32 protein-coding genes and 2 pseudogenes are annotated in these 42,008 nt (G+C 73.3%); 28 read left to right on the plus strand and 6 right to left on the minus strand.

The window, feature by feature from the left end; all coding sequences use genetic code 11:
* The first annotated feature begins 241 nt into the window (after positions 1-241).
* Positions 242-322, plus strand: a complete 81-nt coding sequence (locus tag UG55_RS48005; protein WP_396230991.1) for a putative leader peptide — start codon at positions 242-244, stop codon at positions 320-322.
* A gap of 196 nt (positions 323-518) precedes the next feature.
* On the plus strand, positions 519-1,517 hold the full coding sequence (locus tag UG55_RS23455) for an NAD(P)-dependent oxidoreductase (RefSeq protein WP_066073154.1): 999 nt from the start codon (positions 519-521) through the stop codon (positions 1,515-1,517).
* A gap of 133 nt (positions 1,518-1,650) precedes the next feature.
* Here the strand turns inward: UG55_RS23455 and UG55_RS42455 are convergent, their stop codons facing one another.
* Both UG55_RS42455 and UG55_RS23465 read right to left on the minus strand, forming a co-directional pair.
* Positions 1,651-1,935, minus strand: a complete 285-nt coding sequence (locus tag UG55_RS42455) for an AraC family transcriptional regulator (protein ID WP_242424992.1) — start codon at positions 1,933-1,935, stop codon at positions 1,651-1,653.
* Between the two features lie 95 nt (positions 1,936-2,030).
* Positions 2,031-2,333, minus strand: coding sequence for a putative quinol monooxygenase (locus tag UG55_RS23465; RefSeq protein ID WP_066073159.1), 303 nt, complete (start codon positions 2,331-2,333; stop codon positions 2,031-2,033).
* 398 nt (positions 2,334-2,731) lie between these two features.
* Between UG55_RS23465 and UG55_RS23470 the strand changes: the two are divergent.
* Positions 2,732-3,151: pseudogene (locus UG55_RS23470) on the plus strand (helix-turn-helix domain-containing protein); the annotation flags it as partial.
* Positions 3,152-3,555: 404 nt separating this feature from the next.
* Entirely contained in the window at positions 3,556-5,208 is a 1,653-nt protein-coding gene (locus UG55_RS23475) for a GMC oxidoreductase (RefSeq protein ID WP_066073162.1), read from the plus strand.
* 98 nt (positions 5,209-5,306) lie between these two features.
* On the opposite strand, the gene UG55_RS23480 is transcribed toward UG55_RS23475, so the two are convergent.
* The gene (locus UG55_RS23480; protein ID WP_066073165.1) at positions 5,307-5,951 is read right to left on the minus strand and encodes a carbonic anhydrase; all 645 of its coding nucleotides are present in this window, start codon (positions 5,949-5,951) and stop codon (positions 5,307-5,309) included.
* Between the two features lie 824 nt (positions 5,952-6,775).
* On the opposite strand from UG55_RS23480, the gene UG55_RS23490 reads away from it, so the two are divergent.
* The 8 genes and pseudogenes from UG55_RS23490 (at position 6,776) to UG55_RS23520 (ending at position 15,936) form a co-directional block, all read left to right on the plus strand.
* Positions 6,776-7,567 (plus strand): FHA domain-containing protein, encoded by a 792-nt coding sequence (locus tag UG55_RS23490; RefSeq protein WP_242424994.1) that lies wholly within the window; start codon positions 6,776-6,778, stop codon positions 7,565-7,567.
* Positions 7,568-7,760: 193 nt separating this feature from the next.
* Complete coding sequence (locus tag UG55_RS23495; RefSeq protein ID WP_066073171.1) at positions 7,761-8,690, plus strand: serine/threonine-protein kinase; 930 nt, start codon at positions 7,761-7,763, stop codon at positions 8,688-8,690.
* A 4-nt stretch (positions 8,691-8,694) separates the two neighbouring features.
* Positions 8,695-10,368, plus strand: coding sequence for a hypothetical protein (locus tag UG55_RS23500; RefSeq protein ID WP_066073174.1), 1,674 nt, complete (start codon positions 8,695-8,697; stop codon positions 10,366-10,368).
* On the plus strand, positions 10,361-11,089 hold the full coding sequence (locus tag UG55_RS23505; protein WP_128423147.1) for a hypothetical protein: 729 nt from the start codon (positions 10,361-10,363) through the stop codon (positions 11,087-11,089). Before UG55_RS23500 ends, UG55_RS23505 begins: the two co-directional genes overlap by 8 nt.
* An 11-nt stretch (positions 11,090-11,100) precedes the next feature.
* Positions 11,101-11,272, plus strand: a 172-nt coding sequence (locus UG55_RS42460) for an Hsp70 family protein (protein WP_242424997.1), incomplete at its 3' end; no start/stop codon positions are given.
* 1 nt (position 11,273) lies between these two features.
* Positions 11,274-13,587, plus strand: a pseudogene (locus UG55_RS23510) (Hsp70 family protein); the annotation flags it as partial.
* A gap of 1 nt (position 13,588) precedes the next feature.
* The gene (locus UG55_RS23515; RefSeq protein WP_199865235.1) at positions 13,589-14,512 is read left to right on the plus strand and encodes a flagellar motor protein MotB; all 924 of its coding nucleotides are present in this window, start codon (positions 13,589-13,591) and stop codon (positions 14,510-14,512) included.
* 41 nt (positions 14,513-14,553) lie between these two features.
* Positions 14,554-15,936: a hypothetical protein gene (locus UG55_RS23520; protein ID WP_066073183.1), complete on the plus strand. Its 1,383-nt coding sequence runs from the start codon at positions 14,554-14,556 to the stop codon at positions 15,934-15,936.
* A 274-nt stretch (positions 15,937-16,210) separates the two neighbouring features.
* Here the strand turns inward: UG55_RS23520 and UG55_RS29250 are convergent, their stop codons facing one another.
* Positions 16,211-16,381, minus strand: a complete 171-nt coding sequence (locus UG55_RS29250; protein ID WP_157901550.1) for a hypothetical protein — start codon at positions 16,379-16,381, stop codon at positions 16,211-16,213.
* Positions 16,382-16,669: 288 nt separating this feature from the next.
* Between UG55_RS29250 and UG55_RS46050 the strand changes: the two genes are divergently transcribed.
* Complete coding sequence (locus tag UG55_RS46050; protein WP_066073186.1) at positions 16,670-19,504, plus strand: AAA family ATPase; 2,835 nt, start codon at positions 16,670-16,672, stop codon at positions 19,502-19,504.
* A gap of 77 nt (positions 19,505-19,581) precedes the next feature.
* Here UG55_RS46050 and UG55_RS23530 read toward each other — a convergent pair whose 3' ends face one another.
* On the minus strand, positions 19,582-20,355 hold the full coding sequence (locus UG55_RS23530; RefSeq protein WP_066073189.1) for an AfsR/SARP family transcriptional regulator: 774 nt from the start codon (positions 20,353-20,355) through the stop codon (positions 19,582-19,584).
* Positions 20,356-20,626: 271 nt separating this feature from the next.
* Between UG55_RS23530 and UG55_RS23535 the strand changes: the two genes are divergently transcribed.
* The 6 genes from UG55_RS23535 to UG55_RS23560 all read left to right on the plus strand — a co-directional run.
* On the plus strand, positions 20,627-22,756 hold a 2,130-nt coding region (locus tag UG55_RS23535; RefSeq protein ID WP_242424995.1), incomplete at its 3' end, for a DUF6531 domain-containing protein.
* A gap of 664 nt (positions 22,757-23,420) precedes the next feature.
* Positions 23,421-23,828 (plus strand): allene oxide cyclase barrel-like domain-containing protein, encoded by a 408-nt coding sequence (locus UG55_RS42475; protein WP_066073195.1) that lies wholly within the window; start codon positions 23,421-23,423, stop codon positions 23,826-23,828.
* 61 nt (positions 23,829-23,889) lie between these two features.
* Positions 23,890-25,065, plus strand: a complete 1,176-nt coding sequence (locus tag UG55_RS23545; RefSeq protein ID WP_083987132.1) for a 3-oxoacyl-ACP synthase III family protein — start codon at positions 23,890-23,892, stop codon at positions 25,063-25,065.
* The gene (locus UG55_RS23550) at positions 25,062-25,295 is read left to right on the plus strand and encodes a phosphopantetheine-binding protein (protein ID WP_066073198.1); all 234 of its coding nucleotides are present in this window, start codon (positions 25,062-25,064) and stop codon (positions 25,293-25,295) included. Before UG55_RS23545 ends, UG55_RS23550 begins: the two co-directional genes overlap by 4 nt.
* Positions 25,296-25,399: 104 nt before the next feature.
* The gene (locus UG55_RS23555; RefSeq protein ID WP_199865237.1) at positions 25,400-26,170 is read left to right on the plus strand and encodes a 2-oxo acid dehydrogenase subunit E2; all 771 of its coding nucleotides are present in this window, start codon (positions 25,400-25,402) and stop codon (positions 26,168-26,170) included.
* Entirely contained in the window at positions 26,167-27,252 is a 1,086-nt protein-coding gene (locus UG55_RS23560; RefSeq protein WP_066073201.1) for an alpha/beta hydrolase, read from the plus strand. The genes UG55_RS23555 and UG55_RS23560 overlap by 4 nt, the downstream gene beginning before the upstream one ends.
* Here the strand turns inward: UG55_RS23560 and UG55_RS23565 are convergent.
* On the minus strand, positions 27,228-28,049 hold the full coding sequence (locus tag UG55_RS23565; protein ID WP_083987133.1) for a TetR/AcrR family transcriptional regulator: 822 nt from the start codon (positions 28,047-28,049) through the stop codon (positions 27,228-27,230). The genes UG55_RS23560 and UG55_RS23565 overlap by 25 nt on opposite strands.
* Positions 28,050-28,128: 79 nt before the next feature.
* On the opposite strand from UG55_RS23565, the gene UG55_RS23570 reads away from it, so the two are divergent.
* From UG55_RS23570 to UG55_RS23610, 9 genes are all read left to right on the plus strand, one after another.
* Positions 28,129-29,601: a DHA2 family efflux MFS transporter permease subunit gene (locus UG55_RS23570; RefSeq protein WP_066073204.1), complete on the plus strand. Its 1,473-nt coding sequence runs from the start codon at positions 28,129-28,131 to the stop codon at positions 29,599-29,601.
* 197 nt (positions 29,602-29,798) lie between these two features.
* On the plus strand, positions 29,799-30,842 hold the full coding sequence (locus UG55_RS23575; RefSeq protein ID WP_066073226.1) for an LLM class flavin-dependent oxidoreductase: 1,044 nt from the start codon (positions 29,799-29,801) through the stop codon (positions 30,840-30,842).
* A gap of 53 nt (positions 30,843-30,895) precedes the next feature.
* A complete protein-coding gene (locus UG55_RS23580; protein WP_066073207.1) occupies positions 30,896-32,536 on the plus strand; it encodes an ABC transporter substrate-binding protein in 1,641 nt (546 codons plus the stop codon).
* Positions 32,536-33,486, plus strand: coding sequence for an ABC transporter permease (locus tag UG55_RS23585; protein WP_066073211.1), 951 nt, complete (start codon positions 32,536-32,538; stop codon positions 33,484-33,486). Before UG55_RS23580 ends, UG55_RS23585 begins: the two co-directional genes overlap by 1 nt.
* Positions 33,483-34,343 carry an ABC transporter permease gene (locus UG55_RS23590; protein ID WP_066073214.1) on the plus strand — a complete coding sequence of 287 codons (861 nt, stop codon included), beginning with the start codon at positions 33,483-33,485 and terminating at the stop codon, positions 34,341-34,343. Before UG55_RS23585 ends, UG55_RS23590 begins: the two co-directional genes overlap by 4 nt.
* 146 nt (positions 34,344-34,489) lie before the next feature.
* Positions 34,490-36,220, plus strand: coding sequence for an ABC transporter ATP-binding protein (locus UG55_RS23595; protein ID WP_066073229.1), 1,731 nt, complete (start codon positions 34,490-34,492; stop codon positions 36,218-36,220).
* Positions 36,221-36,338: 118 nt separating this feature from the next.
* Positions 36,339-37,535 carry a cytochrome P450 gene (locus UG55_RS23600; RefSeq protein WP_066073217.1) on the plus strand — a complete coding sequence of 399 codons (1,197 nt, stop codon included), beginning with the start codon at positions 36,339-36,341 and terminating at the stop codon, positions 37,533-37,535.
* A 125-nt stretch (positions 37,536-37,660) separates the two neighbouring features.
* Positions 37,661-37,855: a ferredoxin gene (locus tag UG55_RS23605; RefSeq protein ID WP_066073232.1), complete on the plus strand. Its 195-nt coding sequence runs from the start codon at positions 37,661-37,663 to the stop codon at positions 37,853-37,855.
* A 281-nt stretch (positions 37,856-38,136) separates the two neighbouring features.
* Positions 38,137-42,008, plus strand: a 3,872-nt coding sequence (locus tag UG55_RS23610) for a type I polyketide synthase (protein ID WP_128423148.1), incomplete at its 3' end; no start/stop codon positions are given.

Below are 42,008 nucleotides of genomic sequence, written 5' to 3' on the forward strand. Positions count from 1 at the left end.
GCCGGCTCGGCACCCGGGGTGTCCCGCCCGATCAGACAGGAATGTCACCCCCGCCCCGGCCACCGCCACCCCGACCCCAGCCACCGCCGCCACCCCGACCCCGACCCAGCCACCGCCGCCACGCCGATCCCGCGCAGGCACAGACACGCAGGGCGGATTGTTCAGTCAAGAGGCGAAAAAGCGAGCCTAGTCACGGGCCGAAGCGGTAGGCGCAAGACGTCCCGCGTGTTTTTGTTGATCCGTGCGGCAGCAGCCCCCTCTGGTCACCCGTGCGCACATAGATCTGCTCCGGGTCGCCTCCGCCGCCTGTCCCGCTCGCTGACAGCCGCGCCGTCTCCAGCAGAGCCCGCCTCCAGCGGAACCCCGGCCAACGCCCGCGACCCACCGCTAACCGCGGGCCGGGGCACGCTCCGCCCGTACCGGGAAGCTCCGCATCGAGGGACGTCGCGCCCCGGTAACAGCACATTGCAGGACCTCCCCGTCCGACCAGTCACCCTGCCCCGGGAGTCAGCCGCGCCATGTCGATTGCTCCGTCCACATCACAGCCCGCCGGCACCCAGGTCACGCCTGCCACCGTCGCCGTTCTGATCCCGAGCGCGTTCACCGCCCAGCTCCGCTCGCGGCTGGGCCCCGAGATCCAGGTCGTCGACGTGCTGGGTGGTGCGGAGCTGCCCGCCGAACCGGCCGGGCCGGTGATGGCACTGGTCATGCCGTGGTCACTGCGGGAGCCGTCGGTGCCGGCCTCGGCCCTGGAGGCGGTGGAGCGGGCCGAGTGGGTGCACTTCGTGTCCACCGGAGTCGACGGCTTTCCCCTCGATCTGCTCGCCGGGCGCACGGTGACCTGCGGCCGCGGCGCGAACAGCGCGGCGATCGCCGAGGTGACGGTCAGCCTGCTGCTCGCCGTCGAGAAGCGGATCCCGGAGATCTGGGAAGCGCGGACGAACGAGTCCTTCATCACCGAGCCGCTCGGCACACTCGACGGCCGCACCGTGGGACTGCTCGGCTTCGGGTCCATCGCCCGGGAGCTGGCCGCGCGCCTCGGCGGGTTCGGGACCCGTCTGCTGGCCCTGCGACGCAGTGGGCGGCCCGCCGACGTGCCCGGCGTGACCGTCGTCCGCACCCTGGCGGAGCTGCTCGGGGAGGCCGACCACCTGGTCGTCGCCGCACCGCTCACCCCGGAGACGGACCGGCTGCTCGACGACGACGCGTTCGCGCTCGCCAAGCCGGGGCTGCACCTGGTCAACGTCGCCCGGGGACGGATCGTCGACACCGACGCGCTGGTCCGGGCGCTGGCGGCCGGAACCGTGGCCCGCGCCAGCCTGGACGTCACCGACCCCGAGCCGCTGCCGGCCGACCACCCACTGCGCGACGACCCGCGGGTGCGGATCATGCCGCATCTTTCCTGGTCCGCCCCCGGCGGCCTGAACCGCGGGCTGGACGTCTTCGCCGACAACCTGCACCGGTGGCGCGCCGGCAGGCCGCTGGACGGCCTGGTCGACCTCACCGCCGGCTACTGACCACCTGGACCTGGTCACCGTGGACTCACACAGGTGACCAGCACAGGTGACCAGCACGGCTGACCAGCACAACGGCCACCGTTGCCAGCTGCCGCCGGCGCCCGGTCAGCGTCAGCCGCGGTGGCCCGGCCGGTCAGGGGCGGAAGCTGGCCCGGTACTGACTGGGGGTGCTGCCGACCAGTTCGGCGAACGCGGCGTTGAACGACGACAGCGAGGCGTACCCGACGCTGAACGCGATGCTGGTCACCGAGGAGTCCTCGGCGGCGAGCAGCTCGATCGCGCGCATCATCCGCAGCCGGCGCAGCGCCAGCCGGAGCGCACCGGTGGCGGCGCAGAGCAGGTAGTGACGGCCCACGCGGAGCTCGCGGGTCGGCCCCGGCGCGAACGTGCGGACGAAGCTGAATGCCTCGCGGGTCACCGGCAGCCCCCCACCGGACGATCGTAGACTTCGGCCGGCACGGCCGACCTCGGCATCAGCCCGCACCTCCTCGCCCCGGCCCACCCCCGTGTCGGTCAGGCAACTGTCGCCAGCAGTTCCGCGTGAAAGCGCCGGCTGGTCGGCGCCGCCGTCATGAGCGGTCTGAGAACCTCGCCGGAACGCGCGAACAGATCCGAGCCGAGGTAGCCCGCGAACGAGCTCGCGTCGTCCCATTCGTGGATCACGGTGACGCGGGTCTCGTTCTCCCGGGCCGCGTGGACGCGGAAGTCGAGGTTTCCCGGCAGCGCGCGTATCTGGTCACGCTGGCCGTCGAGATGGGTGCGAGCGACAGCACGGTCGATGGCGGCGGTCTCGAATTCGACAATGGCAAGGAACATGAGAGTCTCCCGACTCGGGCGATGACGGCCCCGCGACTGCGGCACGGTCATTCTCGCGCGACCCCGCCCGGCCGGCCGCCGGCAAGCGGACGCGTTCACGCCCCCATCGGACACGACAACCGCGCCTCCCGGAACATCGGCCGGGGACGTGCGGGAGAGCGCATGCATCCTCGAAGCACAACCAGCGCGGACCGACGCCCACCGCGGGCCGAGCGCCCGGCGGACGGCCGGTCCCGGGCTTCAGACGAGCTCGCGCCCCGCGGATCGTCCCCGTCGACCCCGTCGACCCCGTCGACCCGGTCGTCCCGGCCACTCGATGCCCGCTTCCGGGGACGGGTCGCAGGCTTCCGCCACACCCCACCGAGTCTTTATTCCGCATGTAGATCTTATGCTGAGTCATGCCCGGGCCGCGCGCAGTGACGATCATGCTGTCCGCTGCCGAGCGGGAGGTACTGACCCGCTGGGAGCGAAGTCCGAAGACGGCGCAGGCGTTGGCGCTGCGGGCGCGGATCGTGCTGGCGTGCGCGGGCGGCGGGACGAACGGGCAGGTCGCGGCAGCCGCCGGGGTGTCGGTGGCGACGGTGGCGAAGTGGCGGAACCGGTTCGCGGCGCACCGGTTGGGGGGACTGTCGGACGAGGCGCGGCCGGGGCGGCCGCGCACGGTTTCCGAGGCCCAGGTCCGCGAAGTGATCACGAAGACGTTGGAGCAGGCGCCGCCGGATGGTGACACGCACTGGTCAAGCCGGTCGATGGCGGCGGCGAGCGGGTTGTCGCAGTCGACGGTGTCGCGGATATGGCGCGCCTTCGATCTGGAACCCGCGAACCGTCCGCGAACTAACGACTCAGGGCGGTGATCTCCCGCTTCGACGGCCCGGGTCACCTTCCCGAAAAGACGCCAATGAACGCGCGCTTTCACACCCGACCCCACCGGGAACGGCCCCGAAAACCCGGCGACGAAGCGCGAAACGGGCCACTTGTTACGCCGTTGGGGCACGTGATAAAACCCTCCTGAATGCGGCATCAAACCATCTTTCCCAGTGACGAACCGCACCCACCTACTCCCTCGAGCCGGTGTTCCGCCGCCGGCCCCATGTTCTCGACGTCATCCCGGAAAAGCCGTCTCGAAAGCGCTCTTCTTGCTGCCTGCGACGGCGCGAGAATCCGGTATGACACCCGGTTCGATAACTGACCCGAACACGGACATCAAAAGCTGGAGGCCGACGTGTCCGAGGCGTACCCAGATTTAGCCGAGCCCGCTCGCCCGGAGCCCACCGCCGGCCTCAGCCGCCGCAGGTTCATCGGGGCCACCGGCGCGGGCGCGGCCGCGCTCAGCGGGCTGCTGGCCGGCGCCACCCCGGCGCGCGCGGTGCCGACGACCGCGGTCAGCGCCCGAGCCGTGATCGTCGGCACCGGGTTCGGGGGCGGGGTGACCGCGCTGCGGCTCGCCAAGGCGGGGGTGCCGACACTCGTACTCGAACGTGGGCTGCGCTGGCCCACCGGACCGAACTCCAACACGTTCGCCACCGTCGCGAACCTCGACAACCGCTCAGCCTGGCTTTCGCCCACGCCACCGCTGCCGGGTCTGGCGAGTCTCGTCCCCGGCGCCAACCAGACGTGGCCGCTGTACACCGGGGTACTGGAGGTCATCAAGGGCAACAACATGACCGTCAACTGCGGCGCCGCGGTCGGTGGCGGTTCGCTCATGTATCACGGCATGACGCTGCAGCCGACCAAGTCCGATTTCATCCGCTCGATGCCGCTGGCCGCCGGCCTGTACGACGAGCTCAACACGCGGTGGTACCCCACCGTCGCGTCGATGCTGGGAGTCTCCACCGTACCCGACGACATCCTCAACGCGGCGCCCTACAAGTCCTCCCGAATCTTCCTGGACGTGGTGCCGCGCAACCTCGGCCTCAAAACCTTCAAGGTTCCCCTGCCGGTCGACTGGAACTACGTCCGCGGCGAGCTCAACGGCACCTACAATCGCGCCTACACCAACAGCGACATCGCCTTCGGTGTGAACAACGGCGGAAAGCACTCCATCGACGTCACCTATCTGGCCGCCGCCGAAGCCACCGGCAAGGTGACGGTGCAGCCCCTGCATGTCGTCCGCGACGTCGCCCTCGGCGCCAACAACAAATGGACCCTGACGGTGGACCGGATCGACACCGGCGGCGTCGCCCAGGAACGTAAGATCATCACTGCCGATGCCGTCTTCCTCAACGCCGGCTCCCCCGGAACCACCCGACTGCTCGTCAAGGCGAAGGCCAAGAACCTCATCCCGAACCTTCCGGACGCCATCGGCACCCAGTGGGGCAACAACGGCGACCGCATCTATGAATGGCTCGGGATGGCGCAGGACCCGGGCGCGCTGCAGGGTGGCCCCGCCTGCGTCGGCGCCACCGACCCGTACAGCCCGATCCCGCTCAGGATCATCCATGCCGGCGCGCCACCGCTGATCGCCGGCTTCCAGAAGCTGATGACCGTGGTCGGCTTCGGCGTCGTCCCGGCCGCCGGCACCTGGGCATACGACGCGAGCAAGGACGATGCGGTTCTGACATGGCCGGTCGGCGCAGACGCCGCGCTGCAGGCATTGATCGCCGCCCGCATGGCCGGCCTCGCGCTCACCGGCGGCGGCATCATGATCGACACCAACCTGACCGAGAACTCGACCTGGCACGCCCTTGGCGGCGTCCCGATGGGATCGGCCGTGGACCTTTACGGCCGCGTCCTCGGCCACCGCGGCCTCTACGTCCTGGACGGCGCCCGCATTCCCGGCTCGACCGGAGCGTGCAACCCTTCCATGACCATCGCCGCCCTGGCCGAGCACAGCATGGCCAGAATCGTCGCCCAGGACGTGGGCACCGTCTTCTGACAGGGACGTCCCGGGTCGCCGCCGGGCCGTCCGAATCGCGGCGGCCCGATGGCCCGCTGCGCCCGCACCGGCCGTCGCCCGGCGGCCCGGCGGGCGGGCTACCCGTTCGCGGTCACCGGTACCTGCCCGTGGATGGTGATAACACTGACGCTTCCGTCCGCCAGCCGGTAGGACAGGCCGACCACCGCGCAGCGGCCCGCGGCGATCTCGGCGGCGAGCAGCGCCGACCGGCCGACGAGGCCGTCCACTGTGCGCTGGATGTGCGTGCGCACGAACTCGTCGACGTCGGTGTGCCCGGCGGCCCGGGCCGAGAGGATGCTCGGCATGACCCGCTCCACCACATCCCCGATGTAGCCCGCCGGCGCCGTGCCGTCGCGGTCCGCCTCCGACGCGGCGATGACGGCGCCACAGGAGTCGTGGCCGAGCACGACGACCAGGGGCGCGCCGAGCACGCTCACGCCGTACTCGATGCTGCCCAGCACCTCGGGCCCGGCGACGTGGCCGGCGGTGCGCACCACGAAGAGGTCACCCAGCCCGCGGTCGAAGATGATTTCGGCCGCCAGCCGGGAATCCGAGCATCCGAACAGCACCGCGAACGGATGTTGCCGCGGCGCCACCGCCGAGCGGCGGTCGGCGTCCTGGTTGGGATGCAGTCTTTCGCCGCGCACGAAGCGCGCATTGCCCTCCTTCAGGACCGCGAAGGCCTCGGCGGGTGAGGAGCCAGCGAGATCGGTGTCGGGCATGCGCAGCAACCTATCCGATCGGTCTCCGCCGCAAACGCAGCCGCGAAAAATCTCACGGTGCGCCGAAAACGACCCGTCCCCACACATCGCTCCGCTCTGCGCATGAATCACGACACTAAATGGAAAAGATCAGTCGGCTGGGTTCCTGAGCGACCTGCCGGGTGCTGTGCGCCGACCAGCGCGCCGGCAAGGCCGCGGCCGCGCTGCCGGCCGAGCCCGCCGTCAGTGCAGGGCACCGTCGACGAGGGCAGCGTTCGGGCANGGCAGGACAGTGCCCGGCAGGGCAGGGCGGCATCAGCCGGGGCCCGCCGAAGTCGATCCGTTCCCCCTCCGCCGTCTCGGCCGGCATCACCTTGATCGCGGTCGCCCGGCGCATCCGCCGGTGCTCCGCCTTCAGGACCAGCCCGAACACTCCCGCACCGAGTTGCTCGCCGAGGACGTAGTTGGGCACCGCGGCGGCCACCCGCGCCCGCTCGACGATCGCCGGGCACCACGGCGGCCCGGCCGGCCGGCCTGTCGCCACGACCCGGATCAGCACAGCCTCATCATGCGGCAACCGCCCCGCCGGTAAGGCGCGGACTCCGGAACAGTCCGCCCGGAGGGCGGGCTGACCTGGCCTTACGGCGGTGCCGGCGAATGCCGCCGCGGTTAATAGGCCGCGGCCGCGGGACCGGTCACGCACGGCGCCTCCCAATCATGCCAAAATTCGGTTTTCGCGGGAACCGCGGGCCGGTTCGCATCCCGCACCGCGCCGGCACGCCGAAGGGTTTAGAGTCAAAGCAATTCATTCACTGAGGTCAGTTGCGCGCGAATAAGGAGCGTAGGTGGGCAACCGCAGTACGGGTAGTTCGCCGGCAGGACCGGTCGCCGTGCTCGAGCACGGCGGATCCCGGTGGCGGGTCGGCCGTGGCCAGGAGATCACCATCGGGCGCAGCAGTGCCTGTACCATCAAGCTGCCGGACGACACCTACCTGTCGCGGCACATGGCCTTGCTGCGGGTTCTCGACGACTGCGTCCTGGTGTACAACAAGTCGCAGTCCAAGCCGTTCCTGATGCGCCCGCCCGTCGGTGCGGACAGAATCGTCGAACCCGGCGCGGCGATGACTTCGCTGCCCTTTCCCCGGTTCGACATCGTCGTGGTCCGCGGGGGTGGGGCGACGGTCACCATCCAGGTCGACGCGTCCGCGGTCACCCAGGACAGCATGTTCTTCGGTTCCACCACACTTTCCGAAAGCAAGGCCACCATCGGCAGGCCGATCCGGCTCACCCCGGCGCAGCTGGACATCATCATCGAGCTGTGCCGGCCGCTGCTGACCCGGTGCGGGGCGGACGCTCGCCCCGCCACCTACAAGGAGATCGGCGAACGGCTGGGCCGCGGCCCGATGTACGTCCGCAACGTCATCTCGGACGTCCGGCGAGAGGTACGTGACCGCAGCGCGCCCGGGCTGACGGACTGGGAGGACCTGGCACACTGGATGATCCTCAACCGGGTCGTCACCGAGCGCCACCTCGACCGCTTCCAGCGGGAGGACACCCGCCCCCTCGCCGTTGACTGTTCCGCCGCACCTCCGGAGCAGCCCGGGCGGGAGGCCCGGGTCATCGGGTGCGAGCCCTGATACGTGTCCGGGTGCTGTCCCACCGGCCGCCGCCCCCGGGCATCGGCCGCCGCCCACCGTTCGACCGGTGCGGCGGGGGGTGTAGCGCTCCACTACCCGGCCGCGGATTCCTCACCTAGATTCTCCGCAGCGGCCACCGACACCGACACCCGAACGAGAACACCCCCGCTGTGCTGCCGGAGGTCTGAGGAGTATGGCCCTGTTGAGCGACGGACAGGTGATCCGGGATACGTACCGGGTCGAGCGGTTGCTGGGCCGCGGGGCCTTCGCCGAGGTGTACCGGGTCCGGCACCGCTATCTGGGCCGGCAGGCGATGAAGGTGTTCCGGCGGGCGGGGATGTCCGCGGAGCAGGTACGGGACGCCCTGAGCGAGGCGATGATGCTTTCCAGAATTGGCCACCCGAACATCATCCGGGTTTTCGAGGCGAACACCGTCGAGACGGATGGCGGGGGATACGCCTACTTCACAATGGAATACGTCGCCGGCGGCACCCTGAACAACTTCCGCTTATCGCACGGGGAGGCGTTCATGCCCATCCGGGTCGCGGTGGACGTCATACGGCAGGTGGCCCGCGGGCTGGCGGTCGCCCATCAGGAGTCCCCGCCGATCATCCACCGCGACATCACCCCGCAGAACATTCTGGTCGGCTACGACCGGGACGACCTCCGCGTACGGATCAGCGATTTCGGGCTTGCCCGGAAGGTCAGCGCGCTGACGCTGCTGGCCAGCTCGCGGGGAACCATCGCCTTCATGGCACCGGAAACGCTGCTCCACCCGCATCTCGCGTCGGTGCCCGGGGACGTCTGGGCACTGGGGGCGGTGTTCTACCTGCTGCTGACCGACGAGCTTCCCTACCCGCGGCGCTCCGTCAGTGATCCGATCACGGCCGCCTGGCACACCACAGCCCTCGTCGCGCCGAGCGAGCTGCGGTACGAGGTGGACGGATCGCTCGACGCGATCATCGCCCGGGCGCTGTCGTTCTCGCCGGCGGCGCGCTACCCGTCGGCCGCCGAGCTGCTCGCCGATCTGGAGGCCTGGCGGCCGGCGAGCCGGTCCCGGCAGGGCGAGAAGGAACCGGGGCCGGCCGGGGAGATCTCCGCCCGCAAGAACGCGGACCGGTGACGGCATGGCGACCCGCGACACCGACGCCCTGCCGCTGCGGCAGGTGTCCGCCCAGATCTACCGGCAGAACCCGTTCCGCCTGACCGGCCTCCCGCTGTCGGCCACCGCCCGGGACATCCGCCGGAAGGCCGACATGCTCGCCGTCCTGGAGAAGACCGGTGGGCAGCTGCCGGAACCGGCTGTGCTGCCGCGGCGGCCGGCACCGTCCCCCGAGGAGCTTCGCGCCGCCCTCGAACGGCTGGGCGATCCGCGCCGGCGAGTGGTCGACGAGTTCTTCTGGTTCTGGCCGGCGGGTCCCGACAGCGGGCAGGCGGGTCCGGCTGACGGGCAGGACAGGCCCGGTGAGAGCCGGGACGAGGCGCTCACCGCGCTGGCGGCCGGCGACCCGCTCGCCGCCGCCCGGCTGTGGGCCACCGTGACCGGGAGCGGCGAAGACCAGGTTCCGGTGGCGGACGCCGCGAACGCCAAGCACAACCTCGCCGTGCTCGTTCACCTCCGGGCGCTGGACGCCGAACTCGGGCCGGATGTGGAGCCCGTTCCGGATGCTGCGCGCATTCCGGATGCGGAGCCCCCGCCGGGCACGGGCCCGCCCGACTGGGGGTACGTCTACCGCCGCTGGGGTGACGTCCTGCGCGACGACCAGGTGTGGGACAACCTTGAGGCACGCATCCGGCAGACGGCGGACGCCAGGCTGGACCCGGGCCTCGCCGCCTCGATCCGCGCGGGGCTGCCCACCGCGGTGCTGTCGATCGGCGCCGAGCTCGCGGTGGCCGCCATCGCCGCCGGGGAGGACGAACGGGCCGGGCGGCAGCTGGCGGCGATGCGGGAGGCGCAGCTCGGTGACGGGGCGGCCCTCGACACCGCCCTGCGCCTGGCCGGCGCGCCCTGGACCGACGAGATCGACCGGTTGTGCGACAGTGCGCGCCAGGTGGCCGAAGGAGCCCGGCTCGAGGGCCTGACCCAGGCCGAGCACATCCTCACCGAGTCCGCGCAGCCCCTGGCGCGACTGGACCGGCTGCTCCCCGCCGAGGAGTCGGCGCGGGTCCGCACTCACGACAAGGTGGCCGTCGAGGCCCTGACCTGCCTGTTGGCCTTCGACCAGGCCCGGGAGCGCCCGGATCCGCCCACCGACGACTCCATCCGCAACCAGCTGCGGATGTCCGAGCTGGTCGGCCGGGCCGAGCGGGTGGCGGCCTCCGCGGCCGTCCGGGACCGGCTGGCCGAGAACCGGCGGATTCTGGAAGAGGCCGCGCTGTCGTTGATGTGCTGGTTCTGCCGTGAGCGCCCCGGCATCTCCGCGGCGATGCAGATCTGGATGCACGGCAACGTCGTCCGGGTCCTTTCCAGGGTGAGCTGGAGCAAGGTGCAGGTCACCGTGCCACGCTGTTCCTCCTGCCGGAACCAGGTGCTTGGTCGGGGCTGGTTCGCCGCGCTGCGCTGCGCCCTGTACTTCGTGGTCGCGATCAGCGTTCCCACCATGCTGTTCCCCGGGTCGGGCGGTGGCTACATATTCCTCGCCGTCGTCGTCGCGATCGTGGCGTTCGTCGCCGACCTGGTCGTCCTGGGGAAGTCAGCGGAAAAGGAACGCAAACGCCTGGACTCCTTCCCCCCGCTGGCGGAACTGCGCGATCAGGGCTGGCAGCGCGGCGAGAAACCGTTGGGGCTGTCCGATGTCTGAGAACCGATCTGTTCCGCAGCAGCGGATGCCCGGTGGGTGGTGGCCGGGCCGGCTGCCGCCCGGCGGACCGTCGCCCGGCGGATCGCTGCCCGGCACCGTGCGCCAGTGGCGGTATCCCCGCGCCTTCCGCATAGCCCGGCCGACCGTGCCGGAGGAATGGGCCGCGGTGCTGTCGCTGGTTCCGGCGCCGGCCGTGACGCCGGAGCGGGGGCGGGGGCCGGAGGGGGAGCACACACCGGCGCCGGAGCCGGCGGCGGGAAACGCCCTGGGTCCGGCGGCGGTGGCGGAGCTCGCCACCGGGCTGTGGCGGCTGCGCCGGCGTCTCAACGCCACGGTGACCGGCGCCCCGACAACCAGCACCGCCCCCACAACCAGCACCGCCGCGAACGGCATCAGCCCGGCGGCGGGCGCGGGCCGCGGCGCGCCCCGGGAGGGGAACCGCCCGGCGGACACCCGCCGGTTGCAGCGGCAGGTCGACTCGCTGTGGAGCTCCCTCGCCGCGGCCGGCGTCGAGATCCAGGAGCACGACCAGACCCACTACGACTCCGGCCTGGACCTGGAGGTCCTGGAGTTCCAGCCGACGGCGGGGCTGACCGACGAGACCGTCCTGGAAACCCTGCGGCCCAGTGTCTACCTGCACGGCCGGCGCGTGCAGACCGGCGAGGTCGTCGTCGGCATCCCCCCCGCCGGGGCGACGTCCACCGGACAGGAGGAACGATGACCCGCTCGACCATGGACTTCGGCATCGACCTGGGCACCACCAACAGTGCGATCGCGGTCCTGGACGGAACCGAGGCCCGCATCGTCAAGAACGCGTTCGGGCACGACACCACGCCGTCGGCGGTGTACGCGGACCGCAACGGGCGGATTCACGTGGGCGACCGGGCCCGCGAGCGCGTCGAGTNCGACCCGGCGAACGCCGCCGCCGAGTTCAAACTGCGGATGGGTCTGCGCGACCAGGTGACGACCTTCGCCAACAGCGGCCTCACACTGAGCCCGGAGGAACTTTCCGCACATGTGCTGCGCGCACTGCGGACGAATGTGAAGCGGCAACTGGGCGAGGACATCAGGGCGGCGGTCATCACCGTTCCGGCCGCCTTCGAACTGAACCAGACCGACGCCACCCGCCGCGCCGCCGAGGCGGCCGGGCTGGAACTGTCGCCGCTGCTGCAGGAACCGACCGCGGCCGCCCTCGCCTACAGTTTCCAGCGCGACGAGGACAACATCTACCGGCTGGTCTTCGACCTGGGTGGCGGAACCTTCGACGCGTCCATCGTGCACATCCGCGACGGCGAGTTCGACATCGTGAACCACCGCGGCGACAACTTCCTCGGCGGGAAACTCATCGACTGGGCCATCGTCGAGCAGCTGCTGATTCCCGCCCTGCTGCGGCAGTATTCGCTGCCCGGCTTCGGCCGGGGTGAGCCGGCCTGGGCGCAGGCGATCGCGAAGCTGAAGGCGGCCGCGGAGAACGCGAAGATCGAGCTTTCCTCGGCGGCGACCGCGCTGATCGACATCAGCGATCCGCCGCTGTGCACCGACCCGGACGGCAACCCGGTCGAGTTCGTCCACGAACTGCACGCCGCCGAGGTGGACGAGCTGACCGAGCCGTTCGTCACCCGCGCGGTCAACATCTGCCACGCCGCGCTGCGGGAGAGCCAGCTCTCACCGGAGAAGATCGACCGGGTACTGCTCGTCGGCGGGCCCACCCTCATGCCGCACCTGCGCCGGCGGCTCGCCGACGGCCTCGGCATCGAGCTGGACGTCAGCCAGGACCCGATGACCGTCGTGGCCCGCGGGGCGGCGATCTTCGCGGGAACCCAGCGGCTGCCCACCGGACCGGCGCGCCCCGACGTCGCCTACACCGTCGACCTGGAGTACAAGCCGATCGGCTCAGACCCGGAGCCCGTGGTGGGCGGGGTGGTCCGGGGGCCAGCCGGGCGCAGCCTGGAGGGGTTCACCGTCGAGTTCGCCAACGCCGAGGCCCGGCCGCCGTGGCGCAGCGGCAAGCTCGTTCTTCCGGCGGCCGGCTCCTTCATCACGACGCTGCGGGCCGAACCCGCGCGCCGCAACATCTACGAGATCCTCCTGGCGGACCCGACGGGGACGAGTGAGCGGATCCAGCCGTCGGAGCTGACCTACACGCTCGGCGTCGTCGCCCCCGCAGCCACCCTCACCCACTCGATCGGGGTGGCGCTGGCCGGCAACGAGGTCTCCTGGCTGCTGGCGAAGGGCACCCGTATTCCCGCCCGCGGGCGGGAGATCCTGCGGAGCACGGTGCGGCTGAACCGCGGCCAGTCCGGTGGCCTGCTGCGGATCCCGATCCTGGAGGGGGAGCATCCCCGGGCCGACCGCAACCGGCAGGTGGGCGCCCTGGAGATCCTCGCCGACCAGGTGACCAGGGACATCCCGCGCAACAGCGAGATCGAGGTCGAGATCGAGATCGACGGCTCCCGGCTGGTGACCACCAGAGCCTTCGTCCCGATCCTCGAGGAGGACTTCGAGGCGTTCCACGACCTGACCACCGAGAGTGCTCCCGACCCGGCCGACCTGCGCCGCGCGCTGGAAGCCGAACGGCGGCGGCTGGCCGAGCTGCGCGCCGACGCGCAGCGCACCGCCGACCCGGCCGCGCTGGCCATCCTCGACGAACTGGACGGCGAGCAGGCGGTCGACCAGCTCGAGAACGACGTCACCTCCACCGAGCACGGTGACACCGACGCGGCGAGCACCGCCGGCCGGCGGATGCTGGACCTGCGCGCGAAGCTCGACGACGTCGAGCACGCGCTTGAGTGGCCCGCGCTCGTCGAGCTGGCGAACCGGGTGCTCAACGACGCTCCCGGGCTGATCGAACAGTACGGCGACGCCCAGGACCGCGAGCGGCACGCGCGGGTCGCCGCCGAGGTGCGCCGGGCGCTGGCCGGCCGGGACGTCGCGCACCTGCGGATCCTGGTCGACGAGCTCACCGCCCACCTGGCGATCATGATGGACCGCCGGACGGGTGCCGTCGTGATGGCGCGCTTCTCCCAGCTGGTCGCGCAGCGCTCCGAGCTGCGTGACCAGGCCCTGGCCGCCCGTCTGATCGCAGAGGGGCAGCGCGCCGTCGACGCCGACGACGTCGATCGGCTCCGAACGGTGACCCGCCAGCTGATCGACCTGCTGCCGGACCGGGAAGCACAGGGCGGGGCCGAGGACATCAGCAATGTCTACAAGGTCCGCTGACGTGGCCCATCGCGACGTGGCCCATCGCGACGTGGCGCTGGCCGGCGTGGCGCTGGCCGGCGAGGTGCTGCGGGGCCGGGCCGCCACGCTGGCCCGCTCCGGTCGGCACGAGGATGCCGTGCTGCTGCTCACCGAGCTGGCGGCCGGTCGTGAGCACACCGCGGCGGAGCATGATCTGCTGGCCCGGATCCAGGCGCAGCGGGGCCGGCTCGACGAGGCCGAGCGCCACTGGCGGGCCGCGCTGGCTCTGGAGCCGGACGCCGGCGGCGCCATCGCTGACGGGGCCGCCGCGGGACTGCACCACCTGCGGCGGCTGCGGGCCGACCGCGTCGGCGCCCGCCGCCGGGACGGCCTCGCCGCCGGTCTGCTGGTCCTGCTCGCCCTCGGCGGAGGCTGGTGGCTCGGCCACGACGGGCCCGACCGGCCGGACCAGGTGCCGGCCGCCGCCCCCCTGTCCGCGCCAGCCGCCGGCACCGTGCCCGCGCCGGAGGGTGCCGCGCGCCGGCCGGTGGACGATCTGGCCGCACGCCTCGCCGGCCCGGAGGCGACCGTCACCGGGGCCGGTGGCCAGCTGGTCGTCGCCTTCCACGATCCGATCTTCACTGTGCACGACACACCGAGTCCGCAGGGCCGCGCGACGCTGTCCGGCCTGGGTGCCCGGCTGGCGGCCGTACCCGGAATCGCCGTCGAGATCGTCGGCCACAGCGACGGTCTCCCCGTCCGCGCCGGCGGTCCCTACCCGGACAACGCCGCACTGAGCCTGGCCCGCGCCGCGGCCGCCGCGGAGACCCTGCGCGGTGCCGGTGTCCCGGCGACCGCCCTCACGATCTCCGCGGGCGGCGGTGCCGTTGCCCCGTATCCCGACGGCGCCGCCGGCGACCCCCGCAACCGGACGGTGACCCTGCGCGTCACACCGCCCGCCTGAGACGGCGGGCGGACGCCCAGCAGAGGAGGAAGGACCCACCCATGACGCAGGCGGAGCCAGCCCCGAAGCCGGCGGAGCGGTCCCGCGACCCGCTCGCGGTCGCGCTCGCCAACGCGTCCCTGCTCGGCGGCGGGTACCTGATGCTGGGCCGGCGGGCGCTCGCGATCACCACCACGCTGGTGACGGCCGAGCTGCTCATCATCTTCGCCTCGTCCGCGCAGGTCCTGTGGTTCGCGTTCGTCCTGATCGGCTGGTGGTTGGCGCTCGTCGCGCACGGCTGGCTGCTGGCCGGCGGGTGGCCGCACCGACGGCGGCCCCGGCCGTGCCGGCCCGGGCGACAGCGGGCAGTGGCGCTCGCCTTTGTGCTGCCCGTGCTGCTGGCGGCGGTCCTCCTGCGGCTCGACGCCGGGCGGATCGACCGGGAGGTCTCCGCGGCCCGCCGCGCGAGCGACTGCCAGCGGGTGGAGACCGCGGTGGGGCGGGTGTCGCCCGCCCACCGCATGGTCGCCCTCTCCCCCGGCTCCGACGGCACGGGCCTGGTCGCGGCCTGCGCGACAGTGCGCCGTGCCACCGCCGACCTGGACGGGGCGCTCAACGGCGAACTCACGCTCCTGGAGCGTGGCTTCCAGCGCCTCGCCGCCGTACGCGAGGAGTCACCCGACTACGCCGCCACGGTCACGACGGCGCTGAACCGGTTCCTGGACAGCCTTCCGGTCGACGACCCGTGTGACACCGCGGACATCCTCACCTGGCTCGAGGCGCGACCGGCCGGTGACGGCGAGCCGGACCGGGTCGCCGAGGTCGTCCCACGGCTCGCCCCGGCGGCTCTGCTCAACTGCGCCGATCGGACCCTGGCCGCCGGGGAGCGGGACGAGGCCTACTCGACATACCAGCGGCTGATCGACCAGTACCCCGGCCACGAGCTCGCTGCCCGGGCCCGGCAGAAGACCGGGGAGATCGGCCAGGCGGTCGAGCTGGAAAGGGTGCGCGCTTCGTTGCGTGCGTCGAGCTCGGACAGTCTGCCGGCCTACTGCTCCGCACCGGCCGCCTACCCGGCCGCACCCGGCGGCGGCCTGAACCGTGCCCTGATCTTCGGCAGTTCCACGTATGTGGGCAAGCTGCCCGCGGAGTGGAAGGCCACCGGCGCCACCGACGCCGCCCGGGTGGTCTGCATCGGCACGGCCGAGTACGGGAGCGCGGCCGAGAGCTGCCGGTACGACGGTGTGGGGAGCGTGACCTACCACCGGGTGGCGCTGCCGGTGCGTGTCTACGAACTGCGAACCGGGCGGCTCGTGACCGACACCTGGGTGGAGATCAGCGGGACGAGCTGCCCGTACTTCATCTACGGCGACAGCACGAAACGGCTCGTGAGCGTCTCCGACGCGGGCGTCGTGGCGGCTCTCCGGCCCGTCGCGGGCCCCTGAGCACGACTGCTCTCGGCCGGGGGTTGCCCGCGTGCCCGGCAGACCCACCCGGCCGTGCGGCCGATCCACCCGGGGATGGCCCGGTGGGTGCTGCGTCACATCTTCCGTCCCAGCAACGCGCGCGGCATTCCAAAACGCCCGGCCAAGTGGATAAACGGCGAGTCGAATACAGCCCAACCCCGGCCCCCGGGACGGGGAGATCCACGTTGACGACACCGACATCAAATGGTCAAATACGCGATGTGTATCGTTCGGCCGTGCTGGTGACCCGAGGTCACATCGACTTCCTGCGGGTGAACTCCGCCGCCTGTACCAACGGCTGAACGGCCAGCCGTATCGCCTCGGCACCGGGCGGCGGCGGAGCGGCCCGGGCCGCCGGGGATACCGGCCGCCAGCCGCACTTCGCGCAGCGGGCCGGGCCGCCGCCGGTATCACCCCCGCCCACCGGTGTTTCCTTCCGTCGCAGGCCCGGGCACCCGGGGAGGGCTCCCCCCGGTTTACGCAATGTCGGAGAAGAGGCCGAGGCCAGCGCGACCCGATCGGTGTCGGAACACTTCACACACCGCGCTCGCGAGATCGGCCGGGACTTCTCGGCGCAGCCGCACCAGCCCCTGACAACGCGTGGCGGCCGGCGGTACCCGGCGGCCGGTGGTGGCTTGCCGGCGCCGACGCACCGACCGTCGTCCGCTTCCGGGAATGTCCGGAATTGCGCCAAAGAAGGAGTGCACAGGGCATGACTATCGCCGCATTGCCCATCGCCGAGACGACTGTGGCGCACCCGGGGGGAATCGTCCGAACCACGGAGTACGGCCGGGTCATGAGCGTGCTCGACCAGGCGGGCAGCGGGCACGGCACGCTCGTGGAGCTCAGCGGCGACCCCGGCTACGGGAAGACCCGGCTGCTGACCGCCGTCGCGAGCGAGGCCCGCCGCCGAGGGGTGGACGTGATCCGGGGCCGCTGTCTGGAGACCCACCGCGGCCGGCCGTTCCACCCGCTCATCGACGCGTTCAGTACCTGGCGGCCCGCCGGCGGCGAGGCGGGGACCCAGGCGACCGCCTTCATCCGCGCGCTGGCGGCCGCCGGTGACATGCTCGCCGAAGCCGAGACCGGGCGCTGCCGGCTGCTGGCGGAGCTGCGCTCCCTGCTGGCGGACACCCTGACGGCGGCGTCCGGCCCGCATCTGTTGCTGCTCGACGACATGCACCTCGTTGACCGGGCCTCGGTCGAGCTGCTCGACATCCTGGCCCGCTGGCCAGTGGAGAACCCGCTGTCGGTCGTGGTCGCGCACCGCCCGCGACAGGCACCCACCGTGCTCCAGGCCACCCTGCAGCACTGCGCCGAGGTGGGGGTCGTCGAGCGGGTCCGGCTGGCCCCGCTCAGCCTGCGGCAGAGCGCCGAGCTGCTCGGAATGCCGGCCACCGCGCCGGAACTGGTCGATCTGCACGAGCGGGGCGCCGGCAATCCCCTGTATCTGACGGCGCTTGCCGAGCGGGCCGCCGCCGACAGCGGCCTCCCGCCGTCCGGCGGCCGTGCCCAGACCTCGGGCGGCGGCTACTACGACGCCGCGGGTGAGCCGCCCGACCTGTGGACCCGCAGCGCCCTGGGTGCCCGCCTGCTGGCCGAGGCAGCTCCCCTGGACCAGCGGCAGCGGCTGGTCGCGCACGCGGCCGCTGTGCTCGGCGATGTCTTCTCGGTGAACGCCGTGGCGGCCGTGGCCCAGCTCGGGCGGGACGAGACCTGCCGCACGCTGGGCCTTCTCCGCGGGCGCGACCTCGTCCGCACCGTGCCCGGCGGCGACCTGGCGTTCCGCCACCCGCTGCTGAGCCGCTGCCTCTACGGCGAGACGGATCCGTGCTGGCGGGCGGCCGCGCACCGGCGCGCGTTCGAGCACCTGCGGTCGCTGTTCGCCCCGCCGGGGGTACTCGCCCGGCACGCCGAGGGCTCCGGGTCGCACGGCCGGCCCGGCGACACGGCGGTCCTGGTGGCCGCGGCCGGCGCCGCCGTGCAGGGCGGCCGGGGGCCCGAGGCCGCCCACTGGCTGTCCGCCGCCATGCGGCTGCACCGGGCGGGCCTGGACACCGACGCCAGCACCAGCACCAACGCACACGCACACGCACACGCGCCGACGCTGGCGCCAGTGGGCCCGGATGTCTGGCGCCCGGTGGTGGACCTGCTCGCCCGCCACGGTGACCTGCCCCGACTGAGTGCCCTCGGGCCGGAGATCCTGAGCACTCCGGGAGCGCTGGGGCCGGCCGGCCATGCGGAGGCCGCCGCGCACCTGGCGATGGTCTCCGCCTCCCTCGGCCACCGCGACCACGCCATGGCCCTGCTGACGGCGGCGCTCGCCCACACCCGCGGACCGGCCGAGGAGGCCCGGCTGCGGGTGTATCTCCAGCTGGCCCGGATCATCTCCGGCGGTATCCCGGCCGCCACCGAGGTCATCGAGCTCGCTGCGGCCGTGCCGGCGGACGATCACCTCACCCGGGCTGGGGCATTCGCGGTGCGGGCACTGACTGCCACGCTCACCGCCGGCGAGGCAGCCGACGGCCGTTGGGTGAACGCGGCGGCCGCCGCCTTCGACACGCTGGGGGCAACCGGATCGGACGTCGCCGGGGCCGGGGCCGGGGCCGAGCCGTACTACCTGCAGTGCCTGGGCTGGACGGAGGCGATGCTCGGCCGCTACGGCAGCGCGCACGACCGACTCACCAGGGCGCTGCGGGCCACCCGGGAGCATGGCGAGCATCATCTGCTGCCGGCGCTGCTCAACAGCCTCGCCTACGTCCACTACCAGTCGGGGCGGATGAGCGAGGCCATCGAGATCGCTCGGGAGGCTCACCGCGCCTCGGACCTGGCCGGGCGCGCCGACCAGGCGGCGCTGGCGCACGCGGTGGCCACGGCGGCCTGGGCCGGGCTCGGCCGCTCCCCCACGTTCGGCCCGGAACTGCCCGCGGGCGTGCACACCGACGCGCCCCGCACGCCGTTGACCGCACTGCTGTTCGCCGAGGCCGCACTGGCCGTCGGCGACGGGACGGCCGTCCGGGCACTGCTGGGGGCTGAGGGTGAGACGTGGCGGGTGGCCGAGCCCATTCCGGTGCTGGGTGCCCGCATCTATGAGGCGCTGGCTGCCGCCGCGAGGCTCACCGGGCAGGATCCCGGCCCGTGGGCGAACCGGGCCGAGCAGGCGGCCGGCCAGGTCGCGCTGCCCGAGCAGCGGGGCTTCGCCCTGCTCGCCCGCGGGCACGCGCTGGGGCCGGGGCCACGGGCCGACCGCTGCTATCTGGAAGCGGCCGAACTGCTGGCCACCGCCCCGGCCGGGACCCGTGCCCGGGAGCTGGCCCGGCTCGCCCGGCGGCAGCTCCCCCGGCCGGCGGCCGCTGCGCTGGGCGAGCTCACGGCGCGGGAGAAGGAGGTCGCCGAGCTCGCCGGCGACGGCCTGCGTACCCGGGACATCGCCCGTCGGCTGCGGGTGAGCCCCCGCACCGTCGACACTCATCTCGCGCATATCTACGACAAGCTCGGGGTGAGCTCACGCGTCGAGCTGGCGCGGATGCTGTCCACGACCGACTGATCGCCCACGAGCGACCGGCGATCCGTGACCGACCGGCCATCCGTGACCGTCAGGTGCGCTGCCCATGGTCCGCCGGCTCAGCTGGCGGTCGGCAGATCGAGCAGCCGGTCGGACGTGAGGATGGCGTGGTGCAGCCGGCGCAGCGAACGGCACGGTTCCAGCCCCAGCTCGGCGCGCAGCACCCGCTGCGCGTCGCGGTAGACCGCGAGCGCCTCCGCCTGCCGGCCGGACCGATAGAGGACGAGCATCAGCTGGGAGTAGAGCGACTCCCGCAGCGGGTGCTGCGCGATGAGCATGCCGAGCAGGCTGATCACCTCACGGTGCCGGCCGAGGGCGGTGCGGGCCTCGACCGACAGTTCGAGCGCGGCGAGCCGCTCCTCCTCGACCCAGGCCGCGAACGCGGTGAGGACCGGGCCGTCGACAGCCGACTCCAGCACCGGCCCCCGTACCAGGGCCAGCGCCCGCTCGGTGGCAGCCAGCACCGCCTCGGGGTGCCCGGCCGCCTGGTGTGCCCGGCCTTCGCGCATCGCCTCCTGGAACTCGACGACGTCGTAACTGGCGCCTTCCAGTCGCAGCAGGTATCCGGCGGGTTTGGTGACGATGGACCGGGCGGGGTCCATACCGGCGGCGGCCAGGAACTTGCGCAGCTGCGAGATGTAGACGTGGATGGCGGCCGCCGCCCGGCGTGGCGGCCGGTCTCCCCACAACTCCATCACGAGCGTTTCCTTGGTTGTCACCCGGCCGGCCCCGACAAGCAGGGCGGCGAGCGTCGTCTCCATCTTCGGGGCACTGAGCAGATGGGTCCTCCGGCTGTTCGACACGCGCAGGGGCCCGAGCAGTTCGTAACGCATTGACACCTCGTGCAGGCAGCGGGAAACGAGTCCGGGAAGGAGATGTCCACTCTGCCCCGACCACACCCGGCGCACATCGGTAGAACTGCCTAGGTAAAGACGATTACGCACCGACGGGGCTCGGCCGGCGGTCACGGCCCGCGCGGCGGAAATTCAGCTCTGTGACACGCATGTAACACCTTCCCGGCATTACCGCGGGGATCGCATTAGGTCATTTTTAGACGAACGGCCGATGCTCACCGCTGTCGAGACAGCGACGAGGGGACCGTCCGTGACACATTCTCGTGACGATCGCGATCCGGCCCGAACCAGCGGCGATCCGCACGCCGTATGGCGACTGGTGGTCAGCGACACCACGACCCTGCTGATCGACCTGGCTACCGGCGAGGCGGTGCTCCGGCAGGAGGACCTGCTCCCGCCACGGGTCGGTGCTCCCCGGCCGCTGCGGCGCGAGTACCGAGCCCGGCGGACGGCCCAGGACAGCGGACTCGGGCCGGGCTGGTCGCTCACCAGCGAGCTGCCCCTGGTCGAGGACAGCGCCACGGCACGCCCGGACGGGTACGACGGCGGCCATGGCGACGGGCGCGGCGATGGGCGGGATCCAGCCAGGTCGGTGCGCCTGCACCGGGACACCGCCGGCCGGGTCGTCCGCCTCGACGGCCCGGGCGGAAGCACCCTGGCCGCCCTCCGGTACGACCCGGCCGGGCGGCCGGTGCGGCACACCGACGCCGAGGGCGCGGTCACCGTCCTCGACTGGGACGCCGAGCACCGGTTGACCGGGATCAGCGACGTCACCGGCACCCTCCTCGGGCTGTCGTACACAGCGTCGGGCGCGGTCGGTCAGGTGGTCCTGGGCGGCGCCGAGGGCACCTCGCACCTCGACATCACCTACCCGCACCCGGCGCACACCGTGCTGACCGACGCCCTCGGGCGCACCACCGCCTTCACCTTCGACGGCCGTGGCCGGCTGCTGACGGTCACCGACCCGCTGGGAGGCGTACGCAGCCAGGAGCGGGACGGCGAGGGTCGCCCAGTCGCCGTCGTCGACGAGACCGGCGGGCGCACCGTCCTCGAACACGACACCGCCGGACGACCGGTCGCCCGGGTCGCCCCGACCTCGGCGCGGTCGTCGGTCCACTACGGCGATCCCGACCATCCGCGGCTGGTCACAGCGCTGCGGGACCCGGCCGGCAACGAGGTCACCCTGGCGCACGACGCCGCCGGCCGGGTGGTCCGGGTCGGGGCCCCCGGCCGCTCCGAGCCTCTCGACCGGCGCGAGTACGGCGCCGGGCACGGCCGCCTGACCGCCCTCGTCGACGGCGAGGGGCAGGTCACCTCCTACGAGTACGACGCGGCCGGCGACCTGGTCGCGGTCATCCCGCCCGCGCCGCGCGGCCGCATCTCCTACGAGTACGACGAGCTGGGCCGGATCGTGGCCGTGACCGGCGGCAACGGGGTGCGGACGCAGTACCGCCGCGACGGCGTCGGCCGGCTGGTCGAGGTCACCGGCCCCGACGGGGTGCTGCTCACGCTGGAGCACGACGCCCTCGGACGGGTCGTGCGGCGCGCCGGGACCGGCTGGCACCACGACTACAGCTGGGTGTCGACAACCGGCGGCAGCCGGCTGACCACGGTGGTCCGCACCGACAGCACCGGCCAGGAGACGATCGAGGCCAGCTACGACCCCGACGGCGCGCTGCGCTCGCTCGCGACCGCCGGCGGCACGACCAGCTACGACTACGACGGCGCCGGCCGGCTCGCGCGGGTCCGGACACCCACCGGGCACACCGCGCACTTCACCCGGGACGCCGCCGGGCGGGTGCTGCGGACCGACCTCGGCGGCGCCGTCCAGGAGATCTCCTACGACGAGGCGGGCCGGCGGGCGTCGCTGACGCTGCTCGGCCCGGCCGGGGAGACGCTGCTGCACGCCGGGTACGACTACCGCGGCCCGGACGGCGCCGACGGTGACCGGCTGCGGCGGCTCGTCCTGGACGGCGAGGCCACCGAGTTCGACTACGACCCGCTCGGACGGCTCGTGCGGGCCGGCGGCACCACCTACGCCTACGACGCGGCGCACAACCTCGTCCGCCTCGGCGAGACGGCGTTCACCATCGGCGCGGCCGGCGAGGTCACCCGGTTCGGCGCGACCGAGTTCGACTACGACGGCGCCGGCAACTTCGTCGAGGAGGTGAACCCGACCGGCTCGTTCCGCTACAGCGCCACGAACCAGACGGTGCTCGGCATCTTCGGCGGGGCCGTCGTCGCCGACATCGCGCACGACGGGCTCGGCCAGCAGACCCCGCGGCGGGTCGCCGAGACGACGCCCGACGGCCGCTCCGTCACGCACGTGCTGAGCCACGGTCCGCTCGGCATCGCCCGCGTCACCGACGACGGCGTGCCCNTCGACGTGGTGCGCGCTCCCGACGGCACGGTGCTCGCCGTCATCACAGCCGAGCGCCGTCTGCTGTGGACGGTGACCGACCATCAGGGCTCGGTGCTGGCGCTGGTCGACGAGACGGGCCGGCTGGCCGCCGGCTACCGCTACACCCCGCACGGCGCGGTCAGCCCACGGGGCACCGACGCGGCCGTCAACCCGTTCCGCTACCGGGGCGCCTACCAGCTGCTGCGCAGCGCGCACTTCCTCGACAACCGGCTCTACAACGGCTTCTGGGGCCGATTCACCCAGCCTGACCCCACCGGACGGCAGTACGGCCCGTACACGTTCGCCGACAACGACCCGCTCGGCGCCGGAATCCCCGGCCGCCACGATTTCTGGGCAGCGCTGGCCGGGCCGCCGCATCTCGCCGCCGCGCTGTTCTTCCCGCCCACGGCGCTCTCCCCGCTCGCCGGGCATCCCCTCCCGGGCCTCGCCGCCGACCCCGCTGGCCTCGCCGACCCCGCCGACCCCGCCGGCTCGGCCGACGGTCCGGCGGCGCGGGCGGCCCTGCTGGCCCTGATCGGCCCCGGCGTCACCCCGGACCGGACACCGCACATCACCGACAGCGTCCCGCCGTCCGCCGCCACCGGCGCGCGGCGGGCCCCCCACCCCGAAGGGACCTCCCGCCATGGCTGACCTGATCGTGCTGCGCGTTCCGAACGAGGTCGTCGTCAAGGTCGTCGACGACGTCGTCGACCTCACCGACCCGCAGATCGGCCAGAGCGGCGTCTTCGACGACGAGCTCTACGACCCCGACGGCAAGCTGATCGGCACCTCGCACGGCTCGTTCCGGATCGAGTACGTGCGCCCCGGGGACGGCGGCCTGCTCACCTACTACTCCGAGGACCTCACCCTCGACGACGGCACCATCCACGCCGAGGGCTGGGCCGACTTCAACGACGTGCGCACGAGCAAGTGGGTGTACTACCCGGCGACCGGCACCGGCGGGCGCTACGAGGGGCTGACCGGTTTCCGCACCTGGCGGATGACGGGTGTGCGGGCCGCCGCGGAAGCCCGCATCCTGCTGGCCGAATAGCGGCCCGGACCGACGATGCCCGCCGTCGACGACGCCCGTCACCGACCACAGGAGCGCGCCGATGCCCGACCGTGACGTCCACCTCCTCGCCGCCGGCTCGGCCCTGCCGGGGCCCGCCGTCGACAACGCCACCCTGGCCAGGCGGTTCGGTATGGACACGCTCTGGGAGCAGTGGGTCGAGGTGTTCATCGGGACGAAGGCCCGGCACCTGGCCCTCGACCTGGAGTCCGGCGAGGTCGTAGGCACCCTCGCCGGACTCGCCGAACAGGCGGGCCGCCGGGCTCTGGACGCCGCCGGGCTCGGCCCCGGTGACATCGACGCGGTGGTGCTCGGCACCGCCACCCCCGACCAGCTCATGCCGGCGACCGTCAACATCGTCGCCGACCGGCTGGGGATCGACGACGTACGCACCTACCAGTTGCAGTCGGGCTGCTCCGGGGCCGTCCAGGCACTCGACGTGGCCCGCCAGCTGCTGCTCGCCGGGTCCGCCCGGCGGGTGCTGGTCCTCGGTGGCGACGTGATCGCCCGGTTCTACGACGTCACCGCCGACCTGCGTACCCTGCCGCCCGCGCAGCTGGTCAACTACGTGCTGTTCGGGGACGCGGCGGGCGCGGCCGTGCTGTCCGCCGAGCCCGCGGCGGGCTCGGCGGTGGTGCGGGCGCTCTTCACCCGGCTGGTCGGGCTCGGCCGGGAGCCGGGCGCGACGCTGGAGTGGTCCGGGCCCGCCGACCGGGACCGCGACCGCCCGGCGGCGACCGAGGACTACAAGGCCATCGAGACTCACGTCCCGCCGATGACCGGCGAGGTGCTCGACGAGCTGCTCGCCGCCACCGGCTGGGACCGGGAGGAGATCGACCTCCTCCTGCCGCCGCAGCTGTCCGGCCGGATGACGAAGCTGATCGCATCCCGGCTGGGGCTGCCGCGGGCGGCGGAGGTGACCGTCGTCGACGACGCGGGCAACTGCGGCAACGCGATCGTCTTCCTGCAGTTGGAGCGTGCGCTGGCGAAGCTCGCCGACGGCGAGCGGGCGGTGGGCGTCTCGATCGAGTCCAGCAAGTGGATCAAGGCCGGTTTCGCTCTGCAGGGCGGTACCGGGGCCGGTGCCCGCGCCCGCCTCCGGCCCGACCCGCGAGACCAGCCCGACCTGCCCGACCGCTCCGACCTACCCGACCACTCCGACCTGCCCGACCCGCCCGCGACCCCGCCGACCGCCCGCTTCGAAGAGGACATCCCGTGAGTGTGCGAAGCGCCGAGGACTTCGTCGCCCTGCTGCGCGACGAGCTCGCCCTGACTGTCACCGTCGACGACCTCGACCGGGACCTCGACTCCGTGGAGTCGTGGGACTCGGTCCAGCTCCTGGCCCTGTGCACGATCCTGGAGCGGGAGACCGGCCGCTCGCTGCCCCTCGCCGAGGTGCTGGAGGCGCCCAGCCTGCACGCCGTCTACCAGCTGGCGGTGGCAACGTGACCGTCGGCACCTCGACGACGGGTCCGCCGACGGCGGGCACCCCGACGACCGGCACCCCTGCTGCCAGCACCCCGACGACGGGCTCGGCCGCGGCCAGCTCGGTGGTGACGGGCTCGGCGGGCGGTGTCCCGCGGCAGCTGCCGCGGCAACGCCGGCACACCCTGTTCTTCCTGCGGGCGGTGCGCGAGTTCGCGCCGGTCTTCCTCGACACCGAGGTGGATGTCACCGGTGTCCTCGCCCACCGCCAGGCGGCCCGGGCCGAACGGGGGGTGCACTACTCCACCACCGCCTATGTGCTGCGCGCCGCCGGCCGGGTGCTGGCCCGGCACCCGGACGCCAACGCGGCGCTGCGCGGCGGCCCGCGGCCCCGCATCGCCCACTATCCGTTCGTCCACGGCAAGCTGACGCTGGACAGGTCGCTCGGCGGGCAGCGGGTGGTGCTCGGCACCGTCGTGCCCAACCTGCACCAGGCCACCCTGGACGAGATCCAGGCCCACCTGGACCGGGTCCGCGACGGGGATGCGGAGCAGCTGCCCGACTTCGCCGCCATCCGCCGGCTGCACGCGGCGCCGTGGCTGGTGGGTCAGGCCCGTTTCCGCCGGGCGGCGCGCTCGCTGGCCCTGCGCCCGCACCTGACCGGCACGTTCGCCGTCACCTCCCTGGGGCACCGGGCGGTCGACTCCTTCCACTCGGTCGGCGGCACCACCACGACCTTCGGTGTCGGACGGGTCCTGCCCAGGGCGGTCGTGCGCGACGGCGAGGTGGCGGTGGCACCGGTGCTGCGGCTCAGCCTCGCCTTCGACCACCGGGCGATCGACGGTGCCCAGGCCGCCGACGTGCTGACCGAGGTCAAGGACGAGCTGGAGCAGGTGTGAACGATCTCGCCGAGCTGAAGAACTTCGTCGTCGCGCACGCCGTCTCACAGGGGCTGCCGGCCGGTCACTACGACCCGCTGCTGGCCGGCATCCGTAACGACGGGGACGGCACCCCCGGCTCCTGGGTGGGCGAATGGAGCGCGCTCGGTGACGAGCTGGCCGCCGCCGGCCGTCCGCTGGAGGCGTGCGTGCACTACACGATGGCCCGCTTCCCGTTCGTCGACGGGGCGGCCCGGGCTCGGGCGCTGGCCCGGGCCACGGCGGAGTTCACCCGCTGGAGCGCCGATCAGCCGGCGCTGCGCCGGCTTGAGGTCGCCCTGCCGGCGGGACGGGTGCGGTGCTGGACCACCGGCCTGGACGCGGCCGAGCCCAGACCGCTGCTGGTCATGACCGGCGGCATCGTGTCGACCAAGGAGCAGTGGGCGCCGGTGCTGCTGAGCCTGGGCGAGCTCGGCTTCGCCGGGCTGGTCGCCGAGATGCCGGGCGTCGGTGAGAACACGCTGCCGTACACGGCGGACAGCTGGACGCTGTTCCCCGCCCTGTTGGACGCCGCCGGGCGGCGGCCGGACACGGCCGACAACTACCTGCTGGCCCTCAGTTTCAGCGGGCATCTGGCGCTGCGGGCGGCACTGCACGACAGCCGGATCGCCGGGGTGGTGGGGGCCGGTGCCCCGGTGCGGGAGTTCTTCACCGACACCGACTGGCAGCGCAACGTCCCCCGCGTCACCACCGACACGCTGGCGCATCTGACCGGGAGCCGGCCGGCGGATGTCTACGACCGGGTGCGGGACTGGGCCCTGCGGGAGGAGGAGCTCGCCGCGCTGCGGATCCCGGTCGCGCACGTGACCTCCCTGCGGGACGAGATCATTCCGCCCGGCGACGCGCGCCTGCTGCGCCGGCTGGTGCGCGGCATCCGGCTGCTCGCCCACGACGACGTGCACGGCGCGCCGTCCCACTTCGCCCAGACCCGGCTGTGGACGCTGCTGTCGGTGCTGCGCATGCGTGGCGGCGGCGCCGCGACCAGGATCGCGCTGACCAGGCAGTTCGCCCAGCTGCGTTACCGCGGCGAGGCGGCGGGCTGAGCCTCCCCGCTGCCGCGGGCCCGCTCCTCGACACCGGGCGGGGCGGCACCGCCACCGGCACCGGCACCGGCACCACTTTCGGCTCCCGGCGGGCAGGGCACGGCGCCGAAGGCCCGCAGGAAGGTGTCGACCCCGGCCCGCACCACCTCGTCCACCTCACCGGGACGCAGGGGGCGCGAACCGGGGATGCTGCGTGCCGGCAGCTCCTCGTAGACGAGGGCGATGAACTGGTTGGCGGCCCGCATCGGGTCGTCGACCCGCAGATGACCCGCGTGGGCGAGCCGCGCGAGCCGGCCGGCCAGCGCGTCCACGAACTGGTCGGCACCGCTGGCCCGCACGGCGTCGTAGAGGTCGGGGAAGCGCACCGCCTCGGCGTAGAGCAGGCGACGCACCGCCTCGGAGCGCTCGTCGCAGTAGCAGTCGACCAGCCGGGTGGCGACATGCTCCAGGCCGCCGCGCAGGCCGCCGGCGGCCTGCGGGAACCCTTCCAGCACCTCCAGCGCCTTGGCGTTGGACTGCGCGGCCGTCGTCGTCATGACGTGCCGGAACAGGTTCTCCTTCGACCCCAGATGGTTGTAGATCGTCGGCTTGGCCACCCCGGCCTCGGTGGCGATCATGTCGATGGTCGCCTCGGCGTACCCGTGACGGGCGAAGACGCGCAGCGCTGCCGCCACGATCGCGCGCCGCTTGTCCAACCGGCCGCGGTCGGTGGGGGCTCCGTCGGCGGCCCCGAAGGCGGCCCCGTCGGCGGCTCCGCGGATGCCCGCGCCCGTATCGGTGGTCTCGCCCTCACTCATGGCCGCATGCTACCGTCCCACACATCAGTTTGAAACGAGCAGTTCAATTTTTGTCGACACCCATTTCAAGGAGAGATCGATGGCTGGCGGTTCGACGGCAGGGGCGGACACCGTGGAGGACGGGCCGCCACGGCTCGACTCAGCCCTGCTGGTCCTGATCGGGGTGATGGTCCTCGGCGGGATGATGTCCTATCTCGACGCGACGATCGTCAACGTCGGGATCAGCACCCTCGGCGGTGAGTTCGAGGCCACCCTGGGCACGATCGAGTGGGTCACCACCGGCTACCTGCTCGCGGTCGCGCTCGCCATCCCGCTCACCGGCTGGGCGATGGCCCGCTTCGGCCCGAAGCGCATGTGGCTCATCGGCCTCTCCCTGTTCCTCGCCGGTTCGGTGCTGTGCGCGGTGGCCTGGAACGCCGAAAGCCTGATCGCGTTCCGGATCCTGCAGGGCCTCGGCGGCGGCACCATCGACCCGATCATGATGACGGTCGTCGCCGGCGCGGCCGGCCCGGCCCGCATCGGGCGGGTGATGGGGCTGATCTCCATCCCGATCACGCTCGGGCCGGTGCTCGGGCCGATCGTCGGCGGCCTGCTGCTGGAGAACCTCTCCTGGGAGTGGATGTTCCTGGTGAACGTCCCGTTCGCCCTCGCCGCGATCGTGCTCGCGATCCTGGTGCTGCCGGCCGACCCGCCGCGGGACGGCGGCCCGGTGCCCCTCGACCTCCTCGGCGTGGCCCTGCTGTGCCCCGGCTTCGCCGCGATCGTGTTCGCGCTGTCCCGCGCGGGCAGCAACGGCTTCGGCGCCGCCACGGTCGTGATCGGCCTGGCCGTCGGGGTGGCCCTGTTCGCCGGCTACATCGCGCACGCGCTGCGCACGGCCGGCACCCCGCTGCTCGACCTGCGGCTGTTCGCCAGCAAGGGCTTCACCGCGAGCGTGACCATCATGTTCCTCGTCGGCGGTGGGCTGTTCGCGCTGCTGTTCCTGCTCCCGCTGTACTACCAGCAGGTGCACGACCACTCCGTCCTGGAGTCCGGCCTGCTGCTGGCCCCGCTGGGCATCGGCGCCATGATCGGGATGCCGCTGGCCGGCAACCTCGCCGACCGCATCGGCGCCCGGCTGCTGGTACCCACCGGCGCCCTGCTGGTCACGCTGGGCGCCCTGGCGTTCACCCAGTCCGGGGCGGACACCTCGCAGGCTCTCCTCACCCCCGCCCAGCTCGTCATCGGTCTGGGGCTCGGGCTGGTCGGCGCGCCCACGATGGGGTCGGTCTACCGCACCGTCCCGCTCGCGGCGGTGGCCGGCGCGACCGGCGCGGTGTTCATCCTCAACCAGATCGGCGCCTCCCTCGGCGTGGCGGTGGTCGCGTTGATCCTGCAGGGCGGCGGCGCCCATGCCGCTCCCACGGTCGACGACTTCGGGAACGCCTTCTGGTGGCCCTTCGCCGCCGGCCTCGTCGTGTTCGCCGCCGGCTTCCTGCTGCCCGGCCGCCCCGAACCGGCTCCGGCGGCAGCACCGGCCGCCCCCGCGGAGGCTGTGGCCAACTCGGCCTGAGCACCCCACCGAACAGCCGCACCAAGCCGCCGCAGCGAGCTGCCACGCGGCCCTCTCCGGACTGGTCCCGGGACCCCTGCCCCCGGTACCCGGGACCACCGGTGGCGGCACCGCGCCGCCGCCGGTGCCACCGCACCGCCGTCAACCACGCCCCGCCCGCCCGGCCGGCTGGCCGGGCGGACCTCCCGGAGGATCCGATGACACGCCCCACCGGCATTCCGCTGTCCGTCCTCGACGTCGTGCCCGTCTTCGAGGGCGGCAGCGCCACCCAGGCGCTGCGCGACACGGTGGCACTCGCTCCCAAGGTCGAGGAGCTCGGCTACCACCGCTACTGGGTGGCCGAACACCACAACACCCCCAGCCTGGCGACATCCACCCCGGCGGTGCTCGTCGGCCGGATCGCCGCGGCCACCCGGACGCTGCGGGCCGGCTCGGGCGGAGTGCTGCTGCCCAACCACCCGCCGTTCGTCGTCGCCGAGCAGTTCGGGACGCTGGAGGCGCTGTTCCCGGGCCGCGTCGACCTGGGCCTCGGGCGGGCGCCCGGCACCGACCCGGTCACCGCCCGCGCGCTGCGCCGGGTGCCGGACGTCGACGGCCACTCGTTCCAGCGACAGCTCGGTGAGCTCGCGGGCTACTTCGCCCCGACCGACCCGGACAGCGCGGTGCTCGCCATCCCCGCTCCCGAGAGCCGGCCCGAGCTGTGGCTGCTCGGCTCCAGCCACGCCAGCGCCGGGCTCGCCGCCGCCCTCGGCCTGCCGTACGCGTTCGCGCACCACATCAACCCGCACGCGAGCCTGGCTGCGCTGCACCACTACCGGGCGTCGTTCCGGCCGTCGCGGCACCTCGACCAGCCGCGCGCGCTGATCAGTGTGCTGGCCACCGTCGCCGACACCGACCAGGCCGCCGCCCGGGTCGCCGCCCCCTACCTGCTCGGAAAGATCTGGATGCGCACCATCGGCGCGTTCGCGGCCTTCCCCTCCGCCGCCACCGCCAGCGCCCACTCCTTCAGCCGGGCGGAGCAGGCCTTCATCGAGGACCTCGCGGCGGCCCAGCTCATCGGCGGGGTCGACACCGTGCGCCGGCGGCTGGGCGAGCTCGTCGAGTCCACCGGCGCGGACGAGCTGATGGCGCTCACCGTCGTGCCCGACCAGACCGACCGGCTGCGCTCCTTCGAACTGCTGGCGCGGGCCGCCACCCCGCTGAGTCCAGCTGCCGGGCCGGCGGCTTCAGTTCGGATTTAGAGCACCCCACCACGGTGAGGAGCCAACATCCATACCGTGTACGGAGTACTTGAATGCCATCGCGTCGAACAGCACGAAGAGCAGGGCTGCTGGCAGCCCTCGCCGCCACCCTGGCCACCGCGGCCTGCGGATCCGACGGCGGCGGGAGCGGCGCCTCGGACGCGCAGCCGCGTGCTGGCGGAAGCATCAGCTATGCCGTCCAGAAGGAGCCGGACTGCTGGGACCCGCACACCAGCGCCCAGGACGTCACCGCGTTCGTCCAGCGGCCGGTGTTCGACTCGCTCGTCTACCAGACCCCGGACGGCGCCCTGGAGCCCTGGCTGGCCACGTCGTGGAAGATCAGTGACGACGGCCGGACCTACACCCTGCAGCTCCGCGACGACGTCACCTTCCACGACGGGGCGAAGTTCGACGCCGAGGCGGTCAGGGCGAACCTCGACCACATCGTCGCCAAGGACACCGAGTCGCAGTTCGCCGCCGGCCTGCTCGGCCCGTACGAGGGTGTGAAGGTCACCGGCCCGCACGAGGTCCAGGTCTCGTTCAGCCGGCCCTACGCGCCGTTCCTGCAGGTGCTGAGCACCACCTTCCTCGGCATCGCCTCCCCTGAGTCGCTGAAGGCCGGCTCCGAGAAGCTGTGCTCGGGCAACTCCTCGGTCGGCTCCGGCCCGTTCAAGGCCGGCGCCTACACCCGGGGCCAGCAGCGCGCCTACGCCCGCAACGCCGACTACGACTGGGCGCCGAAGAGCGCCGGGCACAGCGGGCCCACCCGGCTGGACGCGGTGACGATCCGCTTCGTCACCGAGGACGCCACCCGGGTCGGCGCGTTGACGTCCGGCCAGGTGGACGGGGCCGCCGCCATTCCCTCCAACCAGATCGCCACCGTCAGCCGGAACTCGAAGCTGACCACGATCAGTAAGCAGACACCGGGGGCCGTCGACGCCTTCTACCTCAACACCAAGAGCGAGCTGTTCTCCGACATCCGGGTGCGCAAGGCGTTCCAGCGCAGCCTGGACCTGGACACCATCGTGAAGTCGGTGTTCCAGGGCACCACCGAGCGGGCGTGGAGTCCGCTGTCGCCGACCACGCCCAACAGCTACGACAAGTCGCTGGAGAACACCTGGTCCTACGACGCCGACGAGGCCGGCAAGCTTCTCGACGAGGCCGGCTGGACGGGGCGCGACGCCGAGGGCTACCGGACCAAGGACGGCAGGCGGCTCACCGTCGTCGCCCCGATCTACGGCAAGGCGACCGTCTTCTCGCAGGCGGCCCAGACCGAGCTGAAGAAGGTCGGCTTCTTCCTCGACCTGCAGGCCTCCACCGACGCGGCCGAGGTCTCCGGCAAGCTGGACGCGGGCGAATACGACACGGTCGAGCTGGCCTGGGCCCGCCCCGACGGTGAGATCCTCAGCTCGTTCTTCCTCTCCACCGAGACTTCGGTGGGTGGCGGGCACAACTTCGCGCTCGTCGCCGACCCGCAGGTCGACGAATGGCTGAAGGCCGCCCAGGCCGAGCAGGACCCGGCGGCCCGGGCGAAGTACTACGCCCAGGTCCAGAAGTGGGCCATCGACCAGGCCGTCGTCGTCCCGGCGTACGTGACCACCGCGACCGTCGGGGTCAGCAAGAAGGTGCACGACCTTCGGCTGAGCATCGCCACCTGGCCGGAGTTCTACCCCGCCTGGGTGCAGGCCGGCTGATGTCCGCGGCCATCCGTCCCGTGGCGGTCCGGCTGCTCGCCGCCGTAGGGGTCGTCTGGGGCGCGGTCACCGCCGCGTTCCTGGTGCTCCAGCTCATCCCCGGCGATCCGGTGGATGCGATCATCGGCACGAACGCACTGGTCGGTGCTGAGCAGCGGGCCGCCATCCGGGCCCAGTACGGCCTGGACGACCCGCTGATCATCCAGTACCTGGACTACCTGGGACGGCTGGCCACCGGCCGGCTCGGCGACTCCTACCAGCTCCAGCAGCCGGTCTGGACCGTGCTGACCGACCAGCTCGGGCCCACCGTCGAACTCGCCCTGTGGACGAGCCTCGCCGCGGCGGTCCTGACGGTCGGCGTGACAGTGCTGACCTCCGGGCGCGGCCGGTGGCCGCGCCGGATCAGCTCGCTGCTGGAGCTGGTGGTCGCCTCCACGCCCCCGTTCTGGCTGGGGCTTCTCCTGCTCACCCTCTTCTCGTTCCAGCTCGGCTGGTTGCCGGTCGCCGATCCGGACGACCCGCGGTCGCTGGTCCTGCCGGTGCTCACCCTGGCGCTGCCGATCTCGGCCGTGCTCATCCAGGTGCTGCGCGAAGGGCTGCTCTCCGCGCTGGAGGCACCTTTCGCACTGACCGCGCGCTCCCGTGGCCTGGCCGAGCACGCGGTGCGCTCACGCCACGCGCTGCGGCACGCGGCCCTGCCCGCCCTGACCCTCGCGGGCTGGTTCACCGGCGCCCTGCTCGGCGGCGCCGTGATCGTGGAACGGGTCTTCGCCCGCCCCGGAGTGGGCCGGGTGACCCTGCAGGCGATCAGCAGCCGGGACTTCCCCGTGGTGCAGGGCGCCATCCTGCTTTCGGCGATCGCCTTCGTCCTCATCAGCGCCCTGCTGGAGGTGCTCTACGTGGTCATCGACCCACGCCTGCGCAGCCGGACGGGGGTGACCGCGGCATGAGCACTAGACCGAGCGCCGCCGCGGCGCTGCGCGGGCTGCGTGGGCTGCGTGGGCTGCGGCCCGGGCTGACGCTCGCCGGGGTCATCGTGGTGCTGTTCGTGGTGGCGGCCGTGCGCCCCTCGCTGTTCACCGATTCCGGGCCCTCCGACGGGGACCTGCTCGCGACCCTGCAGGGGCCGAGCGGCGAGCACTGGTTCGGCACCGACCAGCTCGGCCGGGACATCTTCGCCCGGGTCGTGCACGGTACCCGCTACTCGCTGGCCATCGGCGCCGCCGCCACCGGCATCGCGGTGGCGATAGCGGCCGTCTGGGGGCTGGCCGCCGCCCTCGGCGGCCGGCTCGCCGACACCCTGCTCATGCGCACCGCCGACGCCCTGCTCGCCCTTCCCTCGCTGCTGCTCGCGCTGATGGTCGTGCTCATCACCGGCAAGGGCGTGTTCGGCGCGACGCTCGCCGTCGCCATCGGGTCCGCCCCCGGGTACGCCCGGGTCATCCGCAGCCAGGCCCTGATCGTCCGCCGCTCGGGATATGTGGGCGCGGCGGTCGGGCTCGGGGTACGCCGGATACTGATCACCACCCGGCACGTACTGCCCAACACGCTGGCCCCGCTGCTGGTGCTCGCCACCGTCATGCTCGGCGTCGCCATCTCGACCGGGGCGGCGCTGAGCTACCTGGGCGTCGGCGCGCAGCCGCCCACCCCCGAATGGGGGGCGATGCTCACCGAAGGCCAGGACTACCTGGGGCAGGCCTGGTGGATCGCGGTGTTCCCCGGGCTGCTGCTCGTCGTCATGGTCCTCGCGGTCACCGTGCTCGGCCGCCACGCGCAGGCCAGATCAGAAGGGCGGGTCTGGTCGTGACCAGCACAGCCGAAACCGGCACGGCCGAAACCGGCACAGTCGAAACCAGCACAGTCGAAACCAGCACAGCCGAAACCGGCACAGCCGGGAGCGCCGCCGCGCCGGAACACACGTCCGCGCCGGTCAGCGCTCCCGAGCCCGCCGTCCTGGTCGAGGTGGACGGGCTCGACGTCCGCTTCGGCACCGGCCCACGCCAGGTGCACGCGGTACGGGACGCCTCCCTGACCCTGTCGGCGGGCCGCTGCGTGGCCCTCGTCGGGGAGTCCGGCTCCGGCAAGAGCGCGCTCGCCCGCTCGCTGCTCGGCCTGGCCGGGCCGACCGCCGCCGTCACCGCCCGCCGGCTGCGCGTCCACGGCGCGGACGCGCTCTCCTTCCGGCCGCGGGACTGGCTGAAGATCCGTGGCCGGCACATCGGCCTGGTGGCGCAGGACGCGCTGGTCGCGCTCGACCCGCTCCGCCCGATCGGCCGGGAGATCGGCGAGCCGATCCTCGCCCACCGGCTGCTGCCCCGCCGCCAGGTCGGACCGGCCGTACACGCGCTGCTGGAGCGGGTCGGCTTCCCCGACCCGGCCGACCGGGCGAACAGCTACGTCCACCAGCTCTCCGGCGGGCTGCGCCAGCGGGCGCTGATCGCCTCCGCGCTGGCCGCCGAACCAGGCCTGCTGATCGCCGACGAGCCGACGACCGCCCTCGACGCCTCGGTGCAGGCCCGTGTCCTGGCCCTCCTCGGCCGGCTCCGGGCGGAGGGCACCGGGCTGCTGCTGATCAGCCACGACCTGGCGGTGGTCGAGGCGCTGGCCGACGAGGTCGCGGTGATGCGCGACGGCGTGATCGTCGAACACGGCCCGGCCGCCGAGATACTGGCCAACCCCCGGCACGCCTACACGATCGCCCTGCTGGAGGCGGTCCCCGGCCGCAATCGGCCAGCGCCCGCGAGAACAGCACCCCCCGCGGCCACCTCCACCGAGACCGCACCTGCCGAGACCGCACCTGCCGAGACCGCGGCCGACGACCCGGAACGTGTGCCGGCGGCGGGCCCGGCGACACCGCCGCCGCTGCTGCTGGTCAGCGAGGTCACCAAACACTTCCGCGGCGCTCGCGGCAGCCGGCGCACCGCCGTCGACGATGTCTCGTTCACGGTGCGCGCCGGGGAGACGCTCGGGCTGGTCGGCGAGTCGGGCTCCGGGAAGTCCACCCTGGCCGGGCTCGCCCTCGGCCTCATCGCCGTCGACAGCGGGGAGGTCCAGCTCGACGGACAGCCGTGGAGCGGGCTGCCCGAGCGGGAACGGCGCGCCCGGCGGCACCTCGTCCAGCTCGTGCCCCAGGACCCGCTGAGCGCCTTCGACCCCCGCTGGACGGTGCAGCGCGTCATCGGTGAGGCCCTCGCCGCGATCGGCGTACCGCGACCGGAACGGCGGGCGGCGGCCCTCGCCCTGCTCGAACAGGTCGGGCTGGACGCCGGCCACCTCGACCGCAGGCCGCTGGCGCTCTCCGGCGGGCAGCGGCAGCGGGTGGCGATAGCCCGCGCGCTGGCGACCCGGCCGCGGCTGCTGGTGTGTGACGAACCGGTCTCCGCACTGGACGTCTCGGTGCAGGCCCAGGTGCTGGCCCTGTTCCGGGAACTGACCGCCTCGCTGGGTCTGGCCACCCTGTTCATCTCGCACGACCTGGCGGTGGTGCGGGAGGTGTGCGCGCGGGTGCTCGTGATGAAGGACGGCCGGATCGTGGAGACCGGCCCGGTGGAGCAGGTCTTCGCCGACCCCCGCCACCCCTACACCCAGGAGCTGCTCTCCGCCGTGCCGGGGGAGATCGGGCGGGCCTACCGGGCCCGGTTGGCCGAAGGGCTGGCCCCCGCCGACGGCCAGCTCACGTTTTAGGCCCCGCCAACCGGGAGCCGGCATCCTACCGGCGCACCCGGCGCGGGCAGCGCGGGCAGCGCGTGGCGAGAACGTCCGCGGCTCCGGGCCACCGACCACTCCCCTTGGAGGTCGTCCCATGGGCGGGAGCGAGATCCCCGAATACCCGCAGACGCGGGTCTGCCCCTTCCACCCGCCGGCCGGGTACTCGCACTACCGCGAGTACGGGCCGGTGAATCCGGTGCGGCTCTATGACGGCCGGCGGGTGTGGGCCGTCACCGGGCACGCCGCCGCCCGCGAGGTGCTGCTGGACACCCGGACCTTCTCCTCCGAACGCGCCGACCCGCGCTACCCGGCGACCAGCCCCCGCTTCGAGGCCGCCCGCAGGGTGCGGAACTTCATCGGCATGGACCCGCCGGACCACACCGCCCAGCGGCGGATGCTGCAGTCCAGTTTCACCATGCGCCGGATCAACAACCTGCGCCCCGGGATCCAGCGGCTCGTCGACGACCTGCTCGACGCGATCGTCGCGAAGGGCCCGGTGGTGGACCTGGTTCCGGAGTTCGCCCTGCCGATCCCGTCGATCGTCATCTCCGAGCTGCTCGGCGTGCCCTACAGCGACCACGCCTTCTTCGAGCAGCAGTCTCGGCGGGTGGCCAGCGGCACCTCCACCCTGGCGGAGAGCGCGGACGCGTTCAGCCAGCTGCTCCAGTACCTCGACGGGCTCATCCAGGCGAAGGAACACTCCGACGGCGACGGCCTGCTCGACATCCTCGTCGCCGAGCAGGTGCGCCCCGGGGTGCTGACCCGGCGCGAGCTCGTCGACATCGCCCTGCTGCTGCTCGTGGCCGGGCACGAGACGACGGCCAGCGCCATCGCGCTCGGCGTCGTCGCCCTGCTGGAGCATCCGGGCCAGCTCGCCGCGCTGCGCGCGGACCCCACGCTGCTGCCGAACGCCGTCGAGGAGCTGCTGCGCTTCACGACGATCGCCGACAGCGTGGCGCGCTTCGCCACCACCGACACCGAACTGGCCGGCCAGCGCATCGAGGCCGGGGACGGGGTGCTGGTCGTGCTGTCCGCCGCGAACCGGGACACCTCCGTCTTCCCGGACCCCGACACGCTGGACCTCGCCCGGCACGCCCGCGGCCACGTCACCTTCGGTCACGGCGCCCACCAGTGCATCGGGCACAACATCGCCCGGGCCGAGCTGGAGATCGCGTTCTCCACCCTGTTCGCCCGCCTGCCCGGACTGCGGCTGGCGGTTCCGCTCGACGAGCTCCCCGGCAAGGACGCCGGCGGGGTGCAGGGCGTCTGGGAGCTGCCCGTCACCTGGTGAGCGGCCAGGTGGCCCCGGCTGACCACCGGCTCCGCCGGCCGGCCGGGGCCGCGGCGGGCGGCTCCGCCGGCGGGCGGTTCCGCCGGCGGGCGGTTCCGTTCCCGACGAACGAAAGGACCGGATCCATGCGTGTCATCGCCGACACCAACCGCTGCCTGGGGGCCGGACAGTGCGTCCTGGCCGATCCGGAGCGCTTCGACCAGGCGGAGGACGGCATCGTCGTCGTGCTGCGCGCCGAAGCCGCGGACCTGGCGGAACAGGAGGAGCTGCGCGAGACGGTCTCGCACTGTCCGTCCCGCGCGCTGTCCCTGGCTGACTGACGGGGCCGGCTGACGGGGCGGGGTGACGGGGCGGGGCGGGGTGACCGGCCGACCGGCTGGTCACCCCGGCCCCGTCTCCGGCCTGCCCACTCCGCTCGCACGCGCCCCCCGCTCCGCTCGCCCGCGCCCTCCACTCCCTCGCGACTCCTTCACGCGCCACCTCACGGAACGCCACGGTCACACCGGCCTCCTTTAGACCGGGCGAAGGACACCGTTAGCGACCGAACAGACGCTCGATGCATACCCGCCGTGTCGTTCTCACGAGGGAGCCCGAGCACCTGATGGTCAACGTTCAGAGCCCAGCCGGCGACGGATCGTCGCCGGCCGTCGCTACGTCCTCCACCGCGGCCGCGTCCAGTGAACCGGTCGCCGTCATCGGACTGGCCGCCCGGCTGCCCGGAGCACCCGATGTCGCGGCCTTCTGGCGGCTGCTGGAGCGGGGTGAGCACGCGGTGCGCACCCCGCCGGCGGACCGCTGGTCCCCGCAGGCCCCGCCGTTCGGCGCGCTGCTCGACGAGGTCGACCGCTTCGACGCCGACTTCTTCGGCATCTCGCCGCGGGAGGCCGCCGCCACCGACCCACAACAGCGCCTGCTGCTGGAGCTGGGCTGGGAGGCGCTCGAGGACGCCCGGACCGTGCCGGCGGCCCTCGCCGGCACGCGCACCGCCGTGTTCACCGCGGCGATCTGGGACGACTACGCGGCGCTGGCACACCGGCGGGGCGGCCCGGCGGCCGACCGGCACACCATGACCGGCCTCCACCGGGGCCTGCTCGCCAACCGGCTCTCCTACCTGCTGCGGGTGAACGGGCCGAGCCTGGCCGTCGATGCCGCGCAGTCGTCGTCCCTCGTCGCCGTGCACCTCGCCGCCCAGGCGCTGCGCAGGGGTGAGGCGGACCTCGCCATCGTCGGGGGGGTCAACCTCATCCTGGCGCCGGACAGCTCGGCGGCGAGCGCTCGGTTCGGCGCGCTCTCCCCGGACGGCCGCTGCTTCACCTTCGACGCCCGCGCGAACGGCTACGTACGCGGCGAGGGGGGTGTCGCGATCGTCCTCAAGCCGCTGGCCCGCGCTCTCGCGGACGGAGACCCGGTGCGGGCCGTGCTGCTCGGCGGCGCGGTCAACAACGACGGCGGTGGCCGCGGCCTGACCGTGCCCGACCAGCGAGCGCAGGAGGCGGTGCTGCGGGCCGCGTACCGCGCGGCCGGCCTCGACCCGGCCCGGGCGCGGTACGTCGAACTGCACGGCACGGGCACGCCTGTCGGTGACCCGGTGGAGGCGGCGGCGTTGGGCGCCGTGCTCGGAGCGGCCCGCGGCCGGCGGGGAGCCGGCCCGCTGCTGGTCGGATCGGCGAAGACGAACGTGGGCCATCTGGAGGGTGCCGCCGGCCTGGTCGGGCTGCTCAAGGCGGCACTCGCGCTGGCGAACCGGCGCCTGCCCGCGAGCCTCAACTTCGAACGGCCGAACCCGCGGATCCCGCTGGCGGAGCTGGGTCTCGAGGTCGTCACGGAGAACACCGACTGGCCCGCGGACGACCACCCGCCGATCGCGGGCGTCAGCTCCTTCGGGATGGGCGGAACGAACTGCCACCTGGTGCTCGCCGCCGCTCCCGTGCCCGCACCCGCCGAACCGCTCGAACCGACGTCCCGGCCGCTGACGGTGACCCGGCGGGCCGACCCGCCACCACCCTGGGTGATCTCCGGCCGCGGGGAGACGGCCCTGCGCGCGCAGGCGGGGCGACTGCTGGCGGCGCTGACCCGGCCCGGCCCGGGCGGCGACCCGGTGGACGCCGGCCTCGACCCGGTGGACGTCGGTTACTCCCTGGCCGCCACCCGCACCCGTTTCGAGGACCGCGCGGTGATCCTGGCCGCCGACCAGCCGTCCCGGCTCGCCGCTCTGCGCGCGCTCAGCCGGGGCGAGCAGGCACCGGGCCTGATCGTGGGCCGGGCCGCGCCGCCGGAGCCACTGGCCGCGCCGGCCGCGGGCACAGCTGGTACGGCCGCGGGCACTGCAGGTCCGACCGCGGTGTCGGGACCTGGTGACGCGGGCGGGACGTCCGGTTCCTGGGCGTTCCTGTTCACCGGGCAGGGCAGCCAGCGGCCCGGGATGGGACGGGAGCTGCACGCCGCGTTCCCCGCCTACGCCGCCGTGTTCGACGAGCTGTGCGCCGCCTTCGACCCCCACCTGGACCAGCCGCTTCGTGACGTCGTGTTCGCCGCCGAGGGCAGTGCCCAGGCGGCCCTGCTCGACGACACCCGTTACACCCAGCCCGCGTTGTTCGCCGTGGAAGTGGCGCTGTTCCACCTGGTGACCGGCTGGGGTCTGCGCCCGGCGCTGGTCGCCGGCCACTCGATCGGCGAGCTCGCGGCGGCGCACGTGGCCGGGGTCCTCAGCCGCGCCGACGCGGTGACGCTCGTCGCGGCGCGCGGCCGGCTGATGGGCGAGCTGCCCCGCGGCGGCGCGATGGTCGCGGTCGAGGCCGACGAGGCCGAGGTCCTGGAACTGCTCGACGGCCGCGGGGCGCAGGTCTCCCTCGCCGCCGTGAACGGCCCGCGCGCGGTCGTCATCTCCGGCGACGAGCAGGCGACCGTGGAGATCGCCGCCGCGCTCACCGCCCGAGGCCGGCGCACCCGCCGGCTGACCGTCAGCCATGCCTTCCATTCCCCGCGCATGGACGGCATGCTCGCCGGCTTTCGGGAGGTCGCCGTGGCGGTGGAACTGCGCGCGCCGCGCATCCCACTGGTCAGCAACCTCACCGGGGCACTCGCCACCGCGACCGAGCTGACCTCCCCGGAGCACTGGGTGCGGCAGGTCCGCGAGGCGGTTCGGTTCGGTGCCGGGGTCTCGGCCCTGACCGCCGCCGGAGCCACCGGCTTCGTCGAGCTCGGCCCGGACGCGGTGCTCAGCGCGTTCGCCCCGGGAGCGGTGCCCACGCTTCGCCGCGGCCGTCCGGAGGTCACGACGTTGCTGGGGGCACTGGCCGCCGCGCATGTCCGCGGAGCCGCCGTGGACTGGGCCGGGCTGTTGGCACAGCGTGGGGCGCAGGCGGTGGACCTGCCCACCTACGCGTTCCAGCGCGGCCGGCACTGGCTCGCGGACGCCCCGGCCGCCCCACCCGCCGAAGCCGCGGCCACCGAGGCCGGCACCGCCGGCAGTTCGAACGGCGACACCAGCACCACCGGCACCGGCAGCGGCACCGGGGACAGGAACGGGGGCAGGGACGGGGGCAGCGGCCACGGCGACGCCTCGGCCGTGGGCGCGGGTGCGTCCCACCGCACGGTGCTCGCCGGGCTGCCGGCCGCCGACCGGGCCCGCCAGCTGCGCACCCTTGTGCTCGACCGGACAGCGGCCGTGCTCGGGCACGGCTCGGCGGACGGCCTCGACCCCCGCAGGACCTTCCGCGACCTCGGCTTCGACTCCCTCGCCGGAGTCGAACTGCGCAACCAGCTCGCCGAGGCGACCGGCCGCACGCTGCCGGCGGGCCTGGTCTACGACCACCCCACCACCGACGCTCTCGTCGCCTTCCTCGACAGCCTGCTCTCCGGCGAGCCGCCGGCAGTCGCCGCCCCGGCCGGGGCGGGCGCCGGTGGCGGCCTCGGCTCCGCCGACGACCCGGTCGTCATCGTCGCGATGGCCTGCCGGCTGCCCGGCGGAGTCACCTCCCCCGAGGACCTGTGGGAACTCGTCGCCGCCGGCCGCGACGCCATCGGCCCGTTCCCCACCGACCGCGGCTGGCACCTCGACGACCTCTACCACCCCGACCCCGACCATCCGGGGACGTCCTACACCCGCGAGGGCGGGTTCCTGCGGGCGGCCGGGGACTTCGACCCGGAGTTCTTCGGCATCAGCCCGCGCGAGGCGACCGCCATGGACCCACAGCAACGGCTGCTGCTGGAGACGTCCTGGGAGGCGTTCGAGCGCGCCGGGATCGTGCCGGGGTCACTGCGCCACTCGCGCACCGGTGTTTTCGTCGGCGCCACCGGCATGGAGTACGGCCCCCGGCTGCACGAGCCGGTGAGCGGCGTCGAGGGCTATCTCCTCACCGGGACGACGTCCAGCGTCATGTCCGGCCGGGTGGCGTACACGTTCGGGCTGGAGGGCCCGGCGGTCACCGTCGACACCGCCTGCTCCTCCTCACTCGTCGCCCTGCACCTCGC

This window comes from Frankia sp. EI5c (genome assembly GCF_001636565.1).
Taxonomy (GTDB): Bacteria; Actinomycetota; Actinomycetes; order Frankiales; family Frankiaceae; genus Parafrankia.

Excerpts from the sequence above, each read along its gene's own strand:
- UG55_RS23455 (WP_066073154.1), top strand. The coding sequence starts at position 519 with ATGTCGATTGCTCCGTCCACATCACAGCCCGCCGGCACCCAGGTCACG.
- UG55_RS23465 (WP_066073159.1), bottom strand. The coding sequence starts at position 2,333 with ATGTTCCTTGCCATTGTCGAATTCGAGACCGCCGCCATCGACCGTGCT.
- UG55_RS23480 (WP_066073165.1), bottom strand. The coding sequence starts at position 5,951 with ATGCCCGACACCGATCTCGCTGGCTCCTCACCCGCCGAGGCCTTCGCG.
- UG55_RS23495 (WP_066073171.1), top strand. The coding sequence starts at position 7,761 with ATGGCCCTGTTGAGCGACGGACAGGTGATCCGGGATACGTACCGGGTC.
- UG55_RS23500 (WP_066073174.1), top strand. The coding sequence starts at position 8,695 with ATGGCGACCCGCGACACCGACGCCCTGCCGCTGCGGCAGGTGTCCGCC.
- UG55_RS23505 (WP_128423147.1), top strand. The coding sequence starts at position 10,361 with ATGTCTGAGAACCGATCTGTTCCGCAGCAGCGGATGCCCGGTGGGTGG.
- UG55_RS23520 (WP_066073183.1), top strand. The coding sequence starts at position 14,554 with ATGACGCAGGCGGAGCCAGCCCCGAAGCCGGCGGAGCGGTCCCGCGAC.
- UG55_RS46050 (WP_066073186.1), top strand. The coding sequence starts at position 16,670 with ATGACTATCGCCGCATTGCCCATCGCCGAGACGACTGTGGCGCACCCG.
- UG55_RS23530 (WP_066073189.1), bottom strand. The coding sequence starts at position 20,355 with ATGCGTTACGAACTGCTCGGGCCCCTGCGCGTGTCGAACAGCCGGAGG.
- UG55_RS42475 (WP_066073195.1), top strand. The coding sequence starts at position 23,421 with ATGGCTGACCTGATCGTGCTGCGCGTTCCGAACGAGGTCGTCGTCAAG.
- UG55_RS23545 (WP_083987132.1), top strand. The coding sequence starts at position 23,890 with ATGCCCGACCGTGACGTCCACCTCCTCGCCGCCGGCTCGGCCCTGCCG.
- UG55_RS23565 (WP_083987133.1), bottom strand. The coding sequence starts at position 28,049 with ATGAGTGAGGGCGAGACCACCGATACGGGCGCGGGCATCCGCGGAGCC.
- UG55_RS23570 (WP_066073204.1), top strand. The coding sequence starts at position 28,129 with ATGGCTGGCGGTTCGACGGCAGGGGCGGACACCGTGGAGGACGGGCCG.
- UG55_RS23575 (WP_066073226.1), top strand. The coding sequence starts at position 29,799 with ATGACACGCCCCACCGGCATTCCGCTGTCCGTCCTCGACGTCGTGCCC.
- UG55_RS23580 (WP_066073207.1), top strand. The coding sequence starts at position 30,896 with ATGCCATCGCGTCGAACAGCACGAAGAGCAGGGCTGCTGGCAGCCCTC.
- UG55_RS23585 (WP_066073211.1), top strand. The coding sequence starts at position 32,536 with ATGTCCGCGGCCATCCGTCCCGTGGCGGTCCGGCTGCTCGCCGCCGTA.
- UG55_RS23590 (WP_066073214.1), top strand. The coding sequence starts at position 33,483 with ATGAGCACTAGACCGAGCGCCGCCGCGGCGCTGCGCGGGCTGCGTGGG.
- UG55_RS23600 (WP_066073217.1), top strand. The coding sequence starts at position 36,339 with ATGGGCGGGAGCGAGATCCCCGAATACCCGCAGACGCGGGTCTGCCCC.
- UG55_RS23605 (WP_066073232.1), top strand. The coding sequence starts at position 37,661 with ATGCGTGTCATCGCCGACACCAACCGCTGCCTGGGGGCCGGACAGTGC.